Below are 57,671 nucleotides of genomic sequence, written 5' to 3'. Positions count from 1 at the left end.
GAGCTCAAGAGCCTGGTGAAATCCGAAGGCCTGCACACCGTGTGCGAAGAAGCGGGTTGCCCCAACATCTTCGAATGCTGGGAAGACCGCGAAGCCACGTTCCTCATCGGCGGTGAGCAGTGCACCCGCCGCTGCGATTTCTGCCAGATCGACACCGGCAAGCCCGCCGCCCTCGACCGCGACGAACCCCGCCGCGTCGCCGAGAGCGTCCAGTCGATGGGCCTGCGCTACTCCACCATCACCGGTGTGGCCCGCGACGACCTCGACGACGGCGGCGCCTGGCTCTACGCCGAAACCGTGCGCGCCATCAAGGCGATCAACCCCGCCACCGGCGTCGAACTGCTCATCCCCGACTTCAACGCCGACCCCGCCCAACTCGCCGAGGTCTTCTCCGCGCGCCCCGAGGTCCTGGCGCACAACCTGGAAACGGTCCCGCGCATCTTCAAGCGCATCCGCCCCGCCTTCCGCTACGAACGCTCCCTGGCAGTCATCACCGCCGCCCGCGAAGCAGGCCTGGTCACCAAGTCCAACCTCATCCTCGGCATGGGCGAAACCCCCGAAGAGGTCACCGAGGCCATGCGCGACCTGCACGAAGCAGGCTGCGACATCCTCACCATCACCCAATACCTGCGCCCGTCGCCCCGCCACCACCCCGTAGACCGCTGGGTCAAACCCCAGGAATTCGTCGACCACTCCAAGGTCGCCGAAGACCTCGGCTTCGCCGGCGTCATGGCAGGCCCCCTGGTCCGCTCCTCCTACCGAGCGGGCCGCCTCTACGCCCAAGCCATGACCCACCACGGCCGAGAAATCCCGGAAACCATGTCGCACTTGGCCAAGGAAGGCACAGCCTCCCAGGAAGCCAGCTCGGTCCTGGCCCGCTTCGGCAGCTGACTTAGAATAAGGGTCCCCTCACCCCCTCGGAAGGACCCATGTCGAAGTTCGAGAACGTCTCCGTGAACAAGAAGGCCAACGTCTACTTCGACGGCAAGTGCGTCAGCTACAGCCTCGAGTTGCCCGATGGCGCCTCGGTGTCGGTCGGCGTGATCCAGCCGTCGTCGCTGCGCTTCACCACCGGCGCACCGGAGATCATGGAACTGGTCGCGGGCCAGGCCAACGTGACACTGGCCGGCGAGACCGAGGCCGTCACCTACCGTGCCGGTGAGTCGTTCAAGGTGCCCGGCGACAGCGCCTTCGACATCGAGGTCGTCGAGACGATGCACTACGTCTGCTACTACGGCTGACGAATCCGAGCCGGGGCGACCACATCGGTCGCCCCGGCTCAGCTCTATTTGACCTGGAACTCGTCCTTGTACAGCCGGTTCGGCCGAGGCGCGGTGGCCTCGCTCAATTCCACCTGAAAGTCGCTGTCGCGCTTGGTCCGTGGCCGGTAGCTACCACCGAAGGTGATCATCACCGACCCGCCGACACTGTTCACTCCGCGTGCCGAACTGGTCTCCCGACCCGCGTTGAACACCGTGGCCACATCACGCCCGTCGTTGCCGACCGCGATCGTGCCGTCGTTGAAGAACTGGACGAACGTGCCGTTGTCCGCGCCCACGGTCGCGGCGATCGTGTGACCCTTCTCCGGGTCGAGCTCGAACTCCGCATCACACTGCTGCCGCCGATCCACCGGTCCGGGCGATCCGAGCGTGCGCCCGATCCCGAGCAGCACGGTCTCGCCGAGGGCGTTGTGCCGCTCGCGACCTTCTTCGGTCCATAAATGGCTGGTCGACCAAACCTTCACGCGCCCGTCATCGAAAAGCGACACCCGGTCGTCGGTGCCGTTGCTGATCAGATATTTCGCACTGTTGGGGGCCATACCCCCATCTTCCTCGCTTTCGCGGACCACGGTTACCGGTTCGCGGCCAAACTTCGCGATCGCGCCGTCAGTAGCTCTTGTGCGGCACCCCGACCGTGAGCCCACCGTCCACCACGAACTCCGCCCCCGTCGAGTACGACGACTCGTCCGATGCCAGATACGCCACCAGCGCCGACACCTCATCCGCGTCCGCCGCCCGCTTCAACGGAATCTGCAGAAAATCCGCCGGAATCCCCTCGGTCATCGGCGTCGAAATCAACCCCGGATGCACCGAATTCACCCGAATCCCCTGCGCCGCGAGCTCGAGCGCGGCGGACTTCGTCAACCCCCGCACCGCGAACTTCGTCGCCGTATACCCGTGCAGCCCAGGACTTCCCCGCATCCCCTCCACCGACGAGATGTTCACAATCGACCCACCGTCGGTCATCGCAGGCACCGCCGCCTGCATCCCGAGAAATGTCCCCGTCAGATTGATATCGATGATCCGCCGCCACTCGTCCAACGCGAAGTCCACGAGCCGATTCCCATTGACGATCCCCGCGTTGTTCACCAACACGTGCAGCCCCCCCGAACTCCTCGACGGCAGTCGCAACCACCGCACCCCACTGCTCCGGCTCCCGAACATCAAGGTGCCGATACACAACACCGAGTTCCTTTGCGACAGCGGCACCTTCGTCATCGAGCACATCCCCGATCACCACCGAAGCACCCTCAGCAACAAACCGCCGAGCGTGTGCGGCCCCCATCCCCCGAGCCCCACCACTGATCACCGCAACCTTGCCGGCCAACCGTCCCACCGCACAACCTCCTCATCGATGTCTGGACACCGTACGAGGACAACGGTTTTCGCGAGGCGATATGACGACCGCGGGCGAAGATCAGCAGGCGATGTTCGCCGCGCCGGACCCTTCGAACGAAATATGCACGTGGTCATAGTGATTCTGCGTCGGGCTGCCGCGATCCTCCATGAAGGACCAGCCGTTGCCGTCGTTGTACCGCTGCTGCCAGATCACATACGTGACCCCGAAGCGCGCCTTGTTGGCCAGCACGAAGTCCGCGATCGTGGTGCCCAGCGCGTAGTTCGACGTCATCACGTCCAGCGCCTGCCCCGCACCGTGGTCACCGTCGTAGCGACCGTGCGCACCACCGATATCGCTGACCCCGAACATCTTCTGCAGCAGATTGCCCACCTGCGCCACGTGCGGCAGAGTCCCGTTGAACTCCGTCCCGCACAGCACCTTCACCTTCAATGCCGACAGCGCCGCCATCTCGTCGTCGGCCCGCACGATCGGCGCCGCCTGCGGTGCGTCGTGGATGGGCGCGGCCGCGATCGGGTCGGGCTCGATCGCGGAGGTCGTATGCGGTTCGACCGAAGCCACCGCCTCGACGTCGGCACCGGGCCGCAACGTCATCAACAACATTCCAGGGATGGTGGCGGCCAGACTGCAGACAGCCAGCGGCATACGACTCTTGGGAGCCGACGGTTTGCGATGCGAAGCAGTCACGTTGTAGATCACCAGTCATTGTCGAGAACAGGTCACTGAAAGATTACGAAATGGTCGCGGAAAAGTCACGCCCAGACGCACACTACACAGTCGGACCAGCATCTATCACCGAACGCGATCCCGCAATCCTTGCGCCGCGTGTCGTTACAGTTGCCCCGACGGTGCGTCGCCGCCACCCGCGAACCCCGCTCGCGGCAAAGGTTGCTGACCTGCGATGCGTCGCCGATCCCCGTTGCTAGGGTCGAATCGTGAGCGACGCATCGGCCCCCGCGAGCCCGTTCGGCAATGTCAGCCCCTTCCGCGACACCCACCGTTCGCGTCGCCGAGCACCCCGCACCGACGTGGTGACCTTCGAAGTCCGCGTCACCCTCGCCGACACCATGCCCCCGGTCTCACGCACCCTCGCGGTGGCCTCGGACCTGTACCTGGACGAACTGCACGACATCATCCAAACCGCGTTCGGCTGGAACGACTCCCACCTGCACGGCTTCAGCAGCGACCCCCACTACTACGGCACCGATTTCGAGCAATACCTGTGCCCACAACAGGTAGACCTCGGCGACGCACCCGGCATCCCCGAAGAACAGGTGCGCCTGGACGAACTCCTCCGCAAACCCACCGACACCCTGACCTACTGCTACGACTTCGGCGACAACTGGCTCCACACCATCACCCTGAACCAGATCACCGACCGCACCCCCCACGACCACCGAGCCATCTGCCTCGACGGCGCCCGCCCCGCACCCGCCGAGGACAGCGGCGGCCCGCACGGTTACGAAATGCTCGCCGCCGCCAACGACCCCGAGCACCCCACCCACACCGCCGCCCGCAACCACATCGCCGAGCTCTACGGCCCCGAAACCAACCCCGCCGACTGGGCCCCCATCCCCCTCGACATCGACGCCGTGAACCACAACCTCACCACCTTCGGCACCGGCCCGACAACCCGCACCGGCGAACCGAGCACCCCGATCCCCGCCCCGCTCAGACCCCTACTGGCCGCGGCCCCCCACCCACTGCGCCGCTCGCTCCAACGAATGATCAACGCCGCCAACCTGACCGACCCCATCACCCCCGACCTGGCCGACGCCACCGAGTTCGCGAAACCCTATGTCCGACTATTAGATCGAATCGGCGACGGCGTAAAGCTAACCGCCGCAGGCTATCTCCCACCGGCAGTAGTCCACGAAATCTTCACCGACTTCGGCTTCGACAAATCCTGGATCGGCAAAGGCAACCGCGAAGACCACACCCCCCAGGTAGCCGACCTCCGCCAATCACTGACCCGCCTCGGCCTACTACGCAAACACACCGGCAAACTCCTCCCCACCAAACTAGCCACCACCACCCACCACAACCCAATCCTGCTGTGGCACCACATCTCCCAACGCTTCCCCGCCATCGCCGGCCCACCCCCACGCACAGACCGCAGCTTCGAACACGAGGCCCTAGCCCTCCTGATGCTGGCCATAGCCACCAACGCCACCCACCCCCTGAACACCATCGCCCCCACCCTCACCGCCGCCGGCTGGCGAATCCACGGCGACCCAGTCACCCCCCTCACCGCCTACGCCCTGATCCGCCCCACCATCGACCTACTGATCCACAGCGGCCACCTGATCCCCCACACCCACTACGACCCCTCCCCCACCGTCAGCGGCCCACCAGCCCGCGACTTCGCTAGGGCGGTGCTGGCCGCGACCCTCTGATCCGTCCGAATCGCGCCCGTTCAACTCGTTCCTTCGATCGCCCACAAGGATCCGACCCAGTCAGCATTCCGGCGGTGAGCCCCTGGTTGCATCCTCACGACGTACAATTGCAAGTGGGATATACGTTGCGAGGCAACATATTCGACTTCTGACCAGGGGGATTGATGTCGACTGTCGACGACAGGATTGTGATCGCGGCAGGCTGGCTACACGCCAACGTCGTCCGCGTCGACGACGCGCACGCGGGTTGGGGTTGGTCGCCGGACGTGGCCCCAAATCCCCAGGACACCGCCGAGGCAGTCTGTGCATTGACCGCCGCCCAAACACACGAGCCGGTCCACCTACTGGCGCCCACCCTCGACGTACCGGAAAAGCCCAGCGTCACGGCGCTACTACGCCTGGGCAGCGTCACCCATGCAACCCAGGGCGAGTGGACCTTCCAGTCACCTGTCGACGCGGCGTGGCGCCTGCGTGCGCTGGTCGCGCTGAGCGCGGGTGAAGCCTTCCCGGACATACTCCCGTATCGCCAGGCACTTCTCACCGCTCAGGACGCTCATTCGGGCGGTTGGCCGATGTCCGACGGGATCTCCTCGATCTCAGTCACGTCTACGACGGCAGCGATCCGGGCACTACTGGAACTCCCCGACTCCGACACCGAAGCTGCCACTGCCGTCCGTCGCGGCTGCGACTTCCTCATCAACGCACTGCTGCACGACGATCCTCACGCCACCACCAACTTCGCCACCGCGAAGATTGCGTGCCTTCTCGGTACCGGCCCCCTCGCGGAAATGAGCAACCCGCGCATCACACGAGCACACGCGCGGGCGGTCGACCACGTGCTGAACTACCTGGAGACCGCACCGGGCACCCTCGAGGAGGAGCCGATTCGTCGTGGCAACGTCACCCAAACCTGGTACCACGCAACGCTTCCACAGTCGATCATGGCTTTGTCGACCTCGCGAAAGCAGCTGATCTTCCACCCCGCGTTCAGAAGCGGCTTCACCGAACTGCTGGATTACCAGCAACTTTCGCCCACACACCGTGATCACGGCGGGTTCAAGACCTCCCGGGGCGGCATCATCACGTCGTACGCGACTGCCCAATCGATCCACGCGTTGATCCAAGTGAATGCCGAAGTGCGCCAGCGGGTCAACCCCGGCACCGTCTTCGACATGCTGTGCGACGTCAATAGCAGCCACCACACCGATCCGCAGAATATCTCCCCATCGAAGCTGCCGCCGATCCGAATGAACAGCTCGGCGGGCGCCGCGATCTTCGGCATGGGCCTGGCGGCCGGCCTCACCATCATCTTCCTCGCGTTGATGTTCGACGAGGGCATTCTCGTCCCCCTGGGAAAGCCAGGCAGCCGGGCTCTCATATACTGGGGCACAGCCTTCATCTCGGTCGGTCTCTATTGCTGGGCAGCAACCCGATTCCATCGGCTCACCAGGGGCAAGATGGTCTCGCTGGTCGCCGCGATCTTCACCGCAGGTATCTTCCCCTTCTTGGCGTTCCTACTGACATAGGGTCCGCTCGATCGGCGGCACCGGGCTGCATAAAAGCAACACGTTCTGCAGTTCCCTGGCGTTGCTATCGCGCGCAATTGTTAACTCCGGCAAACGCTTCCGGTACGAACACCCGCGTAGAATTGCAACCATGATCACTGGCGGCTGGGTCAAGATCTGCGGTGTGAGATCTCCGAGGGACCTGGAGGTCGCTCTGTCCAGCTCACCTGACGCCATCGGCTTCATCTGTGGCGTTACGCACGAAAGCGAAGACGCCCTGACTGTCGCTGAGGCCATCGAGCTGTCGCGCCAAGCGAGGCTCTGCTTTCCCGAAATTGGCCGGGTGCTTGTCACCCATCTCGAGGATGCCGAAGCCATTCTGGCCCTGGCCGCTGCGATGGATGCCGAAATAGTACAAATTCATGGCCTCGTCAGCATTCAGACAGTCAAGGACGTATACGACCGCGCACCTGACCGCCTGATCATCGTCCGGGCCGTTCATGTGGACGGGCCCGAGTCAGTCCACAGAGCCATCGAAGTTGCGCCTTACTGTGATTGGGTGCTACTCGATACCCGAACGAGTAATCGACTCGGAGGTACTGGGGAGACCCACGACTGGACGATCAGCCGCCAAATCGTGCAGCGTCTCGCTGGTACGCCGGTAATCCTGGCCGGGGGCCTCACCGCAAACAACGTCTGTGAAGCGATTTCGGCGGTCAACCCGTTCGGCGTCGACGTCAACACTGGTGTCGACGATGCGTGCGGTGACAAGAGCGGCGTGGAGACCCGCGCTTTCACACGACTTGTCACGATGCGATTCATTCCGGGGGAGCATGACCAGGCGTGATGGACCCCTGGGTCCAGGACGGCTGGCGTTGAACCTGCAATGCGGCGGCAATCGCCAGACGAAAGATGCCGAAACCTGCCGATCACAACATCATTGGCCAACTCACGCACTGTGCTGTTGTCATCGACATGAGCCATCACGAACCGTCCGAGAGTTGCCGGGGTGTCACCTTTTGCCCATCGAAATCGCTCCGCGAGTTCAGCCGCCTCGGCGACCGAACCAGCCTGATTCAACCGGCCCGGTAGGCGGGCTGCGTCTCGTGGCCCATTCGGCGGTCACGAAAGATCAGGACCCCGGTGGTGAGGGTGAAGTAGGAGCTTGACGCTCAGAAACCGCAGGGCGGCCGCTGGCCGGCGGTACGGCTCGGTGACCACCGCGATCGGTGCGGGCGCTTCTCGCACGAGAGCCGCTGCCCGCAGGAGGCGAGTGCTCGGTGATCGATCGTCACCCGTCAACAGTGAAGCGGGAGAGGCGTTTGCGGGTCTTGCCGGGTGACACCGAGCGTCACGGGTACCCACAGGGTTTCACAGTCGATAGGATGAAGGCTGTGCGCGATCCGCGCACCCGATCCCCGGAGGTGTCCTGGCGTGGCTGAGCCCTGGCTGTCTGCTGAGGAGATCGCCGCTCACCTTGGCATCACAAAAGACACCGTCTACGACTGGATCGCCGACAAGAAGATGCCGGCTCACCGTGTGGGCCGACTCTGGAAGTTCCAGACCAGCGAGATCGACGAGTGGGTGCGTGGCGGCGGGGCCGCTCCAGAGTCTCACGAGCGCGACGACAAGGCCGACACGTGATCGCCCGCGCCGCTCGTCGGCCAACGTGTCGGAGGGTTGACGTATCCTGATCGACTCACCATTTTCCAGAGGGGGTGTCCCGTGAGCAGCAGCTCGCCCGCGTCGTCGCGCTACGCACTGTCGTTCACGACCGGCGGCCTCCTGGAGCGAGAGGCCGCAGTCCTGGCACCCGTGTACGCCGAGCATCGCGACTGGGCGAAGGTACGCGACATCGCCGTCGAAGAGAATCTCCTTCAAACGCGCACTCGCAGCACGGGTGTCCGTCGAGCGCGAGAGGCCGTCAACCGCCTATCGGCGCTGTCCGACCGTGAGGTCGAGATCCTCACCGACGTCACGGCCTCCGAGCGCGGCCACCTCATGTGGGCAGCCGCGTGCCGTCGCTACGACCTCATCGGGGAGTTCGCCGAGGAAGTCCTTCGTGAGCGCTTCCTCACCTTGGCGGGTGCCGTGTCCTACGAGGACTACGACTCCTTCTACCGCACCAAGGCCATGTGGCACGACGAGCTGAACGAGGTGACCGACCTCTCGTACAAGAAGCTCCGGCAGGTGGTCTTCAAGATGATGGTCGAGGCAGGGCTGCTGACGGCGAAGGGCGCCATCGAGCCCGCTTTTCTCTCCGCGCGCGTCGTCGAATGCCTCACCCACCGCATACCGAGCGACATCCGCTTCTTCCCGACGAGGGTGGTCTAATGCCCCTGCACTCCAAGACGACACTGGCTCAGCACGAGGAGCACCTGTTCAACGTGCTCAGCAGCGAACGATTCCTGAAGATGGAGGGCCTCGGCAACGAGGTCGCCCACTTCGTCTACGACTATGACCCGGCCTGGGCGCTCGACGTCGCCCAGGCCAAGAAGCGCATCAAGACCAAGCTCGACACCGAGCTGGGCATCAAGGTCTTCGAGATCAACCTCTACGACCTGTGTGTCGAGTTGCTCAAAAAGCGCAATGTGTGGGATCGCGTCCTTGCTGCTGAGCCGACGAAGGACAAGCCCGAATTCCTCAAGATGCTGCAGAACATGCTCGACCCGGAAAGGCATCTCGCTCCGGCGATCAAGGAGCGCATCGCGGACGAGTCGTTCCAGATCCTGTTCCTCACCGGAATTGGCGAGGTGTTCCCGTTCGTGCGTTCACACACAGTGCTGAGCAACCTGCAAACCGTCGTCTCGGATAAGCCGATGCTGATGTTCTTCCCCGGACGGTACGAGGTGTCGGCCACCCAGGGCTCAGCACTGGTGCTGTTCGCCCAGCTCAAGGACGATTCCTTCTACCGTGCCAAGCGCATTCTCGACCAGGAAGCATGATGCGATGAAACTCAACGAGATCTTCCACAAGGACATCACCCGCTCGATCGGGGGCGTCGTCCAGGCCGACGATGCCGACCACCTGGGCATTGAGGTCGAGGAGTATGTCTTCACCAACGACGCCGCGAAGGGTGTTGCGCCGTTGCTGGAGGAGTACACCAACTACACGGACTCCAATGGTGTGTGGATCTCAGGCTTCTTCGGTTCCGGTAAGTCCCACCTACTCAAGATGCTCGCGCACCTCCTCGGCGACGTCGAGGGTCAGGCGTTCCCGCGCGAAAAGGTAAGCGAGAGTTTCCTCGGCAAGACCGACGATGCGATGCTCATTGCTTCGCTGAAGAAGGCTGCGGCTATCCCCGCGAAGAGTCTGCTGTTCAACATCGATGTGAAGGCGACCTTGATCGCCAAGGACCAGACCGACGCCCTGCTCAAGGTGTTCGTCAAGGTCTTCGACGAAAGCCGCGGCTATTTCGGCAACGACGGTGCCGTCGCCCGCTTCGAGGAAGATCTGGACAAGCGCGGCCAGTACGACGCCTTCAAAACTGTGTTTGCCCAATACGCCGGCATCGACTGGTCCCAGGGGCGCGAGCAGACCGCGTTGGAGGGCCACAACATCGACAAGGCGTTCGCCGAGGTCAACGGCGAGGCGAACACCGGCATCATCGACAAGTACCAGAACTCCTACGCCGTCTCGATCGAGGATTTCGCAGCATCGGTAAAGGCATGGATCGACAAGCAGGAGCCCGGCTTCCGGCTCAACTTCCTCGTCGACGAGGTCGGCCAGTTCATCGCCGATGACGTGAAGCTGATGCTCAACCTCCAGTCGATCGCCGAGTCCCTCAACACCAAGTGCAAGGGATTGTCCTGGGTCTTTGTCACGTCGCAGGAGGACATGGACAAGGTCATCGGCGACCGAACCAAAGAGCAGGGCAACGACTTCTCCAAGATTCAGGCCCGGTTCAGTACGAAAGTGAAGCTGACCAGCCAGGACGTCGAAGAGGTCATCAGCAAGCGTCTGTTGGAGAAGAACGATGCAGGCGCGGCCGAGCTTGAGTCAATTTACGCCAACGAAGCCGCGAACTTCCCGACGATCTTCAACTTCGTCGACGGCGCGAAGTCGTACCGCAATTACGTGGACGAGGCCCGCTTCGTCAACACCTACCCGTTTGTCACCTACCAGATCCCGATGTTCCAGGCGGCCATCGAGGGCCTGTCCGACCACAACATGTTCGAGGGCAGAAACAGCTCGGTGGGCGAGCGGTCCATGCTCGGGGTGGTGCAGGAGGTTGCCAAGCACATCGGCGGCGAGCAGATGGGCTACCTCGCGACCTTCGACCAGATGTTCGCCGGAATCAGCGCGGCGCTGAAGTCGGCGACCCAGAGCGCGGTCCTCCAAGCCGAAAAGCACCTGCCAGACCCTGACTCCGACGTCACAATCCTGGCCAACCGCCTGCTGAAGGCGCTGTTCCTGGTCAAGTACGTGGACACATTCAAAGCAACGCCCCGCAATCTGACCGTGCTGGTATACGACCGCTTCGGGCTCGATCTCACTGGTCTGGGCAAGCAGGTGCAGGAGGCACTCAACCTTCTGGAGTCGCAGTCCTACGTCCAGCGCAACGGCAACATCTACGAGTACCTGACGAATGAGGAACAGGAGATCGAGAAGGAAATCAAAGGGGTCGACATCGACTCCTCCGAGGTGTCCAGCAAGCTCTTCCGGTACCTCTCGTCCGACATCCTCAAGACTAACAAGCTCAGATACGCGAAGAACGGACAGGACTTCCCGTTCGGCTACAAGCTCGATGACATCGTGCAGGGCAACCAGCGCGAGCTGACCATCCACTTCATCACGCCGGAGACGAGTTACAGCGACTCGGAGATCGCCGCGCAGAGCATGGGCAGGGACGAGCTCCGGGTGTTCCTCGGTCGCGACAAACGCCTGTTGGCGGACCTGCGTCTGCTGCTGAAGACCGAGAAGTACACCAAACAGCGCACGAACTCGGGCGCGACGCCGTCGGTGCAAGCGCTCCTCCAGTCGAAGCAGGTGCTCAACGCGGACCGCGAGAAGGATCTCATCGAGCGCCTTCGCCAGGCGGTCGGCAAGGCGCAGCTGGTCATCAACGCCGCCGAAGTCACCTCAAACTCGCAGGACGCCCTCACCCGCGTGGCGGATGGGTTCCAGGAACTCGTCAGCCGGACCTACACGAACCTCGGTCTACTCGGCGGCAAGGTGTACCCCGAACAGCAGGTCGCCGGTGCGGTCCAGGACGACCAGGGGCTGTTCAGCGCGGGAAACCTGAGTGTTCTCACCTCCCCGGGCACCGAGATGGAGTCCTGGATCCTCACTCAGACGGGTCTGGGTGAGCAGGTGACGATCAAGAAGGTCGTCGATCGCTTCGAGCGCAAGCCCTACGGCTGGGATCTCGGCTCGATCGAGGTGGTGTTGGGTTGGCTCGTCGGCACCGGCAAGGTGGCGCTGAGCGTCGACTCCAACCCGGTCGTTCGCACCGAGGCAGCAACCCTGATCCGAAACACCGGCAAGCACCAGCACACCGTCGTGGCACCCCAGAAGTCATACGACCAGACGAAGGTCGCCGCGTTCAAGAAGTTCTGCGCCGACTTCTTCGACGAGGGTGCCGTGCCGAGCGACCCCACCGAGTTGGCCCGATTCGGCAAGGACAAGCTCGCGGCCAGGCGCGATGAGCTCAATGCCCTCGTCTCCAGCAGTCGGTACTCGTTCGTCAGCCAGCTCTGCGACGTCGTCACCATGCTCGATCACGTTGTCGGCAAGACGGTGGACTGGTACCTCAGTGATTTCGACAAGGCCGACGAGCTGCGCGAAGCCAAGGAAGAGTTGATCGACCCGATCAGGTCCTTCCTCAAGGGCCAGCAGGCCAAGATCTTCGACGACGCGCAGGCCCTCTTGACCGCCAATGCTGGGAACCTTGGCTACCTGCCTGGCAGTGCCGATTCGGTCACGGCGCTGCTCGCCGATCCCAATGCCTTCCGCGGCAGCAAGATGAACAAGCTCAAGGTCGCAGCCGACGCCCTGCGGGGGCAGATCGATGACGTCGTTGCCGAGAAGCGCGCGGACGTAACCGCAGCGATCGAGGGCCGCAAGGCGGAGATTCTCGGCAGTGTCTACTACGCCGCCGCCACCGCCAGCGCCCAGGACAGTGTGATCGGGCAGATCGACTCGATCGTTGCGCGACTTGTCGGCGAGACTCAGATCGCGCTCATTCTTCAGACAGGTTCAACATTCGAACAGGACGACTACCCGGTGCTGCTGAGCCGACTCGTCGAGTCTCAGCAAGGCGGGGGCGACAATAAGACGGCGCCGAAGCCGATGGTGTCGGTCAAGACGATCCAGGTCTCGGGTGTTTCCGGTGTCCTCGAATCCGAAACCGACATCGACAACTACCTCGCCGCACTGCGCGACGCGCTTGTCGCCACCCTCAACGACGGAAAGCGAATCACGCTCTGATGGACACCGCCCCGCTCAAGTCCTTCGCCACCTCGGCGCGTACGGAACTCATCCGTGAGGTAGGTGCGCGGATCATCGCGGTCCTCCCCCAAGGCTCACCTGAGCGCGTCGAGCAGCCCCGGGCAGTGGCTGCGTTGGAGCGTGCCATCGCCCGGGCGGGCGGAGGTGACAAGGGCAAGGCGCATGTGGCTGACAAGGTTGCCTATACGTGGTTCAACCGCATCATCGCCCTACGCTTCATGGATGCCAACGGCTACACCGGCATTGGTGTGGTTTCGCCTGCGGCCGATCAAGTCGGTCAGCCCGAGGTGCTAGCCGCAGCCAAGCGTGGCCAGATCGATGGTGGGGTGGTCAGGGGAACGGATGCCGCGACCATCACGGGGCTGCTCAACGGCACCCGCCCGCCGCGTACCGGCACCGACGCTCAGGCGGAGGCGTACGCGTTGCTCCTCACGGATTATTGCCGTTATTGGAACAGCGCAATGCCCTTCATATTCGAGCGCGAAGGCGACTACACCGAGTTGCTCATCCCGGCCAATCTTCTTGCTGAAGACTCGGCCCTGAGTCGCTCCGTGAAGGTGCTTACGCAGGACGTGTGTCGGGATGTCGAGGTCATCGGCTGGCTGTACCAGTTTTACATCTCGGAGCGCAAGGACGAGGTCTTCGCCGGGTTCAAGAAGAACAAGAAAGCCGGTGCCGACGAGATCCCCGCTGCCACTCAGCTTTTCACCCCGCACTGGATCGTCCGCTACCTTCTTGAGAACTCGGTGGGCCGCCTGTGGATGCTCAACCGCCCTGAGTCTCGTCTCGTCGACCAGATGGACTACTACATCGCCCCGGTTGACGAGGAGACCGACTTTCTCGAGATCACCACGCCGGAGGAGCTGAAGGTCATTGACCCGGCATGCGGTTCGGGCCACATGCTCACCTACGCCTTCGACCTCCTGTACGAGATCTACGAGGAGGAGGGCTATACGCCGTCGCAGATCCCGGGCCTGATTCTCACGAACAACCTCTACGGCACCGAGATCGACCCGCGAGCAGGTGCATTGGCCGCGTTCGCCCTGACGATGAAGGCCGCGGCCAAGCGCAAGCTCTTCCTCAAGAATGCGGTCGAGCCGAATATCTGTGTCCTTGAGCCCATCACTTTCGCTCCGCACGAGCTGGACTACCTCGTCACCAAAGACGGAGACCGGCACGCGGAGGAGGCGTTCTGGAACCAGTTCGCCGAGGCCGACACCTTCGGCTCCCTCATCCAGCCCAACCCCGACCTGACGGTCCGGCTCGCGAAGCACCTCGCGACGCTCGACGGCGACGGCGACGGCGACCTCCTCGGCCTCGGTGCTGTCGACCGCGCCCAGCGCATCATCGACCAAGCTACATGCCTCACGCGTGACTACGCGGTGGTCGTCGCGAACCCGCCCTACATGGGCAGCAAGCAGATGAACGCCCTGCTTTCACAGTTCATGAAGGACGAATACCCGGACGTGAAGTCCGATCTCTTCGCTGGCTTTATTGAGCGCTGCACCAATCTCGCCGGGCCGCGAGGAGCGGTGGCGATGATCACGATGCAGTCCTGGATGTTCCTCAGCTCGTACGAAAAGCTCCGAGCCTCACTCCTTACGAAGCAGCGAATCGCTTCGATGTTGCATCTTGGTGCTCGCGCCTTCGACTCGATCGGCGGCGAGGTCGTGTCCTCGACTGCGTTCGTCCTGGTGAACGTGCCGACGGATAATCGGGGCGCTGCTCGGAAGCAGGCTGGCACCTTCATCCGCCTCGTCGATGGGACCTCCGAAGCGGAGAAGATCGCTGCGCTCAGCGCCGCCCTTGAGGTTCGGGCCAAGGATGCGGGTCTCCACCTGGCGTCGGACGCCGATTTCGCAGCCATCCCCGGCTCTCCGATCGTTTACTGGCTCAGTGAAAAGATTCGGGCAACTTTCCGCGTCGGTAAGCCGCTTGGTGAGGTCAGCTCTCCGCTTGTGGGTCTGCGAACCGGGGACAACGCCCGTTTCATGCGCCTGTGGTGGGAGGTAGCCAGCAGCCGATCAAGTTTTGCCTGTGACTCATTGCGCGCGGCCGAAACGGCTGGTGCGAGGTGGTTCCCTTACAACAAAGGCGGCGCGTTCAGGCGCTGGTACGGCAACCACGAATACGTCGTCAACTGGGAGAGGGATGGGCGGGAAATCGAGGAAGAGCTCGCGAGGAGATACCCATACTTGGTACCAGCGGGAAAGACCCTCGTCCGGGGCCAGGGTCGCGACCGCTACTTTTCACCGTCTGTGTCATGGTCCGACATCTCGTCAGGCGCGCCCTCATTTAGGCATTTCCCGAAGGGCTTCATTCATGGCAACAAGGGCAACTCTATATTCGGTCCGACGTCGCTGCAAGATCGCCTTCTCGCGGTAATGAACGCTCCCTGCGCGACGGTGATCCTGGAAGCGCTGACTCCCACGATGACTGCCTCCGTCGGCGATGTAGCTAAGACCCCCGTTCCAGACGCGATCGCGGATCTCCCACCGTCAACGACACAAGCGCTGGTTGCAACCGCAAAATCCGACTGGGACGAATTCGAGACATCGTGGGGCTTTGAGCGGAACCCACTCATCGCAGCCTTCGGAGGTGCTTAGTTCGCTTGGCTGCCGGCTGAGGCCATACACAGGGTAACCAGCGAGTTCTCCTGAAAGCTCCATGAGGTCTCGGCAGAGTCCCAATCGTCGACGGAGTTTGACTTCAGCTGTGCAACGATAGGAGTGAGCACGCCGGTGTCAGCCCTATCGATCAACCATGGAAGCGATCGTATTTGCCCAACCTCGAAGTTTAAGGTAGGCGCCAGCGCTGCCATCATATGGTTTACAGTTGAGGAATTTGCAAATCCAAGAACTGAGTCAAGGTCGTCGTCGCCCGTTACTGCAACAGCGGCGTCAGTGAAGATGAATCCGCGATCGTGCGCCCTGAAGGATATTCCTCCGGAGGAGATCTTCGTACAGGCGATGGACGGCCTGAATCTCGTATGAATATTCCTTGGCGTGGAGCCAGCGAAGTCGATAACCGCTTGGCCGTCATCGCCCCAGAAGATGACCCAGTCATTGTTGCCGTACCACCGACGGAAATCGCCTCCCTTATCGCTCGCTTGCCAAGGCCGCGTTGGTGTTGTGGTGTTGTGGTCACGACTGAACTCCGATCCGCAACGACTCACCTCCCACCACAAGCGGAGAAAGCGTCTGTTGTCTCCTGTTGTGATTCCCTGGGCGACGCCGTACGTAACCCCTAGCGCGCCGCCATCTCCCGCCCTAGCGAAGACCGCGCGCATCTTTTCACTGAGCCAGTAAACGATCGGAGAGCCGGGGATGGCCGCGAAGTCAGCCTGCGGCACGACGTGGCGGTTGTATGTGCCGTCGAGAAAGAGCGCCTCGATCGCGGAGACCGACCTGACATCGACGTGCTGCTCGAAGAGGCGACGATAGACGCCCTTCGCCGTCCCGGCCGGCGCGTTGTTCATGACGAACGCGACCGTGCCGAAGTCCGACCCGAAGATGCCTCGTCCAAGGTGGACCATCGACACAATCCGCTGGTCCCGAAGCAGGTCGTGCCGCAGGTCTTCAAACGACTTCAACGACATCCACGACGGGAGGTTGATCATCGCCCAAACGCCGCCACTACCAGTCGTCAATTTCTGTGCCCGGACCATGAACGCCGTCATGAGATCCGACTTCGCGGTCGGGTATTCGTCCTTCATGAACTGTGTTGAGGTAAGCCCGTCTCGCCGCTGCTTTGACGACGTCTTGCGGCCTACGCCGCCGTCGGTGTCTCAGGGAGCAGCGTGCGGAATGGCTACCCCGATGGCTACCCCTGGCCAGGAGGCGGAGGTGACCATAGGGGATGCCAAAATCAAAGCAGCGCAGCAAAGGAACAGGCTCCGTCTACCAGAACTCGCGGGGGCAATGGGTGGCGACCACCGAAGTCGGCTGGACGGCTCGAGGAACCCGGCGTCGACTCACGTTGAAGGCGCGGACCGAAGCCGAGGTCTGTGCCAGGCTCGCCGAGGCACACCGACGGATCGCGGCTGAGGGTCCTGCAGCGACATTCGCCACCGTCACGATGAAGCGGTGGGCCGACCAGTGGCTCGCCCAACGCCAGCGGATCGTGCGCCCGGGCACGTTCATCTCGGACCGCTCAGCGGTCCGCAGGTGGATCGTCCCGACCATCGGGCACCTGCGGCTCGACGCCCTGACGCCATCGGACATCCGCAGGGTAGCGGCGTCTCAAGAGGAAGCCGGGCTGGCGCTCGCCACGATGCAGCGCACTTACGCCGTGCTGAGCAAGCTCCTCGCCGATGCGGTCGCCGACGGGTACCAGGTCTGTCAGCGTGCGCGGGAGACGCCTGGCCCCGGGCATGGGCACTCACCGAGACAGCCGCTCTGTGTCGCCGACGCGATGAAGATCCTCGCCGTGGCCGCCGACCGGCCCGACGCGTCACGCTGGGTAGCAGCCCTCGTAGGAGGCCTTCGCCCGGCCGAGGCGCTCGGCCTGACCTGGGACATGATCGACCTCGACGCTGAGACGATGGCGCTTGCCTGGCAACTCAAAGCACTGCCGTACGTCGAACACCGGAATCCAGATAGCGGTTTCCGCGTCCCCCGCGGCTTCGAGCATCGCCACCTGCACGGCGCTTACCACCTCGTGCGCCCAAAGACCCGCGCTGGCAGTCGCGTCATTCCGCTCGTCCCTTGGCTCGTCGTCGCACTCAGGACGTGGCGGACGCAGTCGCTGTCGCCTCACGGGCTGGTCTGGCCTCGAGACGATGGAACTCCGCGATCGGCCGAGTTCGACCGAAAGCAGTGGTACGAGCTCGCCGAGCAAGCGAAGGTCACCGTGCCACTCCCGGACGGCCGGAAGCGCCACCCGCTGCTGTACGAGGCTCGCCACACGGCCGCCACCCTGCTGCTCGCCAACGGAATCGACGAGACCACCATCAAGGCTGTGCTGGGACACTCCTCAGTGCTCAGTACCCAGTCCTACCTCCACACCGACCGGACGAGGACCCGAGCGGCGCTCATGGCGTCTGCGGAAACGCTGGGCCTGGCGGGTAGTGTTGGCACACGCACATCGGCTACCCCAATGGCTAACCTTCCGTGTCCGGCCGTGGCCGACAGGGGAATTCGAGATACCGGCGATCCTTCGTGAGGCACAGTTGAAGACACTTGAACAGACCGTTGCGCAGCATCGAGAAGAGTGGGCCGAGCGCTCACTCGCCCAGCAACAGCTGGAGATCGCGAACAACGAGGCTGTCGCGAAGCTGTACGGGCTCGAGGACGAAGTCCCGTCGTATGTGCCGCTGGAACGGGTGTCGCTGACGAACAACTCCGCATTCCGCTGGCCGAACAAGACGCCCGAAGAGCGCGACGCCCTGTTTGCCCAGTCCGCCATCGTCGACCTCATCTCCTACGCTGTCGGCTGCATGTTCGGTCGCTACAGCCTGGACAAGCCAGGCCTCATCCTCGGCGACCAGGGATCCACCCTCGACGACTACCTCACGAAGGTCCCACACCCGACGTTCGCGCCGGATGACGACAATGTCGTTCCGATCGTGGACGGAGATTGGTTCGAGGACGACATCGTCGAGCTGTTCCGCCAGTTCCTCCGTGTCGCGTTCGGCGAGCAGCACTTCGAGGAGAACCTGCGGTTCGTCACCGCGACTCTGAGTTCGATCACCGGCATTCGGACGCTGCGGGACTACTTCATCAAGACCACTGCGCGCGGGGCGGCATCAAGGTTCTACGACGACCACGTCCAGCGCTACAAGAAGCGGCCGATTTACTGGCTCTTCGCCAGCCCCAAGGGCTCGTTCAACGCCCTGATCTACCTGCACCGCTATACGCCGTCGACGGTCTCGACAGTGCTGACCTACCTCCGGGAGTACGTGACCAAGCTGGAATCGGCACTCCAGCAGGCCGAGCGCGCCGGTAACGCGAAGGAAGCGGACCGGCTGCGCAAGATCGTGGTCGAGTTGAACGAGTACGAGCACGACACCCTCTACCCGAAGGCATCCGAGAACGTCATCATCGATCTCGACGACGGAGTCAAGGCCAACTATCCGAAGTTCGGTGCGGCGCTGAAGAAGATCCCCGGACTGGAGACGGCGAGTGACTGATCTGACCTCCGTGCAGGAGGCCCTCCAGATCCGACTCGAATCGCAGCGGGTTGTGTTCTGGCACGATCCTGCCAGCGAGTACGCCGCCGAACTCGACGCACTCGAGCTCGGTACAGTTGACGTCATTCGCGTGCAGGACAACGAGTTCGGCGTGAAGAACACGATTCTCGCCGACCACGTCGGTAAGCACCTCGTCTACCGCAGCGGCGAACTCCCGCGTGGCACCGCGAACTGGTTGCTCGATCTCGAACTCGCTTACGGCGTCTTCACGGCCGACAAAACCTCCATGCTCCAGCGGGAACTCGGCCTCAGCGACCCGGCTCTGCTGCCGGTGATCGAGCAGCACCAGAAGTTCTTCGCCGCGAACAGCCGCAAACAGGCACTGGAGAAACTCCTGAAGGACGGAGACGACGCCGCCCTCCTCAGTGCCAAGATGTGCCAGGTGCTCGTCAAAGCGTCAGGGCACAAGCTGACCGACATCGTTCGCGAACTCCTCGTCGAGAATGCGGCCAGAAAGACGGCCAAGTTCGACGACCTCGTCACCTACGGCCTCGACCAGTTCTTCTGGGACGGGCTCGCCAGCATCTACAAGTACCCGAGCACATCGCCGACGATCGACGACTTCGTCCTCTGGATGTTCGGCCGCGCCGTCGAGGACTTCGCATCGACCACGCCCGACGAGCTCCGCAACATCCGCAGCGACTTCAGCAGTCTGCGCTACGACGTCCGCACCCAGGAAGCGATGACGACGCTCGCATCCCGAGCGGCCGCCGCGCTCGACGTGAAGGCCAAGATCGAGCACCGCGACTACCGCGAGCTGGCCACGATCACGATCTTCGAGGAGATCGACCGCAAGGTCATCGTGGACCTTGCCGCCGCCGTCGCCACTCAGTCGGTGACGCCCCGCGAGGTCTCCGACATCGTCCGGCAGCGCCAGCACAGCCTGTGGAGCGCCAAGTACGCCAAGCTCTACGCGGCCATCCACAGCGCGTCGGAACTGCTCGCCGCGATCGCCGCGCTGCCGCACGCTATCGCCTCGGCGGCGCTCGGACTGGAGAAGTACCAGTCCGACTGGTTCCGCATCGACCAGCAGTACCGCTGGTTCACCCACGGCCACCAGACCGCCGACTTCCAGCAGCCGCTCGAAGCGCTCAAGACCGAAGTCGACAAGCAGTACGCCAACAAGTACCTCTACAACTTCGGCGGGCTTTGGCAGCAGGCACTCGAGCCCACGGGTGAGTGGAAGTCTGCGGCCCTCGCGCCGCAGGCGAAGTTTTTCGAACACCACGTCGCCCCCGTTGTGAAAGGGGGACGCACCAAAGTGGTCGTCATCATCTCCGACGGCATGCGCTACGAGATCGGTGAGGAACTGGCCTCCAAGATCCGCAGCGAGAATCGGTTCGACGCTTCGCTTTCCGCCGTACTCGGCTCGGTGCCCAGCTACACCCAACTCGGCATGGCGTCGCTGCTCCCGCAGTCGAGCTTGGAACTCGACCCCGAGGGTCTCCCGGTCCTCGCGGACGGGAAGCCGACGAACGGCACGGTGAACCGAGGCAAGATCCTGAACTCGGTCAAGGGGCATGCCATCAGCGCCGCCGATGTGATCGCGATGCCCAGCGACGAACTGCGCGAACTCTATAAGCAGCACCAGATCTTCTACGTCTACCACGACCGAATCGACGCCGCGGGGGACAAAGCGCCGACGGAGCGGACCGTCTTCGAGGCCGCCGATGAGACCCTCCGTGAACTGTTCCATCTGGTCAAGAAGTGGACCAACGCGAACGCGACCAACATCGTGATCACCGCCGACCACGGGTTCCTCTACCAGGACATCCCACTGGAGAAGTCCTACTACGTCTCCGAGTCTCCACAAGGTGCCGCGGTCACCAAGATCAACCGCCGCTACGTGCTCGGTCGGTCGCTGAAGCCGTCTTCGTCCTTCATGACGTTCACCTCGGCGCAGGCTGGACTGGTGGGAGACATCGACATTCAGATTCCCAAGTCGATCCACCGTATCCCGCAACCAGGCGCGGGAACCCGCTACGTTCATGGCGGCGCATCCCTCCAGGAGATCGTCGTCCCGGTGATCACGGTCAACAAGAAGCGCAAGAGCGACATTCGTCCGGTCAATGTCGACCTCATGCCGGAGACTGACAAGATCACCACGGGGCAGCTCGCGGTCAAACTGGTCCAGCGCGAGCCCGTCACGGACAAGATCCAACCGCGACAGGTTCGGCTCGGCCTCCACGTGGGGGACGTCCTGATCTCCAACCAGCCCATTCTCACGTTCGACAGTGCGTCCGACGACCAGCGCGATCGGTACCAGAAAGCCGTGCTCTACCTGACCGAGGATGCCGACCAGTACAACAACCGGCCCGTCGAGCTGAGGCTCGAAGAGCCGATCCCGAACACGACGCAGTGGAAGCTGTTCTCGAAGGGGAACTACACCATCAAGCGGTCGTTCACAACGGATTTCGACTTCTAGGAGAGCCATGACAAACCTCGAAGACGCTCTCAGCGAGATCGACGTCCTCGCTGCTACCGGCGTGACCGATACCGCGCCGACAAAGTCCGCCCTCGATGACAAGATCAACGAGCACTTCGCCGGTGCTGTTGTGCGCAAGGATCTCGTCAAGGCAGTTCGCGGCAACGCCGTCGTGCCGTCCTACGTCTTGGAGTACCTGCTGGGCCAGTACGCCGCGTCCGACGACGAGGCGACCATCCAGGCCGGCATCGACAGTGTGCGCCAGATCCTCGCGACGCACTACGTCAACCGCAACGAGCACATGCTCGTGAAGTCGAAGATCCGCAGCAAGGGCCGACACCGCGTAATCGACCGGGTCACAGTCACTCTCAACGAGAAGAACGATGTCCACGAGGCAGAGTTCGAAAACCTTCAGGTCAAGGGCGTCATCATTGACGACGTCACGGTCAAGCAGAACCCCAAGCTCCTGGTCGGCGGGGTGTGGTGCATCTGCGACATCGAGTACTTCCACTCCGACGACCAGCGCGTGGTGCCGTGGATCCTCGGCAGCCTTAAACCCATCCAGGTCGCTGGCGTCGATATCGACCTCTACCACGAGGCACGCAAGGCGTTCAGCACCGAGGAGTGGGTCGACCTCCTCACACAGTCGATCGGTCTCAACCCTGAGCAGTTCACAGACCGCGGCAAGCTGATCGCCCTGACCCGCCTTATCCCGTTTGTCGAGCGCAACTACAACGTCGTCGAACTCGGGCCGAAGGGGACCGGCAAGTCACACACATTCAGCGAATTCTCCCCGAACGGCATCCTTATCTCCGGCGGCGAGGTCACCGTCCCGAAGCTGTTCGTCAACAACGCAAGCGGCCGCATCGGCCTAGTCGGGTACTGGGACTGCATCGCCTTCGACGAGTTCGCAGCAAATCGCCGCGCCGACCAGAACCTAGTCAACGTGATGAAGAACTACCTCGCGAACAAGTCTTTCTCGCGAGGAACCAGCATCTTCGCAGCCGAGGCGTCGATGGCGTTCATCGGCAACACGACACACACCGTGCCCTACATGCTCAAGAACTCCGACTTGTTCGACGAGCTGCCCGACGCCTACCGAGACCCGGCGTGGCTCGACCGCATCCACCACTACATCCCCGGCTGGGAAGTCGCCCCGATTCGCTCGGAGATGTTCTCCACAGGATACGGATTCGTCGTCGACTACCTCGCCGAGATCCTGCGTGCGAAGCGGTCCGAGGACTTCTCGGACAAGTACAAGCACTACTTCACCCTCGACAGCTCGGTCTCGACGCGCGACCAGGACGCCATCTGTAAGACGTTCTCCGGGTTGATGAAGCTCGTTCACCCGACAGGCGAGGCTACCGAGGACGAGGTCCGCGCGCTGCTGGAGTTCGCGATCGAGGGCCGCAAGCGTGTCAAGGACTCGATCCTGCGGATCGACGCCACCATGCGCGATACCCCCGTCCACTTCCGGTATGCGGATGTGACCGGGGCGTGGCACGAGGTCACGACTCTTGAAGAAAGCCAGTACCCCCAGCTGTACCGGCGGAACTGGGATGCCGTCGGTTCGGGTGACGACGAAGTCGCGCCCGTACCAGGCGAGTCCGGTCCCGCCGGTCCGGTCGGCGATGACGCATCAGGCGCGACCGCTCCGGCGCGGCAAGCTGATGTTCCACTGGCTGAAGGGCACCAGGACTTTTCAGCTGGCCAGAAGGGTGTCTCCTACGAGAAAATCCTCCTGCCTTATCTCTGCGGCGCATCCAAGATCACGATCACCGACCCGTATATCCGCATGCCGCATCAAGGACGCAACCTTGCGGATCTGCTCAGCCTCCTCGCAACTGCCAAGGACGACGCCGAAGAAATCGATGTCGTGCTCGTCACCACCGAGCAGCCGAAAGCCGAGTTCAAGCAGAGTCAGCTACTCATGCTGAAGGCGATCAAGGACGCGTCCGACGCTGTGGGTGTGCGCCTGTCGGTGCGCCTCGACGACACGATCCACGACCGCCGCATCGAGACAGACCGTGGCTGGCGCATCGACCTAGGCAAGGGGCTCGACATTTGGCAGAGGACGGGCGACAACCCCTTCGACTTCGGCCGTAACCGCCAGGAGTTCCGCCTCATCGGATCGGCGTTCACCGTCCACTACGTGAAGATTCCCGTCACGCCGGAAGTGGCGGCAACACTGTGACCCAGGTGCGCATCAACAGAGCCCCGCACGGGATCACATCCGTTGCGGGGCCGCCATGCCCAACTGACTCAACCCGAGTTCCAATGTTCGAGCAGTCAACTGGCACAACGCGATTCGGTTCGAGCGAATCGGCTCATCAGCTGCGATGACCGGGCACAGATCGTAGAAGGTGGTGTACGCGCGGGCCAGATCGTAGAGATAGCCCGCCAAACGGTGGGGCTCCAACGCATCAGCCACCTCCGCCAGCACGGTGCCGTAGCCATCCAGGACCAGGGCGAGTTCCCGCTCTGCCGGTTCGAGCGGACCGGCAGTGTCGACCATGGCCTGCGTGGCGGCGTTTGCCTTGCGCAAGATCGAGCAAACGCGGGCGTGGGCGTACTGCAGGTAGACGCCGGTGTTGCCGTTGAGTGTGGTCATCCGATCCAGGTCAAAGCTGTAATCCTTGACCCGCGACGTCGATAGATCCGCGTACTTGACCGCACCGATCCCCGCCTGCTCAGCGATAGTGTCGAGTTCAGCCGCAGACAGGTCCGGGTTCTTTTCGGCGACAACAGCGCGGACACGGGCAGCGGCCTCGTCGAGCAGGCCCATCAACCGAACCGTTCCTCCCGCACGGGTTTTGAACGGTTTGCCGTCCGGTCCCAAGATCGTGCCGTAAGCCACATGATCGACTTGGATCGCGCCGGTGAGCCAACCCACCCGCCGGGCGGCCTCGAAGACCAGCTGAAAGTGCAACGCCTGCCGCGAATCGGTGACATACAGCAGGCGGTCTGCGTGCAGCGAGGCGATGCGGTATCGGATGGTGGCCAGGTCGGTGCTGTCGTAGCCGTACCCGCCGTCGCGTTTGCGGGCCATGAGCACGACAGGCTGATCATCAGGGCCGGTGACCTGTTCCGACAGCACGACGATCGCGCCGTCGCTGTCGACAGCTACGCCTTTGTCGATGAGTTCGGTGACCGTGTCAGCGAGTTGGTCGTTGTAGAACGACTCCCCGACATAGTCATCGGGGGTGAGCAGGACACCGAGTCGGTCATAGATCGCGCCAAAAGCCTTCTCGGACTCGGCGACGATCTCCCGCCACCGCGCGACCGTATCCGCATCGCCAGCTTGCAAGGCCACCACGCGGTTTCGTGCACGGTCGGCAAAAGCCGAGTCGGCGTCGAACTGGGCGCGGGCAGCCTTGTACAGGCTGTCCAGCGCCGACACCGCGCTGGTCTCGGCATCGAGTTCGTCTGTGTGCCACGGTGATTCGGGATGCTCGTCGATGTACTGGATGAGCATCCCGAACTGGGTACCCCAGTCGCCCAGGTGATTCGCGCGCACCACATCAGCACCGAGGAACCCGAAAACCCTCGCGAGACTGTCACCGATGATCGTGGTCCGCAGATGCCCGACATGCATCTCCTTGGCCACGTTCGGTGCGGAGTAGTCGATAACCACCCGATGCCCGTTCTCGCTGGCCGGCACACCGAGCCGATCATCAGCCAACCGTGCGGCCACGCTTTCCCAGATCGCCCGATCAGCGAGGGAGATGTTCAAGAATCCGGGGCCCGACACCTGCACATCAGCGATCACGCCACCGTTGAGGTCGAGATGGGCCGCGAGCTCGCTACCGAGCTGGGCGGGCGGCATCCCGACCTTCTTCGCCAGCGGCAACGCGGCGTTGGATTGAAAGTCGGCCCGATCGGATCGTCGCACTACCGGGTCCGCATCCGCCATTTCCGGGCGGACTCGCACGATCGCCTCCGACACAGCGGCAGCGACACGTCCGAGCAGCGGCACAATACCGGCAGAGCTCACCTTGGATTCCTTTCGATGGGGATGGTGAGCCCATTGTCGCAGGTGCGTCATGCGGCGTGACCAGGACCGACCTGTTCGTCGCGGACATGGCATCGGCGAAACCGCGAACCGTCGATCACCTCGACCAGATTCCGGGAGAGCAGCGATGCAAGTCCCGACTGAACGGTCGAGCACAGGCGAGCGCCTGGGGTGTAGCCCAGGAAGTCTTTGCAATACTCACCTCCAGGCCCTTCGGTGAGTGCCCGTACGGCGTCCAGCACGGTCGCTTCGGGCACCCCCAGTATCGAAATCGCGAGCACCGCGATCGCCTGTTCCGCCCTCGCCCGGTCAGCGCGGTAGCGCGCCACGCTTCCACCGAGGAACACGTGCTCACTGGTCAGGGCGTTGAGCACGAGCCGCTGAGCGAAGGCTGGCGAATTCAACCAGCGCGACTCAACAACGACCGGATCCGGGCTGAGCACGCCCCGAATCCTTGAGAAGCAGCGCAATTCAACTGCGCTATCGACATCAGCGTAAGTCGCGAAAAGCTTTGTCTCGTAATCGACCTCCGTGTCACTGCGAAGGCCGAAGTCGTCGTGGATCGTGCACACAGCGGCGACCAGGTCGTTCATGGTGTGAAAACCGGGGCGATCCCGTCCGACCAACACCAGGTCCAAGTCCGAGCCCGAGTGACCAGCGCCGACGGCCTGTGAGCCGTACGCCAACCCGTAGCCGCCGACCGGGGTCCAGGTGCTGCATAGCTGGGCCGCGACGGCGAACAGTTCGGGTGTCACGACGCCAACCCGTCCGGAAGCGACGCACGCGGGTGCGCGACTGCGTGGAAGTCGATGAAATGGACCCCGCTCGGCAGCGCGACTCCACAGTTCGGCATGTGGTATTCGTCGATGAACTCCTCGACGACCTGCTCGAGATCGCGATCGCCGAGCAGTTGGGGGTGATGCTTGAAGTGGACGCCGAAGAACCAGTCGCGGGCAGCGGCACGTGTGGGGGCCCAGGCCACTCCCCCGAGCCGGGTGTGGGTGAGCGTGCCGTCGCCGCGGTTCTCGGCGTCGCGAAGCGCGTCGATCAGGACATGCCGAGTGTAGGCGCGGCCACCGTCAGGGAACGGCGCGACTGTTTCCCATGCCTGTGTCACCAACTGCTGTTCAGGACTCTCGGCGTCGAACAACATCGTCAGCAGGTGCCCGCCCGGGGCTACCAGCCCGACCAGATCAAGCACGAACTTCCGCGCCTGGTCCGCCGCGACGGCCTGGTCACGCTGTGGCCGCACACCCGCTGAAGACAGCTCCTCGAAGAACTCGCCGATCGGGTAGCTCAACGACCAGAACGCCGTCACCAGGTCGAAGGTCGACGCCCGGTCGGCCGCGATCAGGGAGGTCACCGCGTCGCCGGTGTCCGCGCAGATCGTTTGAGCGTCAGGGAACTTCTGTGCGACCGCGGCGACCATCGTTTCGCTGTAATCGGCCAGCACGAGGTTTCGGGCATAGGGTGCGATCGCGTCTGTTATTCGGCCTGTGCCGCAGCCGAATTCGACAATGTTCAGCGACGCGCTCGGGGCCGCATAATGTTCGGTAAGCCAGTCCGCGACCAGGTCGATGTCTTCTGTGCCGACGTAGAAATGCCGCAACAGCAGCTTGTCGTAAATGCCTGCCGTCTCGTACACCGCGCGAAAACTCGAGTTCGTCATGCTGCTTGTTCCTCCAGGTCCGAGGCGAGATGGTCGAGGTAAGCGAGAACCTCGTGCATATGGGCTTCAGTGAGCCCCGGGTTGTTGGCCATGAACCGCAGCGGGTACACGACGGATCCTTTTCGTAGGCGGCCAAGGTCATCCGGCAAGGTGAATTGGTGCAGGTGCCAACGGCCTTCGGCGAGGATCCGCTCGTGGAGGGCGATGTTGAGCTGATTGACGCGTTCCAACCCGAACTCGTCGATACGTCCGAGCTTGATGGCCGTCGGCAGGTAGGCGAAGACAACCGCCGCCAGGTCGGGGTCGTTGAGCCGGACCAGCCGTGGGTGCGCATCGACCAACTCGGCGAATCGTCGAGCCAGATTCTGCCGGTGGTCGGCAAGTTCCGCGAGTCCCGAACGGCCGCGGCCGAGCATCATCATCCACAGTTTCAGCGACATCCAACCCTTGGTGCCGATGAACGGAGTGACCTGCCCGAACGCGAAGTCCTCCTGCATGATCAGATCCGAATATGTCGAAATCGTCCGCAGTGCAGCAGGTTTACGCACCAGCAGCGCACTCAGCCCGTAGGGCACGGCCATGATCTTGTGCGGATCCACGGTGATGCTGTCGAACTCGGCAATGCCGTCGATTTTGTCCCGCATGTTCGGGCTGAAGGCCGCGAGCAGCCCCCAGCACGCGTCCGCGTGCAACCAAATGCTCGGATCGACTGCCCGCACGAGATCGTGGACGGCTCTCAGATCCTCGACCGTCTGGGTTCGGCTGTCGCCGGCATAGGCAACGACCGCCATCACGCGGTCACCATCTTCGCGCAGCGTTCGATCGAGTTCGGTTCTGTCGTACCGAAATCCATCGGTGGGGACTTCGACCACCTGCGCCCCGCACCCGATCCACGTCAACGCCGCCTTCACGCTGTAATGCCCGATACCCTTCGGAACCACCACTGCCATCCGGTTCGGGTTGGTGACACCGGTCTGCATCGTGTCCGGCGCTTTCGCTTCCCTGGCCAGCATCATCGCGACGGTATTGCTCGTCGTCCCGCCTGGGGTGATCATGCCGCCCACATCCCACACCGTGTGCACCGCATCGACCGGGGGATTCGCGTAACCGAGGAGATCTCGCAGCCATCGCAGCACCGCGATCTCGACAAAGGTGGCGCTCGGGCTGTCGAACGACTGGTTGATCATGTTCTGCTGCGTCAGCACCGCCAGCACGCTGCCCATCAGCGCGAGCTGGTCGTCGCCGGTGTCACCGAAACCCATGAAACGTGGCGATGCCTCGTTCTTACACAGCGGCAGCACGTGATCCACGAACTCGGCCATGACCTCCTCGCTGGTCATGGACTGCACCGGCAGCTCAGTGACCAGCAGGTCCCGGATCTCGCGTGTTGTGCTTCGCCGGCCGAATATCTCCGGACGCGCCTTGAACTGCAGGCCGATGTCGACGGCGCGGTGCAAGCCGGTCGTCGTCTCTGAATTCTTCACTGCCCCAGCGTCTCTCCGACCGGGGCTGGGGTTCCAACAACAGGCTGCTGTACAACAGCCTGTTGTATCGGGTCAGGGCAGGTCAGCGATCGCCAACCGGAGGGCTGCGGCCCCCGCGGCTTGGATCGGATGCTGCGCGATGATCTGCTCGACTAGCTCAAAAGTGAAGGGCTGCAACTCGAGCACGCGCCCCTCGTCGTTGTCGGCCACGATATCGCCGAACAGTTCATCGAAAACTGGTCCGTCGATAATCACGGCGGTCAGCAGATCCGTGGCAAAGCTCAGGGGATCGACACCAAGGCCCAAGCAGTAGGCCTCGACCGATCCGTCCCCGAGTCCTTTCGTGAGTCTTGATGCGAATTCCCATGACTCGTAGCCGATCGGGGCGTTCTCGCTGCCATGGTCCTCATCGGCACCACACAGTTCCTCGGAGAACTCTCGGATCATGTTGTGCCACAGGGAGAAGTCGTTCTCTACGTTCCACTCGGCGTACCCCGAGGGCTGGAAGATGCCGACCGGAACCACCTGATACATACCGCCGGCGTGTCCGACCTTGCGTGGGTCACGCCAGTGCAGCAGGAACGACCGCTCGCCGGTGTCGACGTCGCGCCGGATTGTGAGCGTGCTGATCGCGAGATTCGCACGACGTTGCTCGAGGTCGCATGGGTCGGTGATCGCGGCGCGGACGCCTGGTGCGATCTGTCCGTCGCGGTAGGCGACCGCGAACTCGTGGGCAGCGGCTTCCCCCACGTCCACGCTGTCGAAGTAGTGCCCTAGGCCGAATCGCAGAGTTGGCGACTGACCAGCCAACTCCGCATGAAGCAGCCGGTAGGTCGGCCTGTTCTCGAAAACAGTTGGCGCGGAGATTTCGCCCACAACTGTGGAAAATGTCTCATACTCGCTACCGTCCACGCGCGTAGGCAGGACAGAGCTTCGCGGCGGGTAGACCTCGGCCGATGACGCTTCCGTCGGGGACCATGCCAATCTGATGTCGTTCAACGGAATTGGGGAGGTCGGTAGCCACCCGCGGCGCGCAAGGAGTGCGGAGTTGGCCACACGGAGCGCGTCTGGATACTCCCCCGCCGCAGCAAGATCTAGTTCGGTTCGGTGTTCACGCAGATAGAAGCGGGTCTGCGCCCATGCCTGCTCGCTGTCGGTCAAGGTGCGCGATTGCGTGGGCATGTGATCTCCAGATTCCTCAGCTGATCAAGCTGTGTCGATGCTGCCATGCCAGCGCCAGGCACGCTGCTCCCGGCGCGGCCATGGGCTCGGCTTCCAGCATCCGCGCCACCGACTCCTCGGTGAACGGCACACCATCGGCGGCTCGACCGTCACCGATGCCGACGACCTCGCCTTCCTCGTTGAACTGCACCATCGTGCCGAAGATCTCGTCGAATACGTCGTCGTCGATGACGACCACCGTGAGCAACGTGGCAGCCAATGTCAGCGCGTCGAGCCCGAATCCGAGAAGATGCGCGGTGACTTTCCCTTGCGCTCGGGCCGCGGTGAGCTGCTGATAGAACGACCAATTCGTGTAGTCGATCGGAACGCTGCGTGTCCCGTCGTGTTCTGGATGGCCGAGCACCTCCTCGGAGTACTCCCGAACCATGTTGCGCCACAGAGAGAAATCATTGCGGCGGTCCCACAACCCCATGCTCGACGGCTGGAACTCACCAGCCGGAATCACGTCATAGACACCGGCTGCCGTCGCGACGCGAGAAGGATCACGCCAGTGCAGGAGGAACGACGGCGGTGCCGGGTACCTGCGCAGCCGGACCGTCAGCGTGGTGATGGCGGGGATGATCGCACGGCGTGCCGGATCGAACGGATCTCCGATGAGCTCACGGAAAGGCAAGTGGCCCTTCAAATCCGAGACATCAGTGGTCGGAAGAGCGATGCAAGCCCCAGCCAACTCGTGGGCGAGCGCCTCGCTGACATCGAGTTTGTCGAAGTAGCTGGCCAGCCCGAAGTCCAATACACCCGACGTGACGGTGCCACCGAGGTACCGGTAGCTCGGTCTCGACTCGAAGAGTTGCGGTGGATCAAGATGTTTCACCGCCGCGGAATACGTCTCGAAGGCGAGCCCAGGAACGCGCAGCGGGCGCACGGGCGAAGTCTCACTCTCCGCTCCGGTGATCTCGGCGAGCTGCGGTCCCTCATCGAGTTCGAGACGCAGCGAATCCAAATCCACTGGGGCGGCCGGCATCCATCCGTCGCGAGTGATCAGCGACGTCCTCGGCAGCCGGTACTCGGCCGGATACCACTCGGTTGCCAGTCTCGCCAGGTCACCGCGGTGATGATTCAACCAGTTACGTTGAACTCGCCATCGACCTCGACTGGTGGCCACCGCAGGAGTGTCATCGGCACCCGCGCGGCGGTGGGCTCGGCCCGCGATCCCGAGCTCCTCGGGAGGGATCCCCAAGACTCGAGCGAACCCTTGCCGCTGCTCCAATGTGGCCTTGCGCGTGCCCTTCTCGACCTGACTCAGAAACTGCTGGGTGATCCCCAACGCATCAGCGACCGCGGCCTGATTGGCACCGCCCGCAAGCCGGTACTCCCGAACAACCTGGCCGACCGTCGGCGCCGCAACGCCATCCCCATCGCGCCGCAACCACCCGGACGTTTGCATCCCATCCACGATCGGCTCCTACCCAGCCAGTTCGTGACCGTTGAGATTCGCGGTCGATGACCATTCGAGCAGATAAAAGGGCTCCTGTCACCGCTTTTCGGCTGAGCAACCGTTCGATCTACAGCGCAGCCGTAGTTCCCGTTCACACCGATTCCGCTTCTTGTCAGTGCCGATCTGTACCTTGCTCATCAGCCAGCACCGACGTGGAGAGGACTGTCGTGAACACCGAAGTACCTGAGAGCGGTTTCGCCAAAGCCATGGCCGCCTTGAACGATGGGTTGTTGCAGGGGATGGAACACTTGATAGAGCTCGGAAGGACCCGAGGTGTCATCACCGCAGCCCAGGCCGCGCAACTTCTAGAACTGCGGGTCGAGGCTATGACCCTGCCGGCCAAGAGGTAGTCGCGACGCTCCGTCATCCCGGGATGAGCCTTCACCCGGGGCGTCGACAGAACACCGCCGAACGAATCGCCGACGACTATCACCGCCCACATCCCAGGCGCGGACGCAAGGCGGTCGATAGCTAACCGTGACCTCCCGTTTCGCCCAGGCAATCCGAGTCGGACGAAACGTCCAGTCGGAGCTGCCGAACCAACCGCTCCATCTCCTTCTCCCACCCAGGCGTCCCCCCACCGGCACTGTGGATCGCGGTTCGAACCGCAGCCGTGCCGCGGGTACAGGCCTGGAGCAGATCATCAGCACGAACATGCGTTTCGACCATGATCTGGCCGTCACGATGATCCAGTCGCGCAGATGAAATATGGTCCAGCGTCTGCAGATTGGACCACAGCTCGCTGATATGAGCGGCAAAGTCTGCCGGATCTTTGATGCCATCAGCACTGATCGCCGCCCGAAAACACACCGACCACACCTTTTCCGGCGCATCACCTCGGTCCAGCACGTGCCGCGTGATCCGCGTGCCGACAACGTCTGGGCCGATGTCTCCCCCAACTGGGTCGGCGTCGAGCCGAACCCGGTATCCGAGCACGTGCATCATTCGAGCCAGGCTCCGCAATGTCAGGTTTCGCCTGCCGCTGAGGCGCTGGCTCACTTCAGTCGGCGTCACGTCCAGCATTTCGGCCAGCTTCTTCTTGCTCACGCCCTTCTCGTCCAGTGCGGCGTGCACCATCTCTGTAGCCGACAACAGCAGACGCTCCTCCGCGAACAGCGTTTCTGCCTCCGGCGTCCGCCGAAACCATGTCGTCATTGCGCTTGTGCCTCCTTCCAGATTCCCCGTGCCCGCTCGGCCTGCGCGCATACTTTGCGATCGGACGGTTTCGCGGCCCCATGAGTCGCGACCCAGTCTTGCCTGGACCTGATCACGTAGAGCCGATGCCCCGACCTGGTCTTGATCTCGTGAACGGGCGGCTCGCCTTCGCACTGCAGCTGACGCATCTCCTCAGGGCTTCGCAAGAAGCCGACCTCGGTCAGTCTGTCCAACCTGGCCCGAAACTGAACCTGCGGCTTCAACGGCAGCGCCGCCAACCAGGCCGATGCGAGGCATCCGCGTCCCGGCACGACCACTCCGAACAACGTCAGCGCGCGACCTTCATAGATGACCTCCAACTCAAATGAAGACATAACTTCACTTTCTTGGCAGTGTACTGCCCCGATCTGGGAAATCGTGAACTTTGACGCACAGATGTGACTGAGTGCCGGGCCCCGCTTCGGTCCGCCTTGGCGATCGCCACCGTACTGGAAGGCGGGCCGCTCGGCCACATCGCGCCCACCGCACCAAGCCCCTTGACCAGCCGGGTCAATCCGAGCGGTGACCGCCACCGATGTTCAACGAGCGCACGTCAGGGCAGTAACTGCCACACCAGGTTGCCAGCGTTGCGGCCGTTGACAGTTGGATTGCAGTACAGCTGTCCCTCACCCGAACACAGTTGGCAACGGCATGCATTATTCGAGGACATCCATGGCGCATCGACGCACCTCCAGACCGATAAAGAGTAGCCGAAAACGAACTTTCGCCCTGTTTCCCTATGCGCTGTCAACCGAGGTACGGCGCCGGTCGGCCTTCCAGGGAGTGCCCGATCCGCAGCCGAACGGTGGGGTGCACCGGCAGTCCGGCCAGCTCGTCCGCACGAACGAACCGAACCTCGGTCGATTCGCTGCTCACCGCGATCTCACCGCCCACAACCCGGCCGAGATAGGTGACGGCGAACTCCTGCCGCACCTCCCCGTCCTCGTACTCGATGACGTGCTCCGGGTCGGTGTAGATACCCAGAAGCCCCGTGATCTCGATGTCGAGGCCGGTCTCCTCCCTCGTCTCGCGAACCGCGCACTGTTCGAGGGTTTCACCGATCTCCATGACACCCCCAGGGAGCGACCAATTCCCGGAATCACCCCTGCGCTGCATCAAGATTCGGCCCTCATCGTCGGTGACCAGGACCGAACCACCAGGCACCAAGCTGTTGGCCTTCGGCGCGTTCGGGTCCTTGTAGTAGTCACGCCGTGAGCTCATGCGAAAGTCCTTGCGAATAGGGGGTCGCCGAGCCCCAGATCTGCTCGAATTGCTCGGCGAACGAGGAGAAGATTCCGTGCTGGGAAAGCTTCCGCAGATGCAGCGCCGGGTGCTGATATCCGCGGGCCCGGAACAGGTACGGCGTGACGATCATCGTGTCGTCGAACCGGAATACCGAGTTGTAGAGATGACTGGTGTGCAGGCCGATTTCGCAACCTGGCGTGTCGGTCAGCGGGCCTAACATGTTCAGCGCGTTGCGGATTCGGCCGGGGAGGGTGCCGTTCATCTGTTCCAGCGCATCCCGCTCGGCAACGTGCGGGCAGTCCGGGTCGGCAAACGCCAACCTGATGCGAGTTCCGTTGCGGCACTTCGCGGCGAGGACGTCGGCCGCGTCCGGCAGCAGCTCCAGGACGAAGGGGTAGGCGTAACCGACGATGTCGATCTGCTCGTCGGCGCCGAGGATCAGCGAGGTCCACAGGTCATTGGGAACATCGGCCCGATGAGCGTAGGCACCCTGCACCTCAGCAGTCGCCGCCCCGCCGGCTGCGAGATCAGGGCGTGTCTGCGGCCACAGCAGATCTTCGGATTCATCCAGCGCTCGCGCGACCATTGCCCGCGTCCGTCGATGCGGTACGCGGCCTGCCAGCCATCGGTTGACGGTCTTCACGTCGACGCCGACTGCCTCGGCCAGCGCGACCGAATCCAATCGCGCACGAAGCATCGCCGATTCCAAACGGTGGGCCATGCTCGAACTTTACTGCCCATTTACGGGACATACCAGGGCCTTTGAAATGTCCGGTGAAGTGTCCTGCACGTAGTTCAGGTGCCTCTGCCGGACAAATACCGTCGGATCGCCGCGCACGACCGTCAGCCAAGGGGGCGAAGTGATCTACGGACCAACACGTCTCGAATTTCCGCGAACAGGCGCATGGGAGCCACGATGACCGCGTTGCTCGATCAAGCACTCGTCCTCCGCATCCTGCAACCCGGCGGACAACTCACCGACCGCCAAATCGCCGTTGAGACAGCCCTTTCCCTCCGTCGAACCAGACGAGCACTCCGAACCCTCCACCTCAACGGCCTACTCCGCCAGGTCGCCCACCGCCAAGCCTGGGAACTGTCGACCTGCGGTCACGCCTACGCCAACACCCCCACCGGCAAAGCCATGCTCGACGTACCCCGATCGGCCCTCGCCGGATGAAACCCACCGCAATCGGATACCTGCGATCCGACATCTCCGGACCGGACCCGAACTGGCACGAAATCCGAATCCGTTCCCGGGCAAAGCGATACGGTTACGACCTCGCGAAAACGATCGTGTTCACCCCACGAACCCCCGATCCGATCACCCGATTGATCACCATCGCCCACCGGACCGACGCGGAAGCGGTCTTCACACCCCACCTCGGACACCTCGGCACCGACATGCCGATCGCCCTGGTCAGCACCTGCGACGTGATCACCGTCGAAGACGAGAACACCTACGTGAGATCGTATTTCGCTTGTCAGCGTCCTACGGTAGTTCCATGATCCGTGAGGAATCGGGCGACCTACTCAGCGCCGACGTCGAAGCACTCGTCAACGCCGTCAACACTGTCGGCGTGATGGGCAAGGGGATCGCGCTGCAGTTCAAGCAGACCTACCCGGAGATGTTTCGGGACTACGCCCGTGCCGCACGAGCGGGCGAAGTTCAGATCGGTGCGATGCACGTGTGGGCGACTGGCGCCACGAACGGTCCGCGGTTCGTCATCAATTACCCGACGAAACGGCACTGGCGCTCCCCTAGCCGACTGGACGATGTGGCCGCAGGCCTTCCAGCTTTGGCCCAGACCATCGAACAGAACGAGATCCGATCCGTGGCCATCCCGGCACTCGGCTGCGGGTATGGCGGCCTCGGCTGGGCAAGCGTAGAGCCGCTGATCCGTCGGACGCTGGTGCCGTTGGCCACGTTGGTCGATATTCAGCTGTATCCACCGCCGACGTGAGGATGCTCCGTCCGTCCCCCCACTCCACCGCCTACGCTGAATAGCTCATTCGCTTCTTTCGATCGATGTAATTAGCTTCTCCAATGAAATTTTGTAAGTCCAGTCGGCGCCTTCACTTGCCAGCCCAGGCAACTCCGCCCGCGCCGTAACTAGTAGCGCGCTGCGGAAGTCGTTGATATCAGTTGCAGATTCACCGGTCGGAAAGAACCCACCGTTCGCGTTTACCACATGCTGCCATAACCTCAGCCGCTCCGGTGGCGAGTCCCCGATATCGAGTCCACCCGGTAGTAGAGCCCGGGTTGTGTTCGATCCGTATCAGTTGATGTCGCAGGCCACCGGGTGGTGACGGTGGCTGCAGCGGGCAGCGTACTCGGCCGGGGTCAGATAACCCAGTGCCGAGTGACGGTGCCGTAGGTTGTGCTCGGTTTTGAAGTCGCCGATCACCACCCGTGCTTCGAGCAGGCTCGTCCAGTGGTTGCGGTTGAGGCATTCCGCCCGCAACCGGCGGTTGAACGATTCGATGAACCCGTTGTTCCAGGGTGCTCCTGGCGGGATGTAGGAGATCCCGACCCTGTCAGCGCAGAACTGTTGTAGCGCAACAGAAATGAATTCCGGCCCGTTGTCCATCCGCAACACCTTCGGCGGACCGCCGGCCGCGTCGAAGACCTTGCCCAGCTCGGTGACCAACCTCTCGGCGGTGATCGACCGCTCGACCAGGTGCAGCAGCGACTCGCGAGTGTGTTCGTCGATCATCGACGCGATCTTCACCGCTTTTCCATCGATGGTGGAATCGAACTGGAAGTCCAACGCCCACACCACTTTCGGGGCATCCGCATCGACCTGCGGCACCGAGGACATGCCAGCTCGTTTGCGTGGGGAATGTGTGCGGATCTGCAGGCCTTCTTCACGCCAGAGCCGGTGGACCTTCTTCTTGTTCACGTCCATGCCCTCGTCGTGGCGCAACGCCGCCCACGCGCGCCGGAATCCATGGCCGGGATGTTTGGTGGCGTACACGCGCAACCAGGCCCGCAAATCGGCATGTGGATCGGCGGGAGTCTGCGCCACCGGTAAACGCCGGTAGGTGGATCGAGCGAGCCCAACAGCCTTGCACGCCAACCGTTCCGACATGCTCAACGTGTGTTTGAGCATGTCCACGGCGCGGCGTTTAGCGGCTGGGCTCAGAATTTTCCCTTCGCGACCTCGCGCAACGCGTCTTTTTCCAGCTCGGCGTCGGCGAGTAGGCGCTTGAGCCGGGCGTTCTGCTCGCGCAGCTCTTTGAGTTCCTTGGCGGCGTCGGTGTCCATGCCCGAGTACTGGCGGCGCCAGTTGTAGAGGGTCGCTGCAGATACGCCCAGCTCGACGGCGATCTGCTCGCCTGTTTTGCCTTCCGCGGTCAACTCGTCCGCTCGGCGCAGTTTGCGCACGATGTCCTCCGCGGAATGCCGCTTCCGACCAGCCATAACTCTCAGTGTCCCTTCCAGCCCACGTCGGGGCCAACAGGACTCTAATACCGGGTGGTCTCATCCACCGGGGTCAGGCCACCGGCATTGCCCCACTCGACACGGCCGCCTCGAACAGTCGATCGAATACGGCCCCAGATACCCACCATTCAGTTTTGTCGTCGAAGTTGATTATGAGCATCAGAATCCAATCCTTATTAAATCGCTGACGAGACCTGCCGAACTTCGCTCGCGAAGATCTACTCGTCGTTCGCCTGTCAGCGTCCTACGGTAGTTCCATGATCCGTGAGGAGTCGGGCGACCTACACACCGCCGAGGTCGAAGCACTCGTCAACACCGTCGCCTGCACTGACGTGCGCTGTCAATCGACGGCATCGATCAGAATCGCGGTGCCGTCGACCTGCAGGAACGCACCGACCTTCCACCCATTCGTGCTGAACGCAACATCGAACTCGGAGCTGGAGACGTAGCCACCAGGTGGAACACTGGACTGGAGCGTCGCCTCGAACTGGCTCGGCTGCACGGCGGAGAGCGTGAATCTCGAGCGCAGACCGTCCGCCACGTCGGGACGCAATTCGACCACAGCCTCAATCCAGTGGGTTGTCGGTCCGGGCGCGCGACCACCCTCGTTGTTCCAAGTGATCCAACTTGCTGAGAAGGGCGTGTCCAGCAGCGAGAATCGCTTCGTCAGCGGGCTCAGGTCATGCCGGATTTCGGTGGTTGCATCAGCTGGCTCCGGGGCCGGAGTGGCGCATCCAACCGCCGTCAGGAGCGTTGCCGCGACAGCCACAAATAGGCGCGGAATGAGGAAGGTCATCGGCGGGCTCGTCACTCCGAACGTTCTACCGTAGGGCGTGGAATCAATCGAGCTGTCAACCGCCATCTCCACGTGCAGCAGCGCAAGCTGATCCACACCATGTTGTCGCCGCGATCGATACTGAAACGATCCCTACCCGGCAGCACTGCCCCAGATCGCGACCCTTCGGGAACCGAAGATATGCCGAAGCGACAGTCGACGGGCCGTACCGTCAGCTCATGCTGTCCATTCGTCATCGAGTGTCGCCTCTCGTCGCCGCGCTGGCTGTCGGCGCAACCCTCTTCGGAACCGCACCGGCCAACGCCGAGCCCCGGCCAGACCCGTGGGTCCAAGGTCAGATCGATTCGCTGACCGAGGACGTTCCAGGATTCCTGCACTCCATCGAGCTGTCCGGCATCGACAGGCGCGGCATCTCCGACCCCGACCTCGTCGGCAAGGGACACATCATCTGCGACCAGATCTACAGCGGACGCGGCGACCTCGGCAGCGCGGCGCTGCCGAACACCCGGTCGGACGACTTCCATTCCATGGAGGTTGTCGCCGGAGCGAGCATCAAGTACTTGTGCCCGCCAGCCGCCGAATTCGCGGCACCGAACCTCGCCGACGCGGCGCCGTAGACCGCTACTCGTCCGCCAAGAAATCAGCAGTCACGACCCGCGATGTCGAGCGTGAACCGATCGGCTGGATCACCGACAACCCGTCGCAGTCCGCCGACAATGTTCAGTTGAGCGAACGGGGGCCATGTCCCGATGCGATGGTTCAGGACTGAAGTCGGGAGATGAGGCCCGCCGACTCCGCATCCATCGCCGCATAAGCCCGAGCGGCAGTATCCAAACCCTTCGCGATCGTACTCAGGCTTCCCAGCAGCGCACTGTCTGCGCGATCCCATGCCTGCTGCAAAGCCGTGCTTGCGGCTTCAGCCGCTGGGCCCCACCCACTGTGCTGGCTCGCGATCTGCGTGGAGCACGAAGTGAGATCCGCACCCGACGCCGCCACCTCGTCACGCAGACGGGTCGCGGCTTCCTGCAGGGCAGTAATCGCAACCGACACCGAGTCATGAACGCCCATCAATCCCCCTACGATCGATCCTGGTCGAACCGATTTCCAGTGGCCGAGTCACTGCGAAATCGGTTTGATACTAGTCGTTTTGGAGAATTGCGACGATTACAGGTACCGGTAGGCTGGTACGCGGACCAACGGGGGAGATGACGACATGGCGTTGACATGGAACGACGTGAAGAACTGGAACGGCGACCGGCTCGAGGCGATGGCGCGGGCATATTCGCAACGCGACACCTCGATCCGCTTCCTGGAGTCCATCGTTCGACGCTCGGCCGACATCGAGGGTTGGACCGGCACTGCGAGCGAAGGCGCACGGGCGAAGATCACCTCGACCGCTACCGAGCTGGATCGCCTGGCAAGCCAGGTGGAACCGTTGAAATCGTTGGTGCTGAACACCATCACCACGATGGAAGGCCTACGCAGCTCGACCCTGGGGATCGAAACCCTGGCGGGTACCGAGGGATTCACAATCGCTGCCGATGGCAAACTGGGGGACGCCTGGGCCGAGGCCGGACGAACGGATGACTTGACCGATGATGAGCGGGCACGGCGCGCGCGAATCGCGGCGCAGGTCGAGGTAGACGTTGCCAAAGTCGTCACCGACGCGAACGCACTGGACGAGGCGAACGCCGCGGCACTGAACAGTGCAGCAGGCAACGTCGTCGCGCCGGCCCCTGGCAATCAACCACCCGCTGTCGACCGCTCGGATGGCGGCGTTGTCATCGAAACGGGTCCCGGCAACGACAACGTCGAGGTGACGGAGGATCCGAACACAAACATCGCGACTGTGATCGTGAACGGCAAACCGATCGAGCCCGCACTCACACCAGAGCAATCGAAGAGCATCACGATCAAATCCGACGCCGGTGACGACACCATCACTGTCGCTCGAGGGACCAAAGTCGGCGTGAAAATCGAGGGCGGCGACGGCAAAGACACCATCCTCGGCGGTGCTGGCAACGACACGATTTCCGGCGGCAACGGCGACGACACGATCCTCGCCAGTGACGGCGAGAACATCATCGAGGGCGGCGACGGCGACGATTCTCTCGTCGGCGGTACCGGTCGCGACTACATCAACGGGTCAAAAGGCCGCGACCAGCTCAGTGGCGGTGACGGCGACGATGTCATCTACGGCGGCGACGGTGACGACCGGATATCCGGCAACCGCGGCAACGACTACCTCGAAGGCAGCAAAGGCAATGACGTTGTCGGCGGCGACGACGGCAACGACATCCTGTCCGGTGGAATCGGCGACGACACCCTGAGCGGCGGAGCCGGTGACGACAAGGTCTATGGCGGCCACGGAAAAGACACTGTGGGCGACGGTCTCGGCGGCGCCGACACGTTCTACGTTCAGACTGCCGAAGACGTCGTCGCGGCACCGGGCGCCGGCGGATCGAACAACGTGATCGACATCTGCCTGACCAATATCGATCCCGACAAGATCAAGGTCGAAGGCAGCGACGAGTTCAAGGAGCGAGTGAACGCCGACCTCGAGTTCTATCGTTCGTCTCCGGTCGGTCAGGCGACGCTGGAAGGTCTCAGCAACACCGAGCATACGGTCACGATCAGGGAAGGTGAGTCGAGTTCTGCGAACGGCGATTGGAGCCGCGCGACTATCGATCCCTCGGGAAAACCGAATGTCGGCAGCGACTCGACGATCACATACGACCCGCAGTCGGTCGCGTTCGGCGGGCCATACGCGAACGAGCCGTACAACAACACACCGCCGTCAGTCACCCTCCTGCACGAGGCTGCGCACGCATACGACATCACCCATGGAACGATCCGATGGAACGACAAGAACCCCATGGTCTACCAGGGCGAAGACTCCGTTGACGCCAACCCTCACTACAAGGTCCAAGAGGGGGAGCGTGTGGCGGTAGGCCTTCCCATCGATCACGATCACAATCCGCAGACTCCGGAACAGCTTGTGCCTGACAGCGAGCACCCCACGAAAATCACGGAGAACGAATTTCGAGAAGAGCTCGGCCTCTCCCCTCGCGAGCACTATGCCCCGCCGGAAGGACCACGATGAAGACCTGCGCTCGAATGGCGCTGGCCGCCTCGGCACTGGTCGGCCTCGTATCCGCTTGCGGTGCAACAGAATCCCAGGAACAGGGTCTACCAGGGGGTACAAGCACCCCACCGATCGGCCCTTTCCGATGTGAGGCGAGACCGGCCGTCGCCGACCATCCAGACGTTGACCTCGACACCGAATTCACCACCTCCGATAAACGGATCACCGTCAGATACACCGTGACGAACCGGCGATCCGAACCCCTCTATGTCGCCGCCCGCATCCCCGATCCCGACGGCGGTTACGGAGTACCGCAGCACTACGTCATCCCGCGAAGCGACGGCGTTGTGGAGATCAGCAAACGATTCTTCCGAGTCGTCGATTGCCCCGTCCTACGAGCGAGACCGGTCCCAGTTGCAACATTCCTCCGAGTCGAACCTGGCGCAACTCTCACTGAGCAGTTCCCAGTCGCGCTACCCCTGACCACAATTCATCCCGAAGGGCCACTCAACAACGGCGAGCTCGCCCCCATGCCCGCTCGCCCGGATCGCATCGTCTTCTGCGTCGGCCTGGTACCCCCGGTGCCCGCGGACCCGAAGCCGTTCGAGGAAGACGGGGAACAACGGTACGGCTACCGCGATTTCGACACCGATGCCCAAACCCACCTCTGCAGCGACTTGCAGCCGCTGTGACGCTGTTGGACCGACGACGTTCGAATCGGCGATTCCTGACGTTGGGTCGCCTCTCGGCGGTCTGTAATCGCGGACCAGCAGAGCTCGGTTGCATTCACCGCGCAGACTTGCCATTCGCCGCAAGCCAGTCCTGCAGATCCGAATGAGACGGCCGATGCTCGAAGGCTTGCTCGTATGCCTGGGCCAGCGCAGCACTGTCGTCCGGTTCGGAGAAGTCGATCTCGTCGACCGACACGTCCAGCACCCAGGCGAGGTGTTCGGCGAGACGGCACCGCCTTCGACCCGACGTTGTAGCGCCTCAGCGAGAATCGGCGGCATTGCACTGCTGCTGTCTGAGGATGTCGCCCCGTCGGTGCTCGAAATGCCCAGCTAGTCACCAGTGTCAGCTCGAACCGCAACCGGAGTTGACCGCTTCATAGCGACGGAGTATCGACTTTTTCAACGTGGCCAAACGATTCTTCACCACCACGGTCGAGACCCCGGTCTCCCAGAGGAACCGCGCGAGCTCCTGCTCGCCCATCGACTGCCAGTCATGCTGTCTGACAAGCTCTTCCGGTAGCAGCAGGTTCGCCGCGAACTCGTCGGCAGGAAGCTCTTCGGCCTCACCGGGAACATGGTCGCCCGCGTGATGCCCGAGAGCCAGATGTGCGAGCTCGTGCGCCAACGACCAATTGCTCCGAAACCAATTGGGGGGTTTTAGTGAACCGTGATCCGAGCCGGTTCCGGTAGGCAGCGCGGACGCTCGTCGGTATACCAGCCATACTCGATGGCACTGAGCCAACCGTTCTCGACCCACAGGATGAGCTCGCCGATCGGTGATCCGCTGTTGTCGGTGACCGTTGCGTTAGCGAAGATCCCATCGGTGGACGTGACCGCCTGCACTCCCCCTCGCACGGCCAGATCGACGCTGGGCGACCCGGCACCCCACGTCGCGACGACTTCCGAATCGGGGATCTGCGCGCGGAACTCGTCGGCACCCGCGCCGCCGACGGACAGTAGTTCAGTGAGGACAACTGACTCGAGATCGGTCAGTGGCCGTGGATGAATGGGCGTGCTGCTCATCGACTTCCTCGTTGGAAATAGCGATTTTCGACGCTAATCTTCGCAGGGGCTGGGGACCACAGACTCGGCACCAGATAACCGGCACGTGTTGTCGGTGCCCCGGCGTAGTCTCCTGCATGTCGGCGTTGCGGTGACCAATCGGAGGTTCGCGATGGATGTGCTGCTCGGAATCGGGACACGTAAGGGCTTGTTTTTGGCTCGTAGTCGGGATGGGCGGGCGAGTTGGACGGTGTCGGCGCCGCAGTTTCCGGTGGCGGACGTGAAGGCGTTGGCGATTGATACTCGGCGGGGGACGCCTCGGGTGCTTGCGGGGGTGTTGAACAGTCATTTCGGGCCGACGTTGGTGGTCAGTGATGATCTCGGGCAGACGTGGAGCGAGCCCGATGACGCGCCGCTGGCGTTTCCCGAGGACACCGGGGCTGCGCTGCAAGGGGTTTGGCAGATTACGCCGGCCACCGAGGCCGAGCCGGACGTGGTGTACGCGGGGGTGGAGCCGTCGGCGTTGTTCCGGTCGGGCGATCAGGGGCGGACGTTCGAGCTGGTCAGGGGGTTGTGGGAGCATCCGCATCGGACGCAGTGGGCGCCTGGTGGTGGTGGGTTGGCTTTGCATACGGTGTTGCCGCATCCGGTCGATACGCAACGGATGGCGGTGGCGATGTCGACGGGTGGGGTGTATCAGACCGACGACGGTGGGCAGTCGTGGACGCCGACGAACAAGGGGGTCACCGCGGATTTCATGCCTGGTGAGCTGCCGGAATGGGGGCAGTGTGTGCACAAGGTTGCCCTGGACGCCGAGACGCCCAGCACCATGTACCTGCAGAACCATGGCGGTGTATTCCGCAGTACCGACGCGGGCGTGAGCTGGCAGTCCATCGACGCCGGGTTACCGCCCTCCAACTTCGGCTTTCCGATCGTCACGCATCCGCGCAAGCCCGGCGTGATCTACACGTTCCCGCTGGTGGCGGACATGGACCGCTTCCGCTTCCCGCCCGACGCCACTTGCGCGGTCTATCGCAGCGAGGACGGCGGCGAGACTTGGGCGCAGCTCACCGACGGACTCCCGAAGGTCCCGTTCTGGGCGGCGGTCATGCGCGACGCCATGTGCACCGACGACGCCGACCCGACCGGCATCTACTTCGGCACCCGCAACGGCGAAGTGTATTGCAGCGCAGACGAAGGCGACCACTGGCAGCTGGTGGCCGACAAGCTGCCCGACGTGCTGTGCGTGCGCGCCGCGGTCATCGGATAACGCGGTGGCTCGCGTGTGTTTGCCCTCGATGCTGCGCACCTACGTCGACGGCGCCAAAGAACTCGACATCGACGGGGCGACCCTGCAGCAGGTCCTCGATACGCTGCGCGAACGATCGCCCGGATTGGAGCGCCGACTCCGCGACGAACGCGGAGCCTTACGCCGGTACGTGAACTTCTATATCGACGGCGACGAGTGTCGCCTGCTCGACGGCCAGGACACCGCGGTCCACGCGGGCACCGAGGTGATGATCATTCCGTCGGTCGCCGGCGGGTGATCGAGCCTCAATCGTCCCCATCGACCGATGCCAAATGCGGCTCGAGCTCGGCGACCAGACTCTGTTTGCCGCCGAATCCGATCACACGGTGAATCTCCTTGCCGTCCTTGAACATCAGCATCGCCGGGATGCCTCGGAAGTCGAACCGCTCCCAGATACCGTCGAACTGATCGACGTCGATCTTTCGGATCGCGATCCGTCCGGCCCACTGCTGTGCCAAGTCCGCGAGGACCGGCGTGACCTGGCGGCACGGCCCGCACCACGCGGCCCAGAAATCGACCAGCAGCGGGATGCCCGTCGAACTCTGCGCGTCGATGTCGTCGGGGGTGATGGCGGGAAGTTTGTCGCGGGCGGCGATGTACTCTGCCTGCTGCTCGGCTTCTTCGGCAAGTACTTCCGCGGAAACCCGCTCGCCGTTGGCGCGTACCCAACTGGTGAACTCGTCGAAGCGAGGACCTGGTGCGTCGTGTTCGCCGGTCGCGTCCGAGACCGCGGCGGTCAGTGCCTGCACCGCCTGGCCCAGATGTTCGCCGCTGCCTTCGAGCTCGAACGCGCGCACCGTGACGGTATCGCCTTCACGGTGTAGTTCGCTGTTCTGCCAGAGGCGGACCATGTATTGCTCGTCATCGGTGATGCGCCACCGCACCATGTTTCCGCGTACCTTCGCCAGGTCGAGAGCGGCTACTTCCTCGTCCGACAGGCGGGAGCCGTGTTCGTGGATGTAGGCGCGGACGTGCTCGAACTCGGGACTGCCAGGACCACCGGCGAACCGCTGCTGCAGTTCGCCGAGCAGTTCCTGGTATACCTCGTCCTCGCTGTCACCTTGCGCATGCAGATCGAACGCCGACCAGAGACCGGAGGTCACGCCGCCGACCTCGTCGATCTCGACGCCTTCCAGCAACTTGACGACGTAAGTGCCATCTCCGGGCAGGTTGATAGTGAACTCGTGACCGCGCTCCATGGGACCCCTCCAGGTGCTCGCGAACGGTCGATCAAAACTATCAGCCTCGGCTCGATCGTGAACGTGATTCCCACGCACGCAACCCTTTTCATAACAATTCCCTACCGCTCGACGCGATGCGGTCGACAGCACGCCCACCATCGGAGCCATAGACTCAGCCGGTGAGTTCGGGTCGTACAGTGATCGACCAGCGTTTCGAATTGATCGAACCGCTGGGTAAAGGCGGAATGGGCACGGTGTGGCGGGCCTATGACGTGGCCTTGCATCGTGAGGTGGCGCTCAAGGAGGTCCGCAACCTCGACGAGTCCAGGACTGATCCGGGCATCCATCGTGAGCGGGTGTTGCGTGAAGCGCGGGCGCTGGCGCGGATCGGACATCCGAATGTGGTTGCGGTGCACCATATCGTCGATTCCGACCAGTACGACCATCCGTGGATCGTGATGGAGTTGGTGCGCGGCCGAGCGCTGTCGGACGTGCTGGCCGACGGTTCGTTGCCGCCGCGGCAGGTCGCCGCGCTGGGGCGGGGAATTCTGGGGGCGCTGCGGGCCGCGCACGCGGCCGGTGTGCTGCATCGCGACGTGAAACCCGCGAATGTGATTGTCCGCGAGGATGGTTCGCCGGTCTTGACCGACTTCGGCATCGCCGCCATCACCGGGATGACCGCCCTCACTTCCACGGGCAGCGTGGTCGGGTCGCTGGACTATGTCGCGCCGGAACGGCTGCAGGGGATCGAAGGGAATCCGGCGTCGGATCTGTGGTCGCTGGGTCTGGTGCTGTATTTCGCGGTGGAGGGGCATCAGCCGATGCGGCGGGATTCCGCGGTCGCGACGCTGGCCGCCGTGATCAGCGGTCAGGTGCCCACTCCCCAGCGGGCGGGTCCGCTGTCGGGGGTGTTGGGTGCGTTGCTCGTCGCGGATCCGAGTCGGCGGCCCGATCCCGCGCAGTTGGACGTGATGCTGGCCGAGGTCGCTGAACGGACCACAATCGGCCCACCGCTGTCGAACCCCCAATATCCGCTGCCACCACAGACATTCGCCACGTCGTGGCCGGGATCGGGCCAACAGCAGTTCCCCACACCGTGGCCGGAATCGGCCGGTTCAACGGGTGTGGTTGAGCACCGCAAGCCTGCACCGCCGGTCCGACGCTGGGGCATCCTCGCCGCGGCGGGCGCGACCGCCATCGTCATCGCGCTGACGGTGGTGCTGCTGCTTCGCCCGGATAGTTCGGTGTCCGCCACCGAAACCCCGCCCTCCGAAACCACAGTGCAGACGTCCGCGGGCCCACTCACCCCGAAACCTTCGGCAGGCCAGGTCGCGAATCTGCACGATCCCAAAAACCTGCGAACCGCGCTGACCGCACTCGAATCAGCCGCCGGCGGAACCCTGTTCACCAGAACCACCATCTACCCGACCTTCATCTCCACCGGCGCCCCCGTGCCGACCCGCCCGAGCGTGTACGACGAGTTCTCCTACCGCGACGGCGCAGCCACCCGCACCGGCCCCGGCGGCGACCTGTCCGAACCCACCGTGGCGCTGGGCATCTTCAACTGGGACGCCCTCCCCGAACTGTTCCGCGTCGCCGAACGCGACCTCGGCGTCCCCGCCCCCACCTCCCGCTACCTCATCGTCGACCCGGCCTGGACGTTCAACAACGACCGCCCGACCTTGCTGGTCTACGTCGCCGACGAGTACGGCGGCGGTTATCTCGCCGCCGACGCCGACGGCACAGTTGTCGACAAGATCCCCCGATGACAATCCCACCGCGGACACCGACGTGATGGCGCGCACCGACCAGCGGATCAATCAGCGTGGGAGCATTCGAGCATCAATTCAGAACGGTCCAGACATTGGTGTCCGGGCCATCACCGAGGCAGAGCATTTCCGCACCGCCGGGCGACATCGCTACGCCCGCACCCACCTCGCAGGCAGCGCCCGGGGTGCGGGTGCCGAGCAGCGGCACAGACTGCACCCATTTCGCGGTCGGCCCGCCTGCCTTGGTGCACCTGAGGGTGCCGCCGTCCTCGGCAGTGGCGTAGCCGTCACCGGGCAACGTGCACGGGACACCGACTGCGGGGGTTGCCTTCTTCGGTACGGACACCGTGGCAGTTGCTGCTGGGGTGGCGCTTTCGGGGACGAACTCCGGGGTGGTGGTGACGGGGGTCGGCGAAGCAGCGGCCGATGGCGCAGGAGTCATCGTGGCGAGTGCCGGTGCGACCGCGAGCGGAATCGTCACATTTGACGGTGCCGCGGTGACGAAACGCGGCGCGTCCATCGGGGCACTTTCATCCTGGACCAGCGGAACAAACTGCAGCGCAACCATTTCAGGTAGCGCTTGCACCACGGACCAGCCCGCAACGGTGGTGCCAGCCTTCGGAAACGCGCTGTAGGAGAACGTATCCAGGCAAGCGTTGGTGAGCACGGCGTATTCAGTTCGCTGTGTAATCCCGGCACGATCGACGGTACTGAGCAGCCATTGGTCAGGGGTTGCCAATCGGCTGGTACCCGTGCTCTCGATCTGGGCCCGAACAGCCAAAGCGACGCGCCCCGGAACCGGGTCGGTCACGCACTCCGCGGGTACGAGCGCCACGTCAGTGAACGTGATGCTGCCGACCTGTGCCCCGCTCGCCGCATCGGTGAACGCGAAGCGAGTGCCGAGCCCGGACGTCGGCGCGACGCTGGTCGCCGACGCGGTGGCCGCTGTGGGCACCTCGGCACTTCCACACCCGGTTGCCCCAGACACAACGGCCACGACCGCAATCGGCATCAGATATCGCTGCATGAATGAAATCTCCTCGTACGGAAGCGAACTGAGGATCGTCGCACGATGCGGCACTGCTCCGGAAATGCATCAACGACATGACCGCAGCCAACCAGAATCCGCCCGCGCTGGGCCGTCCGATCGAGCTTTGTAGTAGCGACTCCTACCCGCAACGAAGATCGTCGAGCAGCAGACCGAGGATGGCCTCCTCGTGGAGATCGCGCCCGTGCCGCTCCCACAGTTGGCGCAGTGTGGCCGCTTCGGGTGCTGCGACACCGAAATGTCCGGCGTAGGTGACCGGGTCGAATCGCCACAACTCGGCGTCGGGGGCAGCCGAACGCACTGCGCTGACGATCACGAAACCTGCCCGGTCCACGTCGGCACGGGTACGAACGGCGACACCCGCTTCGGCGGTGCCGGTGAGCAGGTCGATCGCGGCCAGCGCTGGAATGCCGTCGGTGCAGATCAACGGTGCGCAGTCGGGGCCGAGTTCGTCGGCGGCGGCTTCGACGACGGTCGGGTTCTCGCAGACGAACACCTGACGCGGGATCGGCTCGAACCTCCACTGCCCCAGCATGTCTCGCAGGGTGAGCCATACCGGGACGCCAGGCCGGGCCCGCGCGGTGATGTCGAGGGGCAGGTTCAGGGTGAGTACCCGTGAGGACACGGTGTCGCACCGCACACCTGCCGACAGCCAGGCCGCACGCCACTCCCGTCCTGGTCGGTTGGGTCGGGCCGTACCGGCGGTGGCCGCGATGAGCCGGGCCACCGCGCGCCCGAGTTCGGTGTCGTAGTCCAGTGCGTGGGCATTGTTCGTCGCTTCCGCGGCCACCTGACCAAGCCGCTTGCCCTGACCTGCCCAGGGCAGCAGCGGCCATACCCGCGCGATCTGTTCGGCAAGGTCGGCGCACGCCCCCGTGCCTGCACGGGGCGACGCTGGCGAAGCCAGCCAAGCCTCAACGATCGGTTCGCTCAGCCCCGCCGTGCGCAATGTGGTTAGCGCCAACTGCTGTTCGGCGGCGACGATAGCCTGTTCAGCGGCGGCGACCTCGCGCCGCACCGGCAGCGGCGCACCGTCGAGCATTTCCACGAACTCCGCGATGCCGAACCCATGCTCGGACAGGGCCTGACCGAGCGCGGTGACAGTGACCGCGCGACCCGAAACCTCCCACTTGGTGCCGAGCAACCGGGCGACCTGACGTCGTTGTTCCGCGGACAGCTCAACCTTGAGCGGACCGCTACTGAGCTGACCGCCACGATGCACCCGACGGCGAACCGCGTGCAGAACCCGCTGCGGCCCAGCCAGCGCGGCCCACTCGCGCAGGCCGTCGGGAGGTTCGCGATCAGCCATCGAGGGCGAACAGCCCGACGCTCAGGTCGGCGGGCTCGGACGGGTCGCCGCCGAGACGGTCGACATCCATGTGGTGCAACGTGCCGCCGCACCACAAATACGACATGACGTCGACGCCGGGCAGGTGGCGTTCCCTGGCGAGGTCATAGACCGCGACCGCGGGCACGGACGGATAGGTGCACCACTCGTCGTGCGCGGTCAGCATGATGTCAAGCTCGAAATCCACGGTCAATCCCATGAACTGGGCCTTGACCTGCCCATCGACGCCGCTCATCGCCTCATCCAGCCACACCCAGCGTGGTGCGTGCTCAGCGGCCGCGTCGTAGGCGACCACCGCGGCCGCGAACAACGGCTGTGAGAGCAACACCACCTTCTCGCCGCCGGACTTGGCACCGTGGCGGGCCGCGTCGAACACCGCCCACGAGTTGGTGGCACCCGGCCGGTATTGCAGGGTGATCTTGAGCCAACTGCGATAGTCCAGGGCTTTAGTCAGCTGCTGTTTCCAGTCGGCGGCGGAGTCGGAATCCGCTTCGGCGCGGGCGGTTTCGATTCTGCGGGTGAGGAATTCGCGCACCATGACCTGGCGGTCGGACGAGAGTTGGCCGTAGCCGCGCCCGAGTGCGTCGACCACAGCCGCCGCATCGGGGTCGGTGGGATCGGCCACCCAGTTCACGCGCACCGCGTGGCCCTGTCGAGTCGGGCGGGTGACGAGCAGGTCGTTGATTCGGGTGAAAGTTCTCGTCGTGTAGTCGAGTCGGTCCTTGAGGTGCTCGATGAAAGCCGAGCCGAGCAGGGTGGCCAGCACCTGCTGTTGTTCGGCGTCGTAGCCGGCGCGCTGGTCGAGCACTTGCTGGGCGAGGGTATCGGCCGCGGCGGGCGGGGACTGGAAACCGGTCGCGGCACCGGTGTGGATCTGCACCCGCGGCAGGGTGAATTCCTCCTCGTCGGTGACGCGGGCATCCTGCTGTGGGAGCAGTAGCTGGCGCAGTTCCTCGAGGTGCTGCAGGCACTGTCGCCAGGCCCGGTCTGGATCGGGGGCGTCTTTGCCCTCGGCGACATCCCTGCGTACCAGGGCCGCGAACTCCCTGGCCGAGGCGACATTTCGACGTTCGGCGGGGTCGCCGGTGATGGCGGCGCCGAGTCCGTCGTCGACGGCCAGCCACAGTGCGGTCATCGCGTTGTCGCGACGCTGCTCAGCCTCGGCGCGGTTGCGTTCATGCGCGTGCAGGGTTGTTTCGGCGATCTGGGCCGCGGTGCGGGCGTGGGCGACTTCGGTGTCGAGGCGATCGCGGGCGACCTCCAACTCTTCGCGGCGCTGCTCGAATTCGGTTTTGCGGTCGAGTTGTTCGCGCTCGGTGGTGCCGACCGCGGCGACGGCAGTGCGCACCCGCACCTGCAGTTGGCGCGCGTCTTCGGTGAGGGTGGTCAGCTCCGCCGCGGTGTTCTCGGCCTCCGCTTTGCGCTCTTCGAGCTGGCCGCGACTCTCGGCGCTCGTCTCCTCCCGCAGGGCCAGTGTCTGAACTGCGGTACCCAGGCGCTCGAGACAAGTGCCGAAGTGGGTGAGGGCAGTGCCTTGGGCATCGAGATCGGTCAGCCGGAAACGGTGCGCGCTCGCGTATTCGGCGAATTCGGCGCGGGCTCGATCACGAATAAGTATGTCCGCGTTGTGCTTTCGTTCGAATTCGACAAGCTCGGCACGACGCAGGTCCAGACCACGGCAGCGGTCGGCCCAGCGCACTACCGCGCCTGCCAACGCCCGCTCAGCACGCACCGGCAAGGCCGCTTCCTCTGTCGCGGCCTGAGCCAATGCCGCTGTAGTCGTGCCGATCTCGTCGTCGAACGCGTCGAGTCGTGCAGTGAGGTCGGCTTGTTCGGCCTCGAGCTCACGGATCTGGCGCAACCGCCGAGCTTCCTGCGCCGCGGCACCCAGGTAGGACGCTGGTCCGACCGGTTCCGCCCGGCCCCCCAAGGGACCGATGCGCCACGCACCGTTGGCGGCGAACCCATCGCCCTCGGGGCGCTCGACGGCTCCGGGCCCACACCAGCCGAACCGGTCGAGTACCCGCGCGACCATCTCCGGCATGACGCCACCAGCTGCGACCGGTTCCAGCACCGCGGCCAATGTCACTGTCGCAGTGGAGGTTCCGTCTTGTACCGCGATGCCGAGCTCGGAGTCACCGAAGTCGACGGTCCCGTCCGGTCGGACCCAGGCATCCAGCAGCCCGGACGCGGCGAGCGCCGCTTCCAGCCGAGCGAGGACCTCACCGGAGCACTGCTCGGCCGGATTCACCAGCCGCCACAGCGGTGCGCCCAGTCCCGCCGACAGTTCAGGACGGCCACGACGCGACCAGCGCTGTGGTGCGGGCGGCGGCTCCTCCGTGCGGTTGCGCGCCGCGGTCAGGTTGGACTCGACCTCGGCGGCGCGGTCAGCGACCGGTTTGCGGTCCATCCGCAGCCGCTGCTCGCGATCGGCCACGAGCTGGCGGCGGCCCCTCAGGTGGGCACGCAATTCGTCCACGACAGACAGGTGGGCGGGCACGCCATCGTCGACGGCTGTCATCTCCGCGATCAGCTCGCCATACCTCGCCAACTGGTGGTCGTCACACGGTGCGATGCGCGCGGCCGCCGACCAGGCCCGCACCTCGTCGTCGAGGGCGCTTGCCGCTGTGCGAGCCTCGGCGAGCGCGGTGTCGCCCTCGGCTGCTGCCATGTCGACGACCCCTGCCGCGCTCTCCACCTTTTGCGCGGAAAGCTCGGCGGTGAGATCCGCTCTTCGCTGGGTCTCGAACAACTCGCGAAGATGGGCGAAACGGTCTGTGCGCGAACGATATTCACCTGAAAGCGCAGTGACATCACGCACGACCAGGTGCCGGGTAGTGGCCTCAGCCAAGCCCGCTGGTTCGGCGGCACCCGTCACCTCACGTGCGGCGGTCTCGACGGCGCCACGCGCATTCTCCGCCTTCTGTTCGGATTCGGCGGATTTGTCGGCGGCGCGGCCAACCGCGGCCATCTCACGGTCATATCTGAGCTTGGTGGCATCGGCTGACTGCTGAGTGCTCGCCGCCGACCGGCGTAGTTCCTCGATGCGAGTGTTCATCGCGACCGCGTCGCGGTAGCTCCGCGACTCCAATAGTTCCCGCAACGCGGTGTCGGTGGTTCGATAGTCGGTCTTGGTCTGGTCCAGCTCGTCGTTCGCACGCCGCAGGGTGGTCCCCGCCTTGACCAGCGCCGTCTCAGCGGCCTTCTTGTCCGCGGTCGTGCCATCGAGTCGCGTAGTGGCCGAGGCCATCTCGTCGGCGCGGGTCCGCAGCACCGCACGGGCCCACGGCTGCCAGCCGCGCTTGACGAAGCTCGCCACCGCGGTCGCGGCGTCCTCGGCGCGCTGCACTGCCAACCGCAATTGCTCCAGCCGCTCCCAGCCGTCGGCGAGCTGATCGACCTCATGAGTTGCCAATGGCGGCAAGGCGTCTCGCAGTGCGGCGGCCAGCGAAGCTGGATTCAGTCGCTCACCCAGCTTGGGTTTGCGCAATTGCTTGAGCAGTTCGGTCAGGTTGTCATAAGACTCGCTACTGAGCCCGAACAGCTCGTCAGCCAGTCGGGCCCGGTACGCAGTCGCGTTAGGCGGCAAGGAGATTCCGTCGATCTTTTTCAAGGTCGCGGCGTCGATCGCGCGCCCGGCCACACGGAGCTTGAAATCTCGACCGGGGCGACGGCGGGTCACGAAATGCCAGGTAGTCACCGGAACCGAACCGGAACCGGCGCGAGCGCTGGCCCCCAGTCCGCAGACAAAGTACTGCGCCGCGCCTGCCTCATCGATCCGACCGAACTCCACCCAGGCGTAGCCCAGGCCCGCGTCGGCGGCCGGGCGCGGATCGTCGCCCTCACCGGTGGGCAACAGGTTGAATCGCATGGTGCGATGCTGGGAGCCGAACGGGTCGAGTACCGACGGGGAGATCTCGCCGCGCAACAGCAGCAGGGTCGTCAGTTCGAGCACCTTCGTCTTGCCAGCACCGTTACCCCCGCGCAACACCAAACGTCCATCAGCAAACCAGAATTCGGCGTCGTCGTACTCCCATAGGTTGGCGATACCCACCCGCAGCGGCTGCCAGCGGGACCGCCGGGGTTCGGGCAACCCACCGGTCTGCGCGGCCCGCAACCACTCCGGCGCAGCGTCCTGGTCGTGCCATCCGGTGACCGGCTCAGTCATTGTTGCCTTCCTCGATGCGCGCGGTGACCGCCAGCACCTGCGGATTACGGAAACGGGCCGCGGGCGGCATGACCCGCCAGCGACCCTCGCCACTTGGCCGAATCAGGTCGAGCGCCCCGAGTAACTCCAGTACTCGTTCGCGGCGTTGGCTATCGGTCTTGATCTCCGCGGTGATCGCCTTCGGGTGACGCACCGCGACCTCGGCCACGGCGGCGGCCACGTCGGTCTCGGTGACCGTACCGGTGTCCGCCTGGCACCGGAATAGCTCGTCCAACACCAGCAAAGCAGCGAAGTCGACGGCCCGCAACCGGGGAAACGGCAGGTCGGTACCGCCCTCGTCAGCGGCGATCAGCGCCAGGCCCTCGGACCGCTGCTCCACGGTCCACCCCGTCATCTCCGCACACCACCCCACGATCCGGGACCGCTGATGGATCAAATACGCCCGTTCTGGTTCGGTGAGATCCTGATACAGGCACACCGGCAACTCAACCAGCCGACGCATCACCGCGAACCGTTCCGCGGCTTCGTGCACCACCGGGCCGCGCTCCCCCAACGCCGCGGCCAACGATGCCGGATCGATCATGCGCAACAACATCTCTCGGCGAACCTCGTAGGTGCGGCCGATCCGGTCAGCACGCCGAGCCCAGCCGTCACCGGACTCGCCGCCGACACCGACCGGGGCCAGCGCGCCCGTCGTGACCAACAGATCGACCGCGGCCGCGAACAGCTTGCGCTCGGCGAAGCGGTCCGGTTCGTAGACGGCGACGCCGACATCGGGGCGATTCGACAGCACCCGCACCCGATCCGACAGGTCCTGAGTGGTCGTGATGTCCTCCGCGTCCTCCGCGGCAGCGCCGGCTAGCAGCGTGAGGACCAGGGTCCGCCGAGATGGTGGATCGACCCGCTCTGGCGCGATTACGGTGTCCCCCAAGGGAAGCCGAAACAGTCGAGCGGCGGAGTCGGTGACCACGAGCCGGTAGCCCAGGCGGTGACTGAACCAGGTCATCAACTCTGAGCGGTGGCGCCGGTCATTGACCAGGGCGAACAGGTCACGATCTTGTTTACGGTCGAGCACCGGGTTGGCCAGTAGCGCGGTGAACGCGCGTCTGCGGTCGACCTCGTCGCGGGTTGGGGTCACCGGTCGGCCCGCCGGCTGTCGGCCGAAGCCAGCTCGAAATGCCAGTTGCGGGTGATGAATCGACCATCCGGGGTGTACAAGGTGGCCATCGACTCATCGTCGGGTGAGGTGAAGTTGACCTGCCAGCGGCCATCCTCGGTGACCGCCGACCGCGCGGCACCACCGCGCGCAACCGACAGCAAGTCTCGAAGGAACCCGAACTCTTGCTCCGACAACGGTTCCCAATCAACCATTGATGTACCCGAGCGCGCCGACAGCGTCGCCTCGGCCTGCCGTTGCGCTGCCAGCGCCGCCGCTCTCGCCTGCCGCGCGGCCGATCGCCCCGCTGCGTTGTCGATCGCCGCCGGGCGTTTACCGACCGCCGCGCGATGGCCATGTTCGCGGAACCGGGCGGTGATCGGGGCAGGCGCGGCATCGGCCCACGCGGACGCGTTGTCCTCCGACGCCTCGGCTGCGATCAGGAAATGCCGAGCGGCGAACACCCCGGTCGCGGTGTCCCACATCCGCACAGCCGTACGGTCGTCGGGTGCCTGCTCGATGGCCTGGGCCAAGGTCAGCAGTTCACCGCGTCGACTCAGGGCACCACCGGTGTCCATCAGGATGTGCATGTTGCGCGCCCACGGTGCCACCAGATCACGCAACTGCTTGCGCAGCCTGCGCGCCTGACCATCCGCACCAGCGAACCACTCCCGCAACGCATTCCAGGTATGCACCCACCGCTGCAGCTGACGCTGCACCAGCTCATCGGCGGCGTCCTCGGCCAACGCGCCCCGCACACAGGCTTGCCACACTGGCGTCGTCAGTTGAGGGCCGAGCTCCGCGATCAGGTCCGCCACCGCCGGGGTGTGGATGTCGACCTGTTCGCCCCACATTCCGATATAGGACTGCAGCGTGCGCCACAGCACGTCCTGCTTGTCGGGATCCGGCCCGCCCGACAAGGCGTGGGCCAGACTGCGTTGCCACGACCGCGCCGCCACCGCCATTCCGTGATGCAAGGTGATGATCTGCTGGAATTCCGAGGCCGCCGCGGGATAGTTGCGGTCGGCGATCGCCTCGGCGAAGGCCGACAAACGATCGCGGATGGCGCGCGGCGCGAGGGTGAGGTCGGCCGCCGCGTCTTCCTCCGCCCCCAGCTCCGAACTCCAGAAGGAATGCAGACGTGCCGCGATCGGGGTGAGCTGGTAGCGGTCGCGGCGACGCAGAAAATCCTCGCCGGTCCGGGCAGGTTCCTGCCACCGGGTCAGCACACCCCAGCGCACCAACCGTTCCAGCCGTGCTTCGAGCGCGAACCCGTCTGGGTCGGTCAGCCGGTCGGCGACGACCGCGTCGACCCGCTCGCCCAGCCACACCCGCAACGCGGCCGCGACCTCGTCGTAGGAAAGCCCGGTGAGGCTGGTGTCCTGCGCGTCCAGCATCACCTCGACAACGGCGCGATACTGCGCGGCGAACGGGGAAACGAGATAGGCGGGCACAAGGTCCTGCCCGGGGACCCAGGCCGCCCAGGCATCGACGCCCGTCGTTTCGAAAAGCTCGGCCGGTTCGGTCATCGAGCCCACGATACACAGCCATTCCGCCCGGTCAGCGACCGATCCTGGTATTGCGTCAGGTCGGTCGAGACCAACACGAACAGCACAGGGCGAAACCCAGCAATCGCGCCTAACCGCTGACGGAGGACGGGAACGTCGGCAGCTTTGCGAGTTGTTCTCCCGGCTTCATGACGAACGACTTGCCGCTGCAGTCACCGTTTTCCCAGAACGTTTGCGGGACGCTGCTGCCGTTGACGATGGAGCTGGCGCCCCGCGGACCGAGACTGGCAACGCCCAACTCCAGGCAGTTCTCGGGACCGATCGCCGGCACTTCGCCGTGGGGCAGCGAGTGTAGGAGGTCTTTGAAGTCGGGCATACCCCACCAGCAGACCGTCTCGGCGGGGCACGGTTGCGAAAGTGTCGCCGTCGGCGTCCGCGCTGAGATCGGTGCCTTTGTGGTGGGTTTCATCGCAGTAGTCGCAGCCGGAGCGGTCACCTCGGCTGCGGCACCGGGTTGGGCGACCGATGTCGACGGACTACTCACGACGGAGACATCTCCATTCGCATCGGGCTGAAGTGCCATGAAGACGACGGCTGCTCCGACCACGCCTGCCACGAGGAAGCCGCCTGCCACCATCAATCTCACGGTGCGACGATGCTCCTTTGTTCCCTCGCGGCTCTCCTCGGCGTCGCGCCGCCACACGCCGAAATTGGTGCTGGATCTGACTTGGCGCGTGTAAGACTCGTTTCGCGCACTCCGATTCTGGGCGTCGAAGCTGGCACGACCATGGACATATGCCCTCGGTTCGCCCTCATTGGGCGGGAGTTCTTCACTCACACGCACAGGCTAGCGCCAGACGGGCTGGGACAAGCCGAAATTGGGCGATCCTGGGTACAATTTCGACCGACAACGCAAAAAGGCCCCCAACCAATGGTTGGGGGCCTTTCGCAATGATGTTCCGGCAGTGTCCTACTCTCCCACACCCTGTCGAGTGCAGTACCATCGGCGCAGGTGGCCTTAGCTTCCGGGTTCGGAATGGGACCGGGCGTTTCCCCACCGCTATAACTACCGTAACTCTATGAAACTAGACAGCGCTGCCCGATACGATCAAGCCCCATAACTCATGAGACCTGACCAATCAGGTTTGCTGCAGTGTCTGTTGTTTCAGAAACCGCACAGTGGACGCGTAACATCTTCGTTGTAAGCCCTCGGCCTATTAGTACCAGTCACCTACACCAGT

Annotated in this window: 49 protein-coding genes, 1 rRNA gene and 1 pseudogene (1 of these 51 running past the window's edge); 24 read left to right on the top strand and 27 right to left on the bottom strand. The window is 63.9% G+C overall.

Annotated features, from left to right (window positions below):
- Both lipA and ACFWVD_RS17915 read left to right on the top strand, forming a co-directional pair.
- On the top strand, positions 1 to 891 hold the 3' portion of the coding sequence (lipA, locus tag ACFWVD_RS17920) for a lipoyl synthase (protein ID WP_379244061.1). Its footprint begins 132 nt before the window's first position; 891 of the gene's 1,023 nt are visible here — the last part of the coding sequence; the start codon falls outside the window, past its left edge; the stop codon is at positions 889 to 891.
- Positions 892 to 929: 38 nt separating this feature from the next.
- Positions 930 to 1,241, top strand: a complete 312-nt coding sequence (locus ACFWVD_RS17915) for a pyrimidine/purine nucleoside phosphorylase (protein WP_379244057.1) — start codon at positions 930 to 932, stop codon at positions 1,239 to 1,241.
- 44 nt (positions 1,242 to 1,285) lie between these two features.
- On the opposite strand, the gene ACFWVD_RS17910 is transcribed toward ACFWVD_RS17915, so the two are convergent.
- The 3 genes and pseudogenes from ACFWVD_RS17910 to ACFWVD_RS17900 all read right to left on the bottom strand — a co-directional run bounded on the left by ACFWVD_RS17910 (position 1,286) and on the right by ACFWVD_RS17900 (position 3,240).
- Positions 1,286 to 1,819: a hypothetical protein gene (locus ACFWVD_RS17910; protein ID WP_379244055.1), complete on the bottom strand. Its 534-nt coding sequence runs from the start codon at positions 1,817 to 1,819 to the stop codon at positions 1,286 to 1,288.
- A 67-nt stretch (positions 1,820 to 1,886) separates the two neighbouring features.
- Positions 1,887 to 2,616, bottom strand: a pseudogene (locus tag ACFWVD_RS17905) (SDR family oxidoreductase).
- An 81-nt stretch (positions 2,617 to 2,697) separates the two neighbouring features.
- Positions 2,698 to 3,240 (bottom strand): hypothetical protein, encoded by a 543-nt coding sequence (locus ACFWVD_RS17900; RefSeq protein ID WP_379244053.1) that lies wholly within the window; start codon positions 3,238 to 3,240, stop codon positions 2,698 to 2,700.
- Between the two features lie 332 nt (positions 3,241 to 3,572).
- On the opposite strand from ACFWVD_RS17900, the gene ACFWVD_RS17895 reads away from it, so the two are divergent.
- The 8 genes from ACFWVD_RS17895 (at position 3,573) to pglX (ending at position 15,594) form a co-directional block, all read left to right on the top strand.
- Positions 3,573 to 5,033 (top strand): plasmid pRiA4b ORF-3 family protein, encoded by a 1,461-nt coding sequence (locus tag ACFWVD_RS17895; RefSeq protein ID WP_379244051.1) that lies wholly within the window; start codon positions 3,573 to 3,575, stop codon positions 5,031 to 5,033.
- A gap of 164 nt (positions 5,034 to 5,197) precedes the next feature.
- Positions 5,198 to 6,559 (top strand): hypothetical protein, encoded by a 1,362-nt coding sequence (locus tag ACFWVD_RS17890; RefSeq protein ID WP_379244049.1) that lies wholly within the window; start codon positions 5,198 to 5,200, stop codon positions 6,557 to 6,559.
- A 130-nt stretch (positions 6,560 to 6,689) separates the two neighbouring features.
- Complete coding sequence (locus tag ACFWVD_RS17885) at positions 6,690 to 7,385, top strand: phosphoribosylanthranilate isomerase (RefSeq protein ID WP_379244047.1); 696 nt, start codon at positions 6,690 to 6,692, stop codon at positions 7,383 to 7,385.
- 587 nt (positions 7,386 to 7,972) lie between these two features.
- The gene (locus tag ACFWVD_RS17880) at positions 7,973 to 8,182 is read left to right on the top strand and encodes a helix-turn-helix domain-containing protein (RefSeq protein WP_379244045.1); all 210 of its coding nucleotides are present in this window, start codon (positions 7,973 to 7,975) and stop codon (positions 8,180 to 8,182) included.
- An 81-nt stretch (positions 8,183 to 8,263) separates the two neighbouring features.
- Positions 8,264 to 8,872, top strand: a complete 609-nt coding sequence (locus ACFWVD_RS17875; protein WP_379244044.1) for a DUF1819 family protein — start codon at positions 8,264 to 8,266, stop codon at positions 8,870 to 8,872.
- Positions 8,872 to 9,483, top strand: coding sequence for a DUF1788 domain-containing protein (locus ACFWVD_RS17870; RefSeq protein WP_379244042.1), 612 nt, complete (start codon positions 8,872 to 8,874; stop codon positions 9,481 to 9,483). Before ACFWVD_RS17875 ends, ACFWVD_RS17870 begins: the two co-directional genes overlap by 1 nt.
- A 4-nt stretch (positions 9,484 to 9,487) precedes the next feature.
- Complete coding sequence (gene brxC, locus ACFWVD_RS17865; RefSeq protein ID WP_379244040.1) at positions 9,488 to 12,967, top strand: BREX system P-loop protein BrxC; 3,480 nt, start codon at positions 9,488 to 9,490, stop codon at positions 12,965 to 12,967.
- The gene (gene pglX, locus ACFWVD_RS17860; RefSeq protein ID WP_379244038.1) at positions 12,967 to 15,594 is read left to right on the top strand and encodes a BREX-1 system adenine-specific DNA-methyltransferase PglX; all 2,628 of its coding nucleotides are present in this window, start codon (positions 12,967 to 12,969) and stop codon (positions 15,592 to 15,594) included. Before brxC ends, pglX begins: the two co-directional genes overlap by 1 nt.
- Here the strand turns inward: pglX and ACFWVD_RS17855 are convergent.
- Positions 15,591 to 16,703: a hypothetical protein gene (locus ACFWVD_RS17855; protein ID WP_379244037.1), complete on the bottom strand. Its 1,113-nt coding sequence runs from the start codon at positions 16,701 to 16,703 to the stop codon at positions 15,591 to 15,593. The two genes, pglX and ACFWVD_RS17855, sit on opposite strands and share 4 nt — an antisense overlap.
- A 209-nt stretch (positions 16,704 to 16,912) precedes the next feature.
- Here ACFWVD_RS17855 and ACFWVD_RS17850 point away from each other — a divergent pair, with 209 nt between their 5' ends.
- From ACFWVD_RS17850 to brxL, 4 genes are read left to right on the top strand one after another with little or no spacing between them, the layout of a single operon-like run.
- Complete coding sequence (locus ACFWVD_RS17850; protein WP_379244035.1) at positions 16,913 to 18,151, top strand: tyrosine-type recombinase/integrase; 1,239 nt, start codon at positions 16,913 to 16,915, stop codon at positions 18,149 to 18,151.
- 7 nt (positions 18,152 to 18,158) lie between these two features.
- On the top strand, positions 18,159 to 19,118 hold the full coding sequence (locus ACFWVD_RS17845) for a hypothetical protein (protein ID WP_379244033.1): 960 nt from the start codon (positions 18,159 to 18,161) through the stop codon (positions 19,116 to 19,118).
- Positions 19,111 to 21,603 (top strand): BREX-1 system phosphatase PglZ type A, encoded by a 2,493-nt coding sequence (gene pglZ, locus ACFWVD_RS17840; RefSeq protein ID WP_379244031.1) that lies wholly within the window; start codon positions 19,111 to 19,113, stop codon positions 21,601 to 21,603. Before ACFWVD_RS17845 ends, pglZ begins: the two co-directional genes overlap by 8 nt.
- 7 nt (positions 21,604 to 21,610) lie before the next feature.
- Positions 21,611 to 23,797, top strand: a complete 2,187-nt coding sequence (gene brxL, locus ACFWVD_RS17835) for a BREX system Lon protease-like protein BrxL (protein ID WP_379244029.1) — start codon at positions 21,611 to 21,613, stop codon at positions 23,795 to 23,797.
- Between the two features lie 33 nt (positions 23,798 to 23,830).
- On the opposite strand, the gene argS is transcribed toward brxL, so the two are convergent.
- From argS to ACFWVD_RS17805, 6 genes are all read right to left on the bottom strand, one after another.
- Positions 23,831 to 25,597 (bottom strand): arginine--tRNA ligase, encoded by a 1,767-nt coding sequence (gene argS, locus ACFWVD_RS17830; protein WP_379244027.1) that lies wholly within the window; start codon positions 25,595 to 25,597, stop codon positions 23,831 to 23,833.
- A 47-nt stretch (positions 25,598 to 25,644) separates the two neighbouring features.
- On the bottom strand, positions 25,645 to 26,370 hold the full coding sequence (locus tag ACFWVD_RS17825; protein WP_379244025.1) for a hypothetical protein: 726 nt from the start codon (positions 26,368 to 26,370) through the stop codon (positions 25,645 to 25,647).
- Complete coding sequence (locus ACFWVD_RS17820; protein ID WP_379244023.1) at positions 26,367 to 27,284, bottom strand: methyltransferase; 918 nt, start codon at positions 27,282 to 27,284, stop codon at positions 26,367 to 26,369. Before ACFWVD_RS17820 ends, ACFWVD_RS17825 begins: the two co-directional genes overlap by 4 nt.
- On the bottom strand, positions 27,281 to 28,768 hold the full coding sequence (locus ACFWVD_RS17815; RefSeq protein WP_379244022.1) for a pyridoxal phosphate-dependent decarboxylase family protein: 1,488 nt from the start codon (positions 28,766 to 28,768) through the stop codon (positions 27,281 to 27,283). Before ACFWVD_RS17815 ends, ACFWVD_RS17820 begins: the two co-directional genes overlap by 4 nt.
- Before the next feature lie 72 nt (positions 28,769 to 28,840).
- Complete coding sequence (locus ACFWVD_RS17810; protein ID WP_379244020.1) at positions 28,841 to 29,524, bottom strand: hypothetical protein; 684 nt, start codon at positions 29,522 to 29,524, stop codon at positions 28,841 to 28,843.
- Between the two features lie 442 nt (positions 29,525 to 29,966).
- Positions 29,967 to 31,397, bottom strand: coding sequence for a helix-turn-helix domain-containing protein (locus ACFWVD_RS17805; RefSeq protein ID WP_379244322.1), 1,431 nt, complete (start codon positions 31,395 to 31,397; stop codon positions 29,967 to 29,969).
- A gap of 218 nt (positions 31,398 to 31,615) precedes the next feature.
- On the opposite strand from ACFWVD_RS17805, the gene ACFWVD_RS17800 reads away from it, so the two are divergent.
- Positions 31,616 to 31,798, top strand: a complete 183-nt coding sequence (locus ACFWVD_RS17800) for a hypothetical protein (protein WP_379244018.1) — start codon at positions 31,616 to 31,618, stop codon at positions 31,796 to 31,798.
- 121 nt (positions 31,799 to 31,919) lie between these two features.
- On the opposite strand, the gene ACFWVD_RS17795 is transcribed toward ACFWVD_RS17800, so the two are convergent.
- From ACFWVD_RS17795 to ACFWVD_RS17785, 3 genes are all read right to left on the bottom strand, one after another.
- On the bottom strand, positions 31,920 to 32,603 hold the full coding sequence (locus ACFWVD_RS17795; RefSeq protein ID WP_379244017.1) for a helix-turn-helix domain-containing protein: 684 nt from the start codon (positions 32,601 to 32,603) through the stop codon (positions 31,920 to 31,922).
- Positions 32,604 to 33,389: 786 nt separating this feature from the next.
- Positions 33,390 to 33,863, bottom strand: coding sequence for an NUDIX domain-containing protein (locus ACFWVD_RS17790; RefSeq protein WP_379244015.1), 474 nt, complete (start codon positions 33,861 to 33,863; stop codon positions 33,390 to 33,392).
- Positions 33,847 to 34,569, bottom strand: coding sequence for an XRE family transcriptional regulator (locus ACFWVD_RS17785; protein WP_379244013.1), 723 nt, complete (start codon positions 34,567 to 34,569; stop codon positions 33,847 to 33,849). The genes ACFWVD_RS17790 and ACFWVD_RS17785 overlap by 17 nt, the downstream gene beginning before the upstream one ends.
- Positions 34,570 to 34,803: 234 nt before the next feature.
- Between ACFWVD_RS17785 and ACFWVD_RS17780 the strand changes: the two genes are divergently transcribed.
- The 3 genes from ACFWVD_RS17780 to ACFWVD_RS17770 are packed head-to-tail and all read left to right on the top strand — an operon-like array spanning position 34,804 to position 35,848.
- Positions 34,804 to 35,064, top strand: a complete 261-nt coding sequence (locus ACFWVD_RS17780; protein ID WP_379244011.1) for a hypothetical protein — start codon at positions 34,804 to 34,806, stop codon at positions 35,062 to 35,064.
- Complete coding sequence (locus tag ACFWVD_RS17775) at positions 35,061 to 35,393, top strand: hypothetical protein (protein WP_379244009.1); 333 nt, start codon at positions 35,061 to 35,063, stop codon at positions 35,391 to 35,393. Before ACFWVD_RS17780 ends, ACFWVD_RS17775 begins: the two co-directional genes overlap by 4 nt.
- Complete coding sequence (locus tag ACFWVD_RS17770; RefSeq protein ID WP_379244007.1) at positions 35,390 to 35,848, top strand: macro domain-containing protein; 459 nt, start codon at positions 35,390 to 35,392, stop codon at positions 35,846 to 35,848. The genes ACFWVD_RS17775 and ACFWVD_RS17770 overlap by 4 nt, the downstream gene beginning before the upstream one ends.
- A 315-nt stretch (positions 35,849 to 36,163) precedes the next feature.
- Here ACFWVD_RS17770 and ACFWVD_RS17765 read toward each other — a convergent pair.
- Positions 36,164 to 37,308 (bottom strand): IS3 family transposase gene (locus ACFWVD_RS17765; RefSeq protein ID WP_379244005.1). Its coding sequence is split into 2 segments (ribosomal slippage): positions 36,164 to 37,041 and positions 37,041 to 37,308, totalling 1,146 coding nucleotides; the frame shifts between segments, so codons are not numbered across the junction.
- A 361-nt stretch (positions 37,309 to 37,669) separates the two neighbouring features.
- Positions 37,670 to 38,221: a hypothetical protein gene (locus ACFWVD_RS17760; RefSeq protein WP_379244003.1), complete on the bottom strand. Its 552-nt coding sequence runs from the start codon at positions 38,219 to 38,221 to the stop codon at positions 37,670 to 37,672.
- Between the two features lie 122 nt (positions 38,222 to 38,343).
- Between ACFWVD_RS17760 and ACFWVD_RS17755 the strand changes: the two genes are divergently transcribed.
- Positions 38,344 to 38,742, top strand: a complete 399-nt coding sequence (locus ACFWVD_RS17755; RefSeq protein WP_379244001.1) for a DUF732 domain-containing protein — start codon at positions 38,344 to 38,346, stop codon at positions 38,740 to 38,742.
- Between the two features lie 142 nt (positions 38,743 to 38,884).
- Here the strand turns inward: ACFWVD_RS17755 and ACFWVD_RS17750 are convergent, their stop codons facing one another.
- Positions 38,885 to 39,193, bottom strand: coding sequence for a WXG100 family type VII secretion target (locus ACFWVD_RS17750; RefSeq protein WP_379243999.1), 309 nt, complete (start codon positions 39,191 to 39,193; stop codon positions 38,885 to 38,887).
- 145 nt (positions 39,194 to 39,338) lie between these two features.
- Between ACFWVD_RS17750 and ACFWVD_RS17745 the strand changes: the two genes are divergently transcribed.
- Positions 39,339 to 41,228 carry a M91 family zinc metallopeptidase gene (locus tag ACFWVD_RS17745; protein WP_379243998.1) on the top strand — a complete coding sequence of 630 codons (1,890 nt, stop codon included), beginning with the start codon at positions 39,339 to 39,341 and terminating at the stop codon, positions 41,226 to 41,228.
- A 221-nt stretch (positions 41,229 to 41,449) separates the two neighbouring features.
- Entirely contained in the window at positions 41,450 to 41,902 is a 453-nt protein-coding gene (locus ACFWVD_RS17740) for a hypothetical protein (RefSeq protein WP_379243996.1), read from the top strand.
- Positions 41,903 to 41,996: 94 nt separating this feature from the next.
- Here the strand turns inward: ACFWVD_RS17740 and ACFWVD_RS17735 are convergent, their stop codons facing one another.
- From ACFWVD_RS17735 to ACFWVD_RS17725, 3 genes are all read right to left on the bottom strand, one after another.
- Positions 41,997 to 42,137: a hypothetical protein gene (locus ACFWVD_RS17735; protein ID WP_379243994.1), complete on the bottom strand. Its 141-nt coding sequence runs from the start codon at positions 42,135 to 42,137 to the stop codon at positions 41,997 to 41,999.
- A 147-nt stretch (positions 42,138 to 42,284) separates the two neighbouring features.
- Positions 42,285 to 42,698 carry an ImmA/IrrE family metallo-endopeptidase gene (locus tag ACFWVD_RS17730; protein ID WP_379243992.1) on the bottom strand — a complete coding sequence of 138 codons (414 nt, stop codon included), beginning with the start codon at positions 42,696 to 42,698 and terminating at the stop codon, positions 42,285 to 42,287.
- Positions 42,599 to 42,964, bottom strand: coding sequence for a hypothetical protein (locus ACFWVD_RS17725; RefSeq protein ID WP_379243990.1), 366 nt, complete (start codon positions 42,962 to 42,964; stop codon positions 42,599 to 42,601). The genes ACFWVD_RS17730 and ACFWVD_RS17725 overlap by 100 nt, the downstream gene beginning before the upstream one ends.
- Before the next feature lie 151 nt (positions 42,965 to 43,115).
- Between ACFWVD_RS17725 and ACFWVD_RS17720 the strand changes: the two genes are divergently transcribed.
- Positions 43,116 to 44,213 carry a WD40/YVTN/BNR-like repeat-containing protein gene (locus ACFWVD_RS17720; RefSeq protein WP_379243989.1) on the top strand — a complete coding sequence of 366 codons (1,098 nt, stop codon included), beginning with the start codon at positions 43,116 to 43,118 and terminating at the stop codon, positions 44,211 to 44,213.
- A 13-nt stretch (positions 44,214 to 44,226) separates the two neighbouring features.
- Complete coding sequence (locus ACFWVD_RS17715) at positions 44,227 to 44,490, top strand: MoaD/ThiS family protein (RefSeq protein WP_379243987.1); 264 nt, start codon at positions 44,227 to 44,229, stop codon at positions 44,488 to 44,490.
- 7 nt (positions 44,491 to 44,497) lie between these two features.
- Here ACFWVD_RS17715 and ACFWVD_RS17710 read toward each other — a convergent pair whose 3' ends face one another.
- The gene (locus ACFWVD_RS17710; protein WP_379243985.1) at positions 44,498 to 45,451 is read right to left on the bottom strand and encodes a thioredoxin family protein; all 954 of its coding nucleotides are present in this window, start codon (positions 45,449 to 45,451) and stop codon (positions 44,498 to 44,500) included.
- Between the two features lie 161 nt (positions 45,452 to 45,612).
- Between ACFWVD_RS17710 and ACFWVD_RS17705 the strand changes: the two genes are divergently transcribed.
- Positions 45,613 to 47,202, top strand: coding sequence for a serine/threonine-protein kinase (locus ACFWVD_RS17705; RefSeq protein WP_379243983.1), 1,590 nt, complete (start codon positions 45,613 to 45,615; stop codon positions 47,200 to 47,202).
- 73 nt (positions 47,203 to 47,275) lie between these two features.
- Here ACFWVD_RS17705 and ACFWVD_RS17700 read toward each other — a convergent pair whose 3' ends face one another.
- The 7 genes from ACFWVD_RS17700 to rrf all read right to left on the bottom strand — a co-directional run bounded on the left by ACFWVD_RS17700 (position 47,276) and on the right by rrf (position 57,504).
- Complete coding sequence (locus tag ACFWVD_RS17700; RefSeq protein ID WP_379243981.1) at positions 47,276 to 48,157, bottom strand: hypothetical protein; 882 nt, start codon at positions 48,155 to 48,157, stop codon at positions 47,276 to 47,278.
- A 214-nt stretch (positions 48,158 to 48,371) separates the two neighbouring features.
- On the bottom strand, positions 48,372 to 49,559 hold the full coding sequence (locus ACFWVD_RS17695; protein WP_379243979.1) for a TIGR02679 domain-containing protein: 1,188 nt from the start codon (positions 49,557 to 49,559) through the stop codon (positions 48,372 to 48,374).
- A complete protein-coding gene (locus ACFWVD_RS17690; RefSeq protein WP_379243977.1) occupies positions 49,552 to 53,766 on the bottom strand; it encodes a TIGR02680 family protein in 4,215 nt (1,404 codons plus the stop codon). The genes ACFWVD_RS17695 and ACFWVD_RS17690 overlap by 8 nt, the downstream gene beginning before the upstream one ends.
- Complete coding sequence (locus ACFWVD_RS17685; protein WP_379243975.1) at positions 53,759 to 54,904, bottom strand: TIGR02678 family protein; 1,146 nt, start codon at positions 54,902 to 54,904, stop codon at positions 53,759 to 53,761. The genes ACFWVD_RS17690 and ACFWVD_RS17685 overlap by 8 nt, the downstream gene beginning before the upstream one ends.
- A complete protein-coding gene (locus ACFWVD_RS17680) occupies positions 54,901 to 56,451 on the bottom strand; it encodes a DUF2397 domain-containing protein (RefSeq protein WP_379243973.1) in 1,551 nt (516 codons plus the stop codon). The genes ACFWVD_RS17685 and ACFWVD_RS17680 overlap by 4 nt, the downstream gene beginning before the upstream one ends.
- A 109-nt stretch (positions 56,452 to 56,560) precedes the next feature.
- On the bottom strand, positions 56,561 to 57,268 hold the full coding sequence (locus tag ACFWVD_RS17675; protein ID WP_379243971.1) for a hypothetical protein: 708 nt from the start codon (positions 57,266 to 57,268) through the stop codon (positions 56,561 to 56,563).
- 119 nt (positions 57,269 to 57,387) lie between these two features.
- Positions 57,388 to 57,504, bottom strand: a 5S ribosomal RNA gene (gene rrf, locus ACFWVD_RS17670).
- Positions 57,505 to 57,671: the final 167 nt, after the last annotated feature.

This window comes from Nocardia sp. NPDC058666, from assembly GCF_042714895.1.
Taxonomy (GTDB): Bacteria; Actinomycetota; Actinomycetes; order Mycobacteriales; family Mycobacteriaceae; genus Nocardia.
Note: the sequence above shows the minus strand (reverse complement) of the source record. Positions and strands in the feature narration are given on the sequence as shown.

Excerpts from the sequence above, each read along its gene's own strand:
- ACFWVD_RS17890 (WP_379244049.1), top strand. The coding sequence starts at position 5,198 with ATGTCGACTGTCGACGACAGGATTGTGATCGCGGCAGGCTGGCTACAC.
- ACFWVD_RS17755 (WP_379244001.1), top strand. The coding sequence starts at position 38,344 with ATGCTGTCCATTCGTCATCGAGTGTCGCCTCTCGTCGCCGCGCTGGCT.
- ACFWVD_RS17770 (WP_379244007.1), top strand. The coding sequence starts at position 35,390 with ATGATCCGTGAGGAATCGGGCGACCTACTCAGCGCCGACGTCGAAGCA.
- ACFWVD_RS17805 (WP_379244322.1), bottom strand. The coding sequence starts at position 31,397 with ATGCAAACGTCCGGGTGGTTGCGGCGCGATGGGGATGGCGTTGCGGCG.
- pglX (WP_379244038.1), top strand. The coding sequence starts at position 12,967 with ATGGACACCGCCCCGCTCAAGTCCTTCGCCACCTCGGCGCGTACGGAA.
- ACFWVD_RS17790 (WP_379244015.1), bottom strand. The coding sequence starts at position 33,863 with ATGAGCTCACGGCGTGACTACTACAAGGACCCGAACGCGCCGAAGGCC.
- ACFWVD_RS17885 (WP_379244047.1), top strand. The coding sequence starts at position 6,690 with ATGATCACTGGCGGCTGGGTCAAGATCTGCGGTGTGAGATCTCCGAGG.
- ACFWVD_RS17910 (WP_379244055.1), bottom strand. The coding sequence starts at position 1,819 with ATGGCCCCCAACAGTGCGAAATATCTGATCAGCAACGGCACCGACGAC.
- ACFWVD_RS17820 (WP_379244023.1), bottom strand. The coding sequence starts at position 27,284 with ATGACGAACTCGAGTTTTCGCGCGGTGTACGAGACGGCAGGCATTTAC.
- ACFWVD_RS17915 (WP_379244057.1), top strand. The coding sequence starts at position 930 with ATGTCGAAGTTCGAGAACGTCTCCGTGAACAAGAAGGCCAACGTCTAC.
- ACFWVD_RS17780 (WP_379244011.1), top strand. The coding sequence starts at position 34,804 with ATGACCGCGTTGCTCGATCAAGCACTCGTCCTCCGCATCCTGCAACCC.
- ACFWVD_RS17720 (WP_379243989.1), top strand. The coding sequence starts at position 43,116 with ATGGATGTGCTGCTCGGAATCGGGACACGTAAGGGCTTGTTTTTGGCT.
- brxC (WP_379244040.1), top strand. The coding sequence starts at position 9,488 with ATGAAACTCAACGAGATCTTCCACAAGGACATCACCCGCTCGATCGGG.
- ACFWVD_RS17750 (WP_379243999.1), bottom strand. The coding sequence starts at position 39,193 with ATGGGCGTTCATGACTCGGTGTCGGTTGCGATTACTGCCCTGCAGGAA.
- ACFWVD_RS17745 (WP_379243998.1), top strand. The coding sequence starts at position 39,339 with ATGGCGTTGACATGGAACGACGTGAAGAACTGGAACGGCGACCGGCTC.
- ACFWVD_RS17870 (WP_379244042.1), top strand. The coding sequence starts at position 8,872 with ATGCCCCTGCACTCCAAGACGACACTGGCTCAGCACGAGGAGCACCTG.
- ACFWVD_RS17695 (WP_379243979.1), bottom strand. The coding sequence starts at position 49,559 with ATGGCTGATCGCGAACCTCCCGACGGCCTGCGCGAGTGGGCCGCGCTG.
- ACFWVD_RS17855 (WP_379244037.1), bottom strand. The coding sequence starts at position 16,703 with ATGAAGGACGAATACCCGACCGCGAAGTCGGATCTCATGACGGCGTTC.
- ACFWVD_RS17680 (WP_379243973.1), bottom strand. The coding sequence starts at position 56,451 with ATGACCGAACCGGCCGAGCTTTTCGAAACGACGGGCGTCGATGCCTGG.
- brxL (WP_379244029.1), top strand. The coding sequence starts at position 21,611 with ATGACAAACCTCGAAGACGCTCTCAGCGAGATCGACGTCCTCGCTGCT.
- ACFWVD_RS17710 (WP_379243985.1), bottom strand. The coding sequence starts at position 45,451 with ATGGAGCGCGGTCACGAGTTCACTATCAACCTGCCCGGAGATGGCACT.
- ACFWVD_RS17795 (WP_379244017.1), bottom strand. The coding sequence starts at position 32,603 with ATGACGACATGGTTTCGGCGGACGCCGGAGGCAGAAACGCTGTTCGCG.
- ACFWVD_RS17725 (WP_379243990.1), bottom strand. The coding sequence starts at position 42,964 with ATGAGCAGCACGCCCATTCATCCACGGCCACTGACCGATCTCGAGTCA.
- ACFWVD_RS17690 (WP_379243977.1), bottom strand. The coding sequence starts at position 53,766 with ATGACTGAGCCGGTCACCGGATGGCACGACCAGGACGCTGCGCCGGAG.
- ACFWVD_RS17775 (WP_379244009.1), top strand. The coding sequence starts at position 35,061 with ATGAAACCCACCGCAATCGGATACCTGCGATCCGACATCTCCGGACCG.
- ACFWVD_RS17900 (WP_379244053.1), bottom strand. The coding sequence starts at position 3,240 with ATGTTGTTGATGACGTTGCGGCCCGGTGCCGACGTCGAGGCGGTGGCT.